The 44598-nt window shown below is 64.6% G+C and carries 44 protein-coding genes (1 of these 44 running past the window's edge); 29 read left to right on the forward strand and 15 right to left on the reverse strand.

Annotation, left to right across the window (positions count from 1 at the left end; translation table 11 throughout):
- A protein-coding gene (locus tag C0Z19_RS20835) for an LOG family protein (protein ID WP_102611735.1) crosses the window boundary here: on the forward strand, positions 1-450 show its 3' portion. The gene continues 135 nt to the left of window position 1, outside the view; the window shows 450 of its 585 coding nt (coding positions 136-585); its start codon lies beyond the left edge, outside the window; its stop codon occupies positions 448-450.
- 126 nt (positions 451-576) lie between these two features.
- Positions 577-1332 carry an SDR family oxidoreductase gene (locus C0Z19_RS20840; RefSeq protein WP_102611736.1) on the forward strand — a complete coding sequence of 252 codons (756 nt, stop codon included), beginning with the start codon at positions 577-579 and terminating at the stop codon, positions 1330-1332.
- 99 nt (positions 1333-1431) lie between these two features.
- Here C0Z19_RS20840 and C0Z19_RS20845 read toward each other — a convergent pair whose 3' ends face one another.
- The 8 genes from C0Z19_RS20845 to C0Z19_RS20880 all read right to left on the reverse strand — a co-directional run bounded on the left by C0Z19_RS20845 (position 1432) and on the right by C0Z19_RS20880 (position 9370).
- A complete protein-coding gene (locus tag C0Z19_RS20845) occupies positions 1432-2154 on the reverse strand; it encodes a DUF924 family protein (RefSeq protein WP_102611737.1) in 723 nt (240 codons plus the stop codon).
- Complete coding sequence (locus C0Z19_RS20850) at positions 2151-2882, reverse strand: alanyl-tRNA editing protein (RefSeq protein ID WP_102611738.1); 732 nt, start codon at positions 2880-2882, stop codon at positions 2151-2153. The genes C0Z19_RS20845 and C0Z19_RS20850 overlap by 4 nt, the downstream gene beginning before the upstream one ends.
- 184 nt (positions 2883-3066) lie before the next feature.
- On the reverse strand, positions 3067-3483 hold the full coding sequence (locus C0Z19_RS20855) for a group II truncated hemoglobin (protein WP_102611739.1): 417 nt from the start codon (positions 3481-3483) through the stop codon (positions 3067-3069).
- Positions 3484-3618: 135 nt separating this feature from the next.
- Positions 3619-6138 (reverse strand): ABC transporter permease, encoded by a 2520-nt coding sequence (locus tag C0Z19_RS20860; protein ID WP_102611776.1) that lies wholly within the window; start codon positions 6136-6138, stop codon positions 3619-3621.
- A gap of 71 nt (positions 6139-6209) precedes the next feature.
- A complete protein-coding gene (locus C0Z19_RS20865) occupies positions 6210-6827 on the reverse strand; it encodes a DUF4126 domain-containing protein (protein ID WP_102611740.1) in 618 nt (205 codons plus the stop codon).
- A gap of 201 nt (positions 6828-7028) precedes the next feature.
- A complete protein-coding gene (locus C0Z19_RS20870) occupies positions 7029-8003 on the reverse strand; it encodes a quinone oxidoreductase family protein (RefSeq protein WP_102611777.1) in 975 nt (324 codons plus the stop codon).
- Between the two features lie 112 nt (positions 8004-8115).
- A complete protein-coding gene (locus C0Z19_RS20875; RefSeq protein WP_102611741.1) occupies positions 8116-8502 on the reverse strand; it encodes a methylglyoxal synthase in 387 nt (128 codons plus the stop codon).
- A gap of 88 nt (positions 8503-8590) precedes the next feature.
- Positions 8591-9370 (reverse strand): SDR family oxidoreductase, encoded by a 780-nt coding sequence (locus tag C0Z19_RS20880; protein ID WP_102611742.1) that lies wholly within the window; start codon positions 9368-9370, stop codon positions 8591-8593.
- Positions 9371-9579: 209 nt separating this feature from the next.
- On the opposite strand from C0Z19_RS20880, the gene upp reads away from it, so the two are divergent.
- The 23 genes from upp (at position 9580) to C0Z19_RS20995 (ending at position 32215) form a co-directional block, all read left to right on the forward strand.
- The gene (upp, locus tag C0Z19_RS20885) at positions 9580-10230 is read left to right on the forward strand and encodes a uracil phosphoribosyltransferase (RefSeq protein ID WP_102611743.1); all 651 of its coding nucleotides are present in this window, start codon (positions 9580-9582) and stop codon (positions 10228-10230) included.
- Positions 10231-10419: 189 nt separating this feature from the next.
- Positions 10420-12531, forward strand: a complete 2112-nt coding sequence (locus tag C0Z19_RS20890; protein ID WP_102611744.1) for a putative bifunctional diguanylate cyclase/phosphodiesterase — start codon at positions 10420-10422, stop codon at positions 12529-12531.
- Positions 12532-12853: 322 nt separating this feature from the next.
- On the forward strand, positions 12854-13582 hold the full coding sequence (locus C0Z19_RS20895; protein WP_102611745.1) for a YebC/PmpR family DNA-binding transcriptional regulator: 729 nt from the start codon (positions 12854-12856) through the stop codon (positions 13580-13582).
- 18 nt (positions 13583-13600) lie between these two features.
- Positions 13601-14875 carry a phosphoribosylamine--glycine ligase gene (gene purD / locus C0Z19_RS20900; RefSeq protein ID WP_102611746.1) on the forward strand — a complete coding sequence of 425 codons (1275 nt, stop codon included), beginning with the start codon at positions 13601-13603 and terminating at the stop codon, positions 14873-14875.
- Positions 14876-14962: 87 nt separating this feature from the next.
- A complete protein-coding gene (gene hemF / locus C0Z19_RS28775; RefSeq protein ID WP_233196224.1) occupies positions 14963-15886 on the forward strand; it encodes an oxygen-dependent coproporphyrinogen oxidase in 924 nt (307 codons plus the stop codon).
- 31 nt (positions 15887-15917) lie between these two features.
- On the forward strand, positions 15918-16676 hold the full coding sequence (locus tag C0Z19_RS20905; protein WP_233196226.1) for a nicotinate-nucleotide adenylyltransferase: 759 nt from the start codon (positions 15918-15920) through the stop codon (positions 16674-16676).
- Positions 16677-16678: 2 nt separating this feature from the next.
- The gene (gene rsfS, locus C0Z19_RS28945; RefSeq protein WP_102611748.1) at positions 16679-17236 is read left to right on the forward strand and encodes a ribosome silencing factor; all 558 of its coding nucleotides are present in this window, start codon (positions 16679-16681) and stop codon (positions 17234-17236) included.
- A 22-nt stretch (positions 17237-17258) separates the two neighbouring features.
- Positions 17259-17729, forward strand: a complete 471-nt coding sequence (gene rlmH / locus C0Z19_RS20915; RefSeq protein WP_102611749.1) for a 23S rRNA (pseudouridine(1915)-N(3))-methyltransferase RlmH — start codon at positions 17259-17261, stop codon at positions 17727-17729.
- Positions 17730-17779: 50 nt separating this feature from the next.
- A complete protein-coding gene (locus C0Z19_RS20920; protein WP_102611750.1) occupies positions 17780-18415 on the forward strand; it encodes a Maf family protein in 636 nt (211 codons plus the stop codon).
- Between the two features lie 11 nt (positions 18416-18426).
- Complete coding sequence (rng, locus tag C0Z19_RS20925; RefSeq protein WP_102611751.1) at positions 18427-19890, forward strand: ribonuclease G; 1464 nt, start codon at positions 18427-18429, stop codon at positions 19888-19890.
- A 423-nt stretch (positions 19891-20313) separates the two neighbouring features.
- A complete protein-coding gene (locus tag C0Z19_RS20935) occupies positions 20314-20508 on the forward strand; it encodes a Flp family type IVb pilin (RefSeq protein WP_102611753.1) in 195 nt (64 codons plus the stop codon).
- Positions 20509-20582: 74 nt separating this feature from the next.
- Complete coding sequence (locus C0Z19_RS20940) at positions 20583-21068, forward strand: A24 family peptidase (RefSeq protein ID WP_102611754.1); 486 nt, start codon at positions 20583-20585, stop codon at positions 21066-21068.
- Between the two features lie 18 nt (positions 21069-21086).
- Positions 21087-22085, forward strand: a complete 999-nt coding sequence (gene cpaB / locus C0Z19_RS20945; RefSeq protein WP_102611755.1) for a Flp pilus assembly protein CpaB — start codon at positions 21087-21089, stop codon at positions 22083-22085.
- On the forward strand, positions 22085-23527 hold the full coding sequence (locus tag C0Z19_RS20950; RefSeq protein ID WP_102611778.1) for a type II and III secretion system protein family protein: 1443 nt from the start codon (positions 22085-22087) through the stop codon (positions 23525-23527). Before cpaB ends, C0Z19_RS20950 begins: the two co-directional genes overlap by 1 nt.
- Positions 23528-23539: 12 nt before the next feature.
- Positions 23540-23956, forward strand: coding sequence for a CpaD family pilus assembly lipoprotein (locus tag C0Z19_RS20955; RefSeq protein ID WP_102611756.1), 417 nt, complete (start codon positions 23540-23542; stop codon positions 23954-23956).
- A 7-nt stretch (positions 23957-23963) separates the two neighbouring features.
- Positions 23964-25178 (forward strand): CpaE/TadZ family protein, encoded by a 1215-nt coding sequence (locus C0Z19_RS20960; RefSeq protein ID WP_102611757.1) that lies wholly within the window; start codon positions 23964-23966, stop codon positions 25176-25178.
- The gene (locus C0Z19_RS20965) at positions 25178-26665 is read left to right on the forward strand and encodes a TadA family conjugal transfer-associated ATPase (protein ID WP_102611758.1); all 1488 of its coding nucleotides are present in this window, start codon (positions 25178-25180) and stop codon (positions 26663-26665) included. The genes C0Z19_RS20960 and C0Z19_RS20965 overlap by 1 nt, the downstream gene beginning before the upstream one ends.
- Positions 26662-27633 carry a type II secretion system F family protein gene (locus tag C0Z19_RS20970; protein ID WP_102611759.1) on the forward strand — a complete coding sequence of 324 codons (972 nt, stop codon included), beginning with the start codon at positions 26662-26664 and terminating at the stop codon, positions 27631-27633. Before C0Z19_RS20965 ends, C0Z19_RS20970 begins: the two co-directional genes overlap by 4 nt.
- 2 nt (positions 27634-27635) lie before the next feature.
- Positions 27636-28568 carry a type II secretion system F family protein gene (locus C0Z19_RS20975; RefSeq protein WP_102611760.1) on the forward strand — a complete coding sequence of 311 codons (933 nt, stop codon included), beginning with the start codon at positions 27636-27638 and terminating at the stop codon, positions 28566-28568.
- Entirely contained in the window at positions 28565-29686 is a 1122-nt protein-coding gene (locus tag C0Z19_RS20980; RefSeq protein ID WP_102611761.1) for a tetratricopeptide repeat protein, read from the forward strand. The genes C0Z19_RS20975 and C0Z19_RS20980 overlap by 4 nt, the downstream gene beginning before the upstream one ends.
- Positions 29687-29700: 14 nt before the next feature.
- Positions 29701-30168, forward strand: coding sequence for a TadE family protein (locus C0Z19_RS20985; RefSeq protein ID WP_158243032.1), 468 nt, complete (start codon positions 29701-29703; stop codon positions 30166-30168).
- Positions 30169-30257: 89 nt separating this feature from the next.
- Entirely contained in the window at positions 30258-30779 is a 522-nt protein-coding gene (locus C0Z19_RS20990) for a hypothetical protein (protein ID WP_146012109.1), read from the forward strand.
- Entirely contained in the window at positions 30776-32215 is a 1440-nt protein-coding gene (locus tag C0Z19_RS20995) for a TadE/TadG family type IV pilus assembly protein (protein ID WP_102611764.1), read from the forward strand. The genes C0Z19_RS20990 and C0Z19_RS20995 overlap by 4 nt, the downstream gene beginning before the upstream one ends.
- A 119-nt stretch (positions 32216-32334) precedes the next feature.
- Here C0Z19_RS20995 and C0Z19_RS21000 read toward each other — a convergent pair whose 3' ends face one another.
- A complete protein-coding gene (locus C0Z19_RS21000) occupies positions 32335-32619 on the reverse strand; it encodes a hypothetical protein (protein WP_102611765.1) in 285 nt (94 codons plus the stop codon).
- A gap of 236 nt (positions 32620-32855) precedes the next feature.
- On the opposite strand from C0Z19_RS21000, the gene C0Z19_RS28305 reads away from it, so the two are divergent.
- Complete coding sequence (locus C0Z19_RS28305) at positions 32856-33014, forward strand: hypothetical protein (protein WP_158243033.1); 159 nt, start codon at positions 32856-32858, stop codon at positions 33012-33014.
- 48 nt (positions 33015-33062) lie between these two features.
- Complete coding sequence (locus C0Z19_RS21005) at positions 33063-33347, forward strand: hypothetical protein (protein WP_102611779.1); 285 nt, start codon at positions 33063-33065, stop codon at positions 33345-33347.
- A gap of 30 nt (positions 33348-33377) precedes the next feature.
- Here C0Z19_RS21005 and msbA read toward each other — a convergent pair whose 3' ends face one another.
- A complete protein-coding gene (gene msbA / locus C0Z19_RS21010) occupies positions 33378-35159 on the reverse strand; it encodes a lipid A export permease/ATP-binding protein MsbA (protein WP_102611780.1) in 1782 nt (593 codons plus the stop codon).
- Between the two features lie 191 nt (positions 35160-35350).
- Between msbA and C0Z19_RS21015 the strand changes: the two genes are divergently transcribed.
- Entirely contained in the window at positions 35351-36166 is an 816-nt protein-coding gene (locus tag C0Z19_RS21015) for a glycosyltransferase family 2 protein (RefSeq protein WP_233196225.1), read from the forward strand.
- An 84-nt stretch (positions 36167-36250) separates the two neighbouring features.
- Positions 36251-37099: a glycosyltransferase family 2 protein gene (locus tag C0Z19_RS21020; protein ID WP_102611766.1), complete on the forward strand. Its 849-nt coding sequence runs from the start codon at positions 36251-36253 to the stop codon at positions 37097-37099.
- A gap of 98 nt (positions 37100-37197) precedes the next feature.
- Here the strand turns inward: C0Z19_RS21020 and C0Z19_RS21025 are convergent, their stop codons facing one another.
- The 5 genes from C0Z19_RS21025 to dnaE form a co-directional block, all read right to left on the reverse strand.
- Positions 37198-38124 (reverse strand): glycosyltransferase family 2 protein, encoded by a 927-nt coding sequence (locus tag C0Z19_RS21025; protein WP_102611767.1) that lies wholly within the window; start codon positions 38122-38124, stop codon positions 37198-37200.
- On the reverse strand, positions 38109-39440 hold the full coding sequence (locus C0Z19_RS21030) for an O-antigen ligase family protein (RefSeq protein ID WP_102611768.1): 1332 nt from the start codon (positions 39438-39440) through the stop codon (positions 38109-38111). Before C0Z19_RS21030 ends, C0Z19_RS21025 begins: the two co-directional genes overlap by 16 nt.
- Before the next feature lie 229 nt (positions 39441-39669).
- A complete protein-coding gene (locus C0Z19_RS21035) occupies positions 39670-40803 on the reverse strand; it encodes a glycosyltransferase family 9 protein (RefSeq protein WP_102611769.1) in 1134 nt (377 codons plus the stop codon).
- A 151-nt stretch (positions 40804-40954) separates the two neighbouring features.
- Positions 40955-42064: a glycosyltransferase family 9 protein gene (locus C0Z19_RS21040; protein ID WP_102611770.1), complete on the reverse strand. Its 1110-nt coding sequence runs from the start codon at positions 42062-42064 to the stop codon at positions 40955-40957.
- Positions 42065-42104: 40 nt separating this feature from the next.
- On the reverse strand, positions 42105-44598 hold a 2494-nt coding region (gene dnaE / locus C0Z19_RS21045), incomplete at its 5' end, for a DNA polymerase III subunit alpha (protein ID WP_102611771.1).

A 44598-nucleotide genomic window follows, 5' to 3' on the forward strand; every position in this document is an offset into this window, starting at 1 on the left:
ATGGGCGTCATCGCCGATGAAGTGCTGGCGGCCGGTGGGCGCGTCGTCGGCGTGATTCCCGAATTGCTCGTCGACAAGGAAGTCGGGCACCGCGGCTTGACCGAACTGCACGTCGTGCCCGACATGCATCAGCGCAAGCGCATGATGGCCGACTTGTCCGACGCGTTCGTCGCCTTGCCCGGCGGCGCCGGAACGCTCGAAGAACTGTTCGAAGTCTATACGTGGGCGCAGCTCGGCTATCACCAGAAGGCAATCGGGCTCTACGATATCGGCGGCTATTACAGCCCGCTCGTCACGATGCTCGAACATACGGTGCGCGAAGGCTTCATGCAGCAGGCCTATCTCGACATCCTGCAAATCGACTCCGACGCGTACTCGTTGATCGAGAAGCTGCGCCGCTACCATCCGCCCGGCCACGACAAATGGGCCACTCGACGCGAAGTCGTCTGAACGCTATCGTCTTTAAGCTGTTGCGGGCGGCGCGCACGCCGCCCGGTTCTCGATCGTAACGGGTGTCAGCGCGCTGCTATCGTTGCTTCGCTCGTCCTGCCCTCCTTCACGCCGGAGCCCCTCTCGATGGATGCAACCCACCGCGTCGTTCTCATCACCGGCGCGAGCCGCGGCATCGGCCGCGCGACGGCCGTCATGCTCGGCGAACGGGGCGCAGCGGTCGGCGTGAACTACGTGCGCGATCTCGCCGCGGCCGAGCAAACCGCCGCCGAGGTCGAACGCGCGGGCGGGCGCGCCGTGCTGCTTCAGGGCGACGTGGCCGACGAGCAAGCCGTCCTCGCCATGTTCGACGGGCTTGAAGCAGCCTTCGGCCGCATCGACGCGCTCGTCAACAACGCCGGCATCGTCGCGCCGTCGCTGCCCCTGGCGCAGATGGACGCCACGCGGCTCAAGCGCATGTTCGACGTCAACGTCTTCGGCGCTTATCTCTGCGCGCGCGAAGCCGCGCGGCGCATGTCGCTCGACCGCGGCGGCAACGGAGGTGCGATCGTCAACGTGTCGTCAGCGGCTTCGCGCCTCGGCTCGCCGAACGAGTATGTCGATTACGCCGGCTCGAAGGCCGCCGTCGATACGATGACGATCGGTCTCGCCAAAGAACTCGGGCCGCGCGGCATTCGCGTCAATGCCGTCCGCCCCGGCCTGATCGAAACGGATATTCATGCCAGCGGCGGGCAGCCGCAGCGGGCCGCGGTGCTTGGTGCGCAAACCCCTTTGGGACGGCCCGGAACAGCCGAAGAAGTCGCGCAGGCCATCGTCTGGCTGCTCGGCAGCGCTGCCTCTTACGTGCAGGGCGCATTGCTCGATGTGAGCGGCGGCCGTTGATCGGCGCCGCCAAGCATGCGTCAACCAGCCGACCAGCACGTGATAACCGCATCGCAGTGAGTCCGCAGGCGATCGTCAAGCCGCGACAGCCGCGCAACGTCAAAACGACGAGCCTGGACCCCGAAGGAAAGCGAGCTCTTCGTCGGTCGATTGTCGGCCGAGCACGGCATTGCGGTGAGGAAACCGGCCGAAGCGCTCGATGATGGCCTCATGGCGATAGGCGAAATCAACGTAGCTGCCATTGCCCGTCTGGCCCGTCTCGCGCGCTAGCGCCGCGAACAGCCGCACCGATTCGTGCTGGTCCGCGAGCGATTCCGAGTGCTCGAACGGCAGGTACGCGAATGCCCGGTGTTCCGGGGTCGGCAACATCAGATGAGCGCCGGTCGCGATCAGCCGACGAGCGGCCTCGAGCGCCTGCGCATCGGCGGCGAACGCTTGTGCGCTGCCTCTGCACGTATTGCGGGAGAACTGATCGAGCACGATGACGAGCGCGAGCGCCCCGAGCGGCGTGTCCTGCCAGCTGTCGCATTCGCCGCGCCGCGCCGCGGCGAGCGTGGCGCCGAAGCGCTGTTCGATCAGCGCGTCGAATGCATCGTCGCGCTTGAACCAACGTTCGGAGGCTCGGCCGAAGTCCGCCGTGCCGGGTACGCCGAACCAAAAGTCCAACACAGCGCGCGCGGTAGCATCGAGCGTCGCATATCCGGCATCGGGCGCCTCGGGCCTGTCCTGTCGCGGCACTCGCCCCCCGTTGCTCTCCGTGTTGCCCGCATTTGCCGCGATGCTCGCGCCGCCAATGGCGTCTGTCTCGTTCGATCCAGTCATACCAGCTCCATGACAAGGCGCCGCGTCCGCGCCGTCTTCTTTTCGATTTTCGCCACGCGCAACGCGCCGATCTCCGACGTATTGCCCACGTGCGTGCCGCCGCACGGCTGCAAATCGACTTGATCGATCCGCAGCAACCTCACACGGCCGAAACCCATCGGCGGTTTCACGCTCATCGTCCGAACGAGCTCCGGGCGTGCCGCCATTTCCTCGTCAGTGATCCACTCGGTCGACACGCGATGCGCACCGCCGACGAGCTCCGCCAACTTCTCTTCCACGAACGCCCGCTCGATCGGCTCGCTCGTAACGAGGTCGATACGTGCATACTCGGCCGTGATGCTGCAGCCGTCGACCGCATACGGCAACACCGCGCAGAGCAGATGCGATGCCGTATGCAACCGCATGTGCCGATAGCGCCGGTTCCAGTCGATTTCGGCAACGACATTCGCCCCCGCCTGCAGGCGCGCCATCTGCTCGTCTTGCCCGGGCGCCGGCACATGCAGTGCGTCGTCGGGACCCGCGCCTTCGAATTTCGCCTTGCGCGTATCGGCGATCGCGATGCGCGTGCCGTCTGCGAGGATCAACGCGCCGGCGTCGCCCGCCTGTCCGCCGCCGAGCGGGTAGAAGACGGTCTTGTCGAGCAAAATGCCGTCAGGCGTGAGCGCGGCAATCGTGGAGTCGCAGCGCGTCAGGTAGGCATCTTCGCGGAAAAGGGCGTGGGTGGTCATCGGCTGGGTCCTCGTCTATCGGTCGTGCGCCGTCACCGCTCTCCGGCCGGGCAATCGATGAAAGCCAGCTCGGGCGGCGGATCCGCCGTTCAGTGGCGGCCGGCGCGAGCGGTCATTATGAAAATCGCCTGGATTTGCGAACAGTCCGTCCTGCGCACAATCGCGGCGGCGCCGTACCGGTCGATCAACCGGGCCGGTTGCGCATCCAGTCAGCCGTATCGAAAAACGATCCGACCAGCCGCTCGCGCAGCGCCTGCGGCAGCCCCACGTCTTCCATGGCCCACGCCATGCAGCGCACCCATTGATCGCGCTCGGACGAAGCAATCGCGAACGGCAAATGACGCGCACGCAGCCGCGGGTGGCCAAAGCGCTCGACGTAGTGGTCGGGGCCGCCGAGCCAGCCGCACAGGAACCAGAACAGCTTGTCGCGCGAACCCTCGAGCGAAGCCGGATGCAGCGCACGCAGGCCCGCGAACTCGGGCTCGAGGTCCATCAGATCGTAAAAGCGGTCGACGAGTTCGCGCACGCGCGCTTCGCCGCCCACGAGGTCGAACGCGCTCGGCTGTCGGCCTTGCGCACCGTCATCGGTCAAGTCGGTCATACGTTCAATCGATACGTCGATAAATCGGTCAATTCAAAAGGTATCGCCCAGTGCTCACGGCACACGCCACACGGCGATCAAGCCCCCCAACGGCGAGCGACGAATGGCAAATCGCACATCGCCCCAGGCTCCACGTCACGCATCGCGCAGCGACTGCGCCGCCGGACGTCGCAGCACCCGCCGCAAGCTCAACCAGCCGCCCACTCCCGCGCAGGCGACGCCCGCCGCGATCCCGGCCGGCAGCATCCAGGGATCGAGATCAAGGTGGAAGTCGAACACGCGCGTGGCCAGCACGATGCCAAGCGCCTGTGCGCCTACGGCTGCCATGACGCCGGCCAAGGTACCGACGACCACGAACTCGGCCACATGCACCGAGCGCACCTGCCGGTGCGAAGCGCCAAGCGCGCGCAGCAGCGCCGATTCTCGCACGCGCTCGTCGCGCGTGCCCGCGAGCGCTGCGTAAAGCACGAGCAAACCAGCCGCGAGCGTGAAAGCGAACAGAAACTGCACCGCGCCGATCACCTGCTCCAGCACATGTTGTATTTGAGCGAGGATCGGCGTCGTGTCGATGGCCGTCACGTTCGGGTGCGCGGCGATCAGACCGTCGAGCGCGGCCCGCCGCTCGGGCGGCAGGTGGAAACTCGTGATGAATGTCGCCGGAAAGCCTTCGAGTGCGGCTGGCGGCATCAGCACGAAGAAGTTGACCTTGAAGGTACCCCAGTCGAGCGTACGTACACTCGTGACCGGCGCGTCGATCTGCATGCCCGTCACATCGAAACGTAAAACATCGCCGAGCTTCACGCCGATGAGCTTGGCCAGCCCGGCTTCGATGGAAATTTCGGGGCGCGTTGCGCGACCGTACCACGCGCCCGCGCTGATCCGGTTGTCGTCGGGCAGCGTGCTCCGGTACGACAAATTGAATTCGCGATCGACGAGACGCCGCGCATCGTCGTTCTTGTACGACTCCGGTACGATGCGCTTGCCGTCGATCGAGACGAGCCGGCCGCGCACCATCGGCTCGAGCGTGACGTCATCGACGCCATGCGCGCGCAAATAGTCGACGACGGCTTCGCGCTCGTCGGGCTGGATGTCGATCAGAAACTCGTTGGGCGCATCGGGCGGCGTGGACTTGCGCCAGCCCGCCACGAGGTCGTTGCGCGTCATCGCGATCAGCAGCAGGCACATCAAGCCGATCGCGAGCGCCGTTATCTGCAGCGCGCTGGCCCAGCCGCGCCGTTCGAGCGACGCCAATGCGTAGCGCCAGCCGACGGCCGCCGCCAAGCGCCGCCCGCCCTCGCTGCGCGCCACCCGAGCGCAGAGCCAGAGCGCCACGCGCGCCAGCACGGCGAACACCACGAGGCCTGACGCGAAGCCGCCTGCGACGATGCCGCCCAGCTTGAGCTCGCCGGCGGCGAGCACGAGCAGCGCGCCGAACAACGCGATGCCGACGGCGTAGGCCCACCAGGCCGCGCGCGCCTGTCCGTCCCAGTCGCGACGCAACACCCTGATCGGCGGCACGCGCGTGAGCGGCAACAGCGGCGGCAACGCAAAGCCGAACAGCAGCACGAGCCCCGCGCCGATCCCTTCGACGGCGGGCAGCGGGCTCGGCTGCGGCAGCGCGACGGCGATCAATTGGCCGAGCCAGGCAAGCAGCGCAAAATGGCCGGCATAGCCGAGCACCGCGCCGATCACGCCGCCCGTCACGCCAATGAACGCGAACTCGAGCGCGACGAGCGTACGCAGTTCGCGCTCGCCGAGCCCGAGGCAGCGCATCACGGCGCAGCCGTCAAGATGGCGTCGCATGTACCGATGCGCAGCCATGGCGATCGCGACCGCCGCCAGCAACGCAGTCAGTAGCGCGACGAGTCGCAGAAAGTGGCCGGCGCGATCGAGCGTCGCGCGCACCTGGGGCTGACCGTCGTTCAGCGATTCGAGCGCAACGCCGCGCAACTTGCCGCCGTCGACGTGTGCATGCGCAAACGCGGCGAAGCGCGCCACGGCGCCATCATTGCCAGCGACGAGCAGGCGGTATGTCACCCGGCTCCCATAGCCGATCAACCCTGTCGACGCGAGCTCGTCGGCGCGCATCATCAAGCGCGGCGAAAAATTGACGAATGCGAAGCCGCGATCGAGCTCACGCGTGATCACGGCGCCTATCGTGAACCGGCGGCCGCCGAGGGCCACGACATCGCCCACGTGTGCGTGCAGCGTTTCGAGCAGTTGGTCGTCGACCCAGACCGTGCCTTTCGCTGGAATACCGTCGGCGGGGCGATCGGGTGCATCTGCCGTGGCAGCGATCCGCAATGCGCCGCGCAGCGGGTAAGCAGACGAGACGGCCTTGACTGCGGCAAGTCGCGCATCGGCCAACGACCGGTCGTCTTGCGACGCCGCGCTGACGCGCGCCACCATGCTCGGAAAGATTGCCGTCGTAGCCGTGCGCAAGCCCAAACTGCGGGCTTCATCGAAGAAAGCCGTATCGACGGGGTGATCGGCCCGGACGACGAAATCGGCGGCGATCATCCGCCGCGCGTCGCGCTCGAGCCCCTGTTGCAGTCGATCCGCAAGAAAGCCGACGCTCGCGAGCGCGGCCACGGCCAGCACGAGCGCGAGCACAAGCATCGTCAGTTCGCCGGCGCGCCAGTCGCGCAATGTCATGCGCGCGGCCTGCCGCACCAGGCCTATGCGGCCGGCCGGTCGCCTGGACTCGATGACGGGCGCGGAACCGCTCAATCGCGCTTGCCTCCGAAGGAGCCTAGCCGCGAGACCATATGGGCCGCCATCCCGCGAAAGCCGCCCTGCACCCCGCGCCAGAGACGCGGCAACGCCCAACTCGCAAATGCCAGGAAACCCGCCATCAGCACGAGAAAGACGAGCGGCACGAACAGCGCGAGCGCGAGGCCCACGCAGACGAGCACGTCTTCCATCGACGATGCGACCCAGTTCGAGAACGGCTCGGGCGACAGGTTGATGAGCGCACGCGTGCCGGACTTCGTCAGATGAGCCGAACCCGCGAGCGCGCCGCCCGCGAGCGCGGCGACGGTCAGCAGCGCCGGATCGGCATGGCCGAGCGAGCCGGCAGCGAGCAGCGCGCCGGCGGGAATGCGAATGAACGTATGGATTGCATCCCACAGCGAATCGAAGGCGGGAATGCGGTCGGCCAGAAATTCGACGAAGGCGAGTAAGGCCGCCGCGCCGATGACCCAGCCCGACGCGAGCGACGACAGCGTGTCAGGCAGATGGACGATGCCAAGTCTGGCAAATACCCCGACGAGAAAAACGGTCAGATAAAGGCGCAAGCCGCTGGCCCATGACAGACCGGCGCCGAGCGAAAGTGCGTCGAGCATTGCCCCCTCCCTGCCTTCGTGGCGTTTGGCGCCGCGTGCGCACCCGGGCGGTGCGCGCTCACGTCCCATTATAGACAGGTGCGGGAACCCTCATGCTCGCGGCTGCCGGGCCGCCCGCGCGGCCCTACGCAGTCAGTGCGCCAGGCTATAGATCCGCTCACAGCGCCGCGCATCCGCTTCTACGCACCTGCGCGCCCGCGTTCAAGGGATGAGCACGGTCGAGCCCGTCGTCTTGCGCCCTTCGAGCGCCCGATGCGCCTCGGCTACATCCTTGAGCGCATAGCGCTGGCGCACGTTCGTCCTGACCTTGCCCGAACCGATCACGTCGAACAGCTCGGCGGCCATCGTATCGAGCCAATCGCGCTTGGCGATGTAGCTGAACAGCGTCGGCCGCGTGAAGAACAACGAGCCGCGGTTCGAGAGTTCGGCTGCCTCGATCGGTGGCAGCGGACCCGACGCACTGCCGAAGCTGACGAAGTAGCCGAGCGGCGCCAGGCAATCGAGCGAGCCCTTGTAGGTGTCCTTGCCGATCGAGTCGTAGACGACAGGCACGCCGGCCCCGTTCGTGATCTCTTTCACGCGCTCCGTGAAGTTCTCGCGTGTGTAGACGATCGGGTAATCGCAGCCATGCGCCTTTGCCAGTTCGGCCTTCTCGTCCGAGCCAACCGTCCCGATCACTGTTGCACCCAGCGCCTTGGCCCATTGGCACACGAACAGCCCGACTCCGCCCGCGGCCGCGTGGATCAGGATCGTCTGACCCGGCTCGACGCGGAAGGTCCGACGCAGCAGGTATTGCGCGGTGAGCCCCTGCAGCATCGCCGAAGCCGCATCGTCGAATCCGATCGAATCGGGCAGCTTGACGAGCACATCCGCGGGCAGCACGCGCTCCTCGGCATACGCGCCCGGCGGGCGCGCGACGTAGGCGACGCGATCGCCCGCCTTGAAGCGCGTGACGCCGGCGCCCACCTCGGTGACGACGCCGGCCGCCTCCATCCCGAGCCCGGCCGGCAGCGACATCGGGTAGTGGCCGGTGCGGAAATAGACGTCGATGTAGTTGAGGCCGACGGCATGCTGCTTGATGCGGACTTCGCCGGCGCCCGGCGCGCCCACGTCGACCTCGACCCACTGCATGACTTCCGGTCCGCCGGTCCGTTCGATTCGAATCGCTTTCACCATGGGGTTCTCCTTGAAGAGCGTTTGGCTCGATCCATCCGATCCGGGCGACGGCGCCGCGCGCGGCAACCCGGGTTCCCTATTGCGATGCAAGCCGATCGGCTTGCGGTCGCATTCAACCGGCCGCCACCTGCCCCGCAAGCGTGTCGAGCAGCATGCGCGCGGTCGCAACGTTCGTCGCGCAGGGGACGTCATGCACGTCGCAGGCGCGCACGAGCGCATTGATGTCGGGTTCGTGCGGCTGCGGCGTCATCGGATCGCGCAGGAAAATGACCAGATCCACTTTCCCTTCCGCGAGCAGCGCGCCGATTTGCAAGTCGCCGCCGTAAGGCCCCGACAGCATGCGCTCCACCGTCAGCCCGTGGGTGTCGGCGATGCGCCCGCCCGTCGTGCCCGTCGCGATGAGCTTGCAGCCGCGCAGCGTCGACGCGTACTCGCCGGCGAGGGCAACGATGTCTTCCTTCTTGTGATCGTGCGCAATCAGCGCAACGCATCGGGTCATGGCGCCACTCCTTCCGTTTGAGGCAGTTTCAACAAGCAGATCAAAAAATCGTCGATCGACTCACGCGTCGATCGCGTCCAGCAAAGGTTCAGAACGTACCGGGGTAAGCGCCGCCGTCGATGAGCCAGTTCTGGCCCGTGATGTAGCTTGCATGTGCGCTGCAGAGGAATGCGCAGGCTTTGCCGAATTCTTCAGGCTGCCCGAGCCGCTGTGCGGGGATCCCGGCTGCACGTTCGCGCCGCGCCTGTTCGACGCTGATTCCCTTGGCTTGCGCCTGCGCGTTGAGCGTCGTGGCGATGCGGTCAGTGTCGAACAACCCCGGCAGCAGGTTGTTGATCGTCACGTTGTGCTGCACGACCTTGCGGGCAACGCCGGCGACGAAGCCCGTCAATCCCGAGCGCGCGCCGTTCGAGAGGCCGAGCACGTCGATCGGCGCCTTCACGGCCGAACTCGTGATGTTGACGATGCGACCGAAGCCGCGCTCGATCATGCCGTCGATCGTCGCTTGCAGCAGTGCGATCGGCGTCAGCATGTTGGCTTCGAGCGCACGAATCCAATCGTCGTGCGTAAATTTGCGAAAGTCGCCGGGCGGCGGGCCGCCCGCATTGTTCACCAGAATGTCGGGCGCGGGGCACGCCGCAAGCGCCGCTTCCCGGCCGGCCGGCGTCGTGATGTCGCACGCGACCGTACGCACCGATGCGCCCGTCTTCGCGCGAATCTCTGCCGCCGTAGCCTCGAGCGTCGATTCGGTACGGGCGACGATGACGAGCGACACGCCTTCAGCGGCGAGCGCCTCGGCGCAGCCGCGTCCGAGCCCCTTACTGGCCGCGCAAACGAGCGCGGTGCGACCTGCGATTCCAAGATCCATCCGTGTGTCCCCAATATCGACGGGCAATGGGCGGATTGTAGAAGAATCGCCGCAACCGCGCCGAAGGCCACTGTGCGTCGCGGCGTCTGCTGCCCAATAGATGCCGCAACGGAAAATCGCCGCCCCGGTTCCTTTTGGCACTTTTCCCGTCGCTTCTTTCGGTAAACTTGCGCAAACCACTTCGAACCGCGCCGCCGCGCCCGCCCGCCATGAAACAAGACAGCCGCTTCCCGAATCTGTTCATCCTCAATCATCCGCTGATTCAGCACAAGCTCACGCACATGCGCGACAAGGACACGTCGACGCGCACGTTTCGCGAGCTGCTGCGCGAGATCACGCTGCTGATGGGTTATGAGATAACGCGCAACCTGCCGATCACGACGCGGCGTGTCGAGACGCCGCTCGTCGAGATCGACGCGCCCGTGATCGCGGGCAGAAAGCTTGCCATCGTGCCGGTGCTGCGGGCCGGCGTCGGCATGTCGGACGGGTTGCTCGAGCTGATTCCGTCCGCGCGCGTCGGGCACATCGGCGTGTATCGCGATGCGGAGCATCGTCCGGTCGAATATCTCGTGAGGCTGCCCGACCTGGAAGACCGCACGTTCATTCTCTGCGACCCGATGGTGGCGACCGGTTATTCGGCCGTCCATGCGGTCGACGTATTGAAGCGGCGCGGCGTCGCGGGCGAGCACATTTCGTTCGTCGCCCTCGTGGCAGCCCCGGAGGGTGTCCAGGTCTTCCAGGACGCGCATCCGGACGTAAAGCTTTACGTCGCCTCGCTCGATTCCCACTTGAACGAACACGCGTATATCGTGCCGGGGCTCGGCGACGCCGGCGACCGGCTCTTCGGCACCAAGAACTAGCCGGCGATTGTCGGCCCCCGCGCCTCAGCGCTGCGCGGCCCCAGCCCGCGGCTTGCCATCGGCCGGTCGTCCACGCCCGCCTGCAAGACGACGATAGTCGTCGAATAAATAGAAATGGGGCACCATACAAAAAACCGCCCCGCGTGCCGTTAACTGGCGTGAAACCATTCGCGCCACTGAGTCTCCGCCATGCACGGCACTTACAACTTCTGGCTCGTCGCGCTGTCGCTTGCCGTCGCGACGCTCGCCTCCTTCACGGCGCTGGACCTTTCGGGGCGGATCGCTTCGGTCGTGCGCCGTCGTCAGCGCCAAGCCTGGCTGATCGGCGGCGCCGGAGCCATGGGCGTCGGCATCTGGTCGATGCACTTCATCGGCGTGCTCGCGTTCTCCCTTCCCATTCCGGTCGGCTACGATTTCGCGATCACCGCTTGCTCGCTGCTGATCGCGATCGTCGTCTCATATTTTGCGCTGCGCGTCATCACGCATCGCGACCTCGGAATCCGGCGCCTCCCGGTCGCCGCCGTGCTCATGGGCCTTGGCATCGTCAGCATGCATTACACGGGCGATGCAGCCATGCGCATGCAGCCCGGCATCGCGTACGATCCGCTCCTCGTCGCGGCTTCGATCGCGATCGCGATCGTCGCCTCGGGGGCCGCGCTATGGATGGCCCATCGACTTCGCTCGGAAGAGCAGGAACACGTGCTCGTCAAACGCGCGGCCGCCTCGCTGGTCATGGGCCTCGCCATCACGGGCATGCACTACACGGCCAACGCAGCCGCCACCGTGCTGCCCGGATCGATCTGCGGCGCCGCAGGCGGCGTGGACCTGCGCTGGCTCGGCACGACGATCGCGATCTTCACCTTCGCCATTTTGATCGTGACGCTGATGCTCTCGCGCTTCGATGCGCGCACTGCATTTCTCGTCAAATCGGTGTCGCAGCTCAACGGCCGCATCATGCACATGGCGTCGTTCGACGCCCTGACCGAGCTGCCGAACCGCCGCACGCTCACCGAGCGCATGGAACGCGCGATCGATCTCGGCAAACGCGGCAAAGGCCAATTCGCTGTCCTGTTCATGGACCTCGACGGCTTCAAGACCATCAACGACTCGCTCGGGCATACCGTCGGCGACGAGGTGCTCAAAGCGTTCGCGCAACGCCTGATCGACTGTGCGAGCGCGGGTGACACCGTGGCCCGGCTCGGCGGCGACGAGTTCGTCATGCTGGTCTTGCAAGTCGACATGCCGGGCGACGCGCGCCGCGTTGCGCAAGCCGTGCTCGAGCGCATGCACGAAAGCATCTGGGTGGAAGAGCAACCGCTGCTCGTCGCACCGAGCGTCGGCATCGCGCTGTTCCCGCGCGACGGCGATACCGTCGAGACGCTGCTCAAAAACGCGGACGCGGCCATGTACGCCGCCAAGCGCGCGGGGCGCGGCACCTGCCGCTTTTTCGAAATGGACATGAGCGAAGAAGCCACGCGCACGCTGCAGATTCAGCAGGCCATGCGCGAGGCGCTCGACAAGGATTACTTTTCCCTGCATTTCCAGCCCAAGTTCTATGGGCACGACGGCGCGCTGGCGGGCGCAGAAGCGCTGTTGCGACTCAATCACCCGACCCTCGGCCTGCTCTCGCCGGCCGAATTCATTTCCATCGCCGAGCGCAACGGGCAAATCGTCCCGATCGGCTACTGGGTCGTGCGCGAGGCGTGCCGGCAGATTCGCCGCTGGCAGGCGCAGGGCTTCCAACCGACGAAGGTCGCGATCAACCTCTCGCCGCGCCAGCTCGCGCAGCAGGATCTGCTCGCAAAGATCGTCGAAATCCTGCGCGAAGAACAGGTGGCGGGTGACCAGATCATGTTCGAAATCACCGAAACAGCGGCCATGCACGATGTGCGCCGCACGGCCGACATGGTGCGTGCGTTCCAGCACAGCGGATTCGAAGTGGCGATCGACGATTTCGGCACCGGTTATTCGAGCCTCGCGTACCTTCAGCGTTTCCGCGTAAGGCAATTGAAAATCGATCGCTTCTTCGTCGATGGACTCGACAAGCAAAGCGACGAGGGCACCGCCATCGTGTCCGCGATCATCGCGCTCGCCCATTCGCTCGGCATGGACGTCGTGGCCGAAGGCGTCGAAACCCAATCACAGTGGGACAAGCTCAAAGCGCTGCGCTGCGACGAAATGCAGGGCTTCCTGCTGGGCAGGCCGCTCACACCGGAGGCGTTCGGCGCCCTGCTCGGCGCCCGCACCGGGCGCGCAGCGCGCCGGACGTCCGCCCTCGCACCCATTGAACCGCAGGCCTAGGCGCACCTTCGGGATCGCCGCTCGCCGCTTGGTATATCGCCCCTTGCAGCAGGCCGAAGCCGCGCCCCAGCGCGGCGGTCGCGACCCGCCGGGCATGGTAAAATCGCCGTCTGCTCTTCGGACGGCCTGCCCCCTCCCGCATCGCGGCGCGCGAGCGCAACTGCGCGGATAGCACGCAGCACGCCGCCCGACACCCGAACCACCGGCATGACTTGCACGGTTCGCACCGGGTTAGCGCTGGGTTAGCACCGGGTCAGCACGATTCGCAATCGACAAAACGCATCATGCGTGTGCCCGAGGGGCACGCGCCACGGAGAAACGTATGGCTGGTCATTCCAAATGGGCCAACATCAAGCATAAGAAAGCCGCTGCCGACGCCAAGCGCGGCAAAGTCTGGACGCGCCTCATCAAGGAAATCCAGGTGGCGGCCCGCATGGGCGGAGGCGAGATCGACTCGAACCCGCGTCTGCGGCTCGCCGTCGAAAAGGCGTACGACGCCAATATGCCGAAGGACAACATCAGCCGCGCGATCCAGCGCGGCGTGGGCGGCGTCGACGGCGCGAACTACGAGGAAATCCGCTACGAAGGCTACGGCATCGGCGGCGCGGCCGTCATCGTCGACACGATGACCGACAACCGCACGCGGACCGTGGCCGAAGTACGCCATGCGTTCTCCAAGTTCGGCGGCAACATGGGCACGGACGGTTCGGTCGCGTTCCTGTTCGACCACGTCGGCCAGTTCCTGTTCGCGCCCGGCACGCCCGAAGACAAGCTCATGGAAGCGGCGCTCGAAGCGGGCGCGAACGACGTCGTCACGAACGACGACGACAGCATCGAAGTGCTCTGCGCGCCGAACGATTTCGCCAAGGTCAAGCAGGCGCTCGAAGCGGCCGGCTTCAAGGCCGAACTGGCCGAAGTCACGATGAAGCCGCAAACTGAAGTCGAATTCACGGGCGAAGACGCCGTGAAGATGCAGAAGCTGCTCGATGCGCTCGAAAACCTCGACGATGTGCAAGAGGTCTACACGAACGCGTCGATCGCCGACGAGTAACAGACAGGGGCGAAGCACATGAAACTACTCGTCGTCGGCTCCGGTGGCCGCGAACATGCCCTGGCCTGGAAACTCGCGCAATCGCCGCGCGTGCAGCTTGTCTACGTGGCACCAGGCAACGGCGGCACGGCGCAGGACGAGCGCCTGCGCAACATCGACATCACGGACCTCGATGCGCTAGCCGATTTCGCCGAAAAAGAGCAGATCGCGATGACCGTGGTCGGCCCCGAAGCCCCGCTCGCCGCGGGCATCGTCAACGTATTCCGCCGGCGCGGTCTCAAGGTATTCGGGCCGACCAAAGAAGCTGCGCAGCTCGAAAGCTCGAAGGATTTCGCCAAGGCGTTCATGAAGCGTCACGGCATTCCGACGGCCGCCTATGAAACGTTTTCCGATGCGGCCGCCGCCCACGCGTATATCGACCGCCAAGGCGCGCCGATCGTGATCAAGGCCGACGGCCTCGCCGCGGGCAAGGGCGTGGTCGTCGCGGCGACGCTCGACGAGGCGCATGCCGCCGTCGACATGATGCTCGCCGATAACAAGCTCGGCGATGCCGGCGCGCGCGTCGTCATCGAGGAATTTTTGGCGGGCGAAGAAGCCAGCTTCATCGTCATGGTCGACGGCAAACACGTGCTGCCGCTCGCTTCGAGCCAGGATCACAAGCGCCTGCTCGACGGCGATCAAGGCCCGAACACCGGTGGCATGGGCGCGTACTCGCCCGCCCCGATCGTCACGCCGCAACTGCATGCGCGCGTGATGCGCGAAATCATTCTGCCCACTGTGCGCGGCATGGAAAAGGACGGGATCCGCTACACGGGCTTTCTCTATGCGGGCCTCATGATCGACGCCGAGGGCAATCCCAAGACGCTCGAATTCAACTGCCGCATGGGCGACCCCGAAACGCAGCCGATCATGGCGCGTCTGAAGGGCGATTTTTCGAAAGTGATCGAGAGCGCGATCGCAGGCACGCTCGATACGGTCGAACTCACGTGGGATCGCCGCACGGCGCTCGGTGTCGTGCTTGCCGCGCATCATTATCCCGATGCGCCGCGCAAAGGCGATCGCATCAACGGCATCCCGGCCGAGACCGACACCGCTGTGACGTTCCATGCGGGCACCTCGCTCGTCGACGGCAAGCTCGTGACGGCCGGCGGGCGTGTGCTTTGTGTCGTCGGTTTGTCCGACTCCGTGCGCGGTGCCCAGTCGGCCGCTTACGAAGCGATCAATCAGATCTCGTTCGACGGCATGCAGTATCGCCGCGATATCGGCTATCGCGCGTTGAGCCGCAAGCATTGATCGGTCGCGGCGCCCTCGCGCCGCGGCCTTCATCCGTCCCGGGCCATGTCCGGCTCGGCCCATCAGCCCTTTCGCGTGCGCAACACTATGTCCGATCCGACCTACGACGTTTCTTCCGTGCGCAGCTATTTGCAAGGGCTGCAAGCGCGCATCGTCGACGCGCTGGGCGCGCTCGACGGCAAATCGTTCGGCGTTGACGCATGGGAGCGGCCGGCCGGCGGCAGCCTGCGCGGTGGCGGCGTCACGCGCATCCTGGAGGGCGGAGCGTTGATCGAACGCGGCGGCGTGGGATTCTCCGACGTGGCGGGCGACAAGCTGCCGCCGTCGGCCAGCGCGCTGCGGCCGCATCTGGCAGGACGCGGCTTCGAGGCGATGGGCGTCTCGCTCGTCATGCATCCGCTCAACCCGTACTGCCCCACCGCCCACATGAACGTGCGAATGCTGGCGGCGACCAAGGAAGGCGAGGCGCCGATCTTCTGGTTCGGCGGCGGCATGGATCTCACGCCCTACTATGGCTTCGAGGAAGATGCAGCGCATTTCCATCGCGTCTGCCGCGATGCGCTCGCGCCGTTCGGGGCCGATCTCTACCCGCGCTTCAAGCGCTGGTGCGACGACTACTTCTTCCTGAAGCACCGGAACGAGACCCGCGGCGTAGGCGGGATCTTCTTCGACGATTTCGACGAGTTGGGTTTCGACCGTTCGTTCGCGATGGTCAGGAGCGTCGGCGATGCCTTTGTCGACGCCTATCTGCCGCTGCTCGAAAAGCGCCGCGCCACGCCGTATGGCGAGCGCGAGCGCGCGTTTCAAAACTACCGTCGCGGCCGCTACGTCGAATTCAATCTCGTCTACGACCGCGGCACGCTGTTCGGTCTGCAAAGCGGCGGGCGCGCCGAGTCGATTTTGCTGTCGATGCCGCCGGTGGCCAATTGGCGTTACGACTGGCGACCCGAACCGGGCACGCCCGAAGCGCGGCTTTACAGCGATTTCCTCACGCCGCGCGATTGGGCATGAAGCGAGCCGTTCGACCGCAAAGGACCGACATCTGAATTCGACCAGACCTGCCCCGTCACGCTGCGCAACCGGCGCGCAGCCGTTGCCGCGCCGCGTCGGCTTGCTGGGCGGCACATTCGATCCGATTCATAACGGGCACCTTGCGCTCGCGCGCCGCTTCGCCGATCTGTTGTCGTTGACCGAGCTCGTATTGCTGCCCGCGGGCCAGCCGTATCAGAAGGCCGGGGTCTCCGCCGCGCAGCATCGTTTGGCGATGACGCGTGCCGCGGCCGCGACGCTCGCACTGCCCGGTGTTGCCGTGACGGTCGCCACCGACGAGATCGAACATGAAGGGCCGACTTACACGGTCGAGACGCTTGCGCGTTGGCGTGCGCGAGAAGGCGAGGACACATCGCTCTCGCTGCTCATCGGCGCCGACCAATTGCTGCGGCTCGACACGTGGCACGACTGGCGCAAGCTGTTCGATTACGCGCATGTTTGCGCGGCCACGCGGCCGGGCTTCGACCTGTCGAGCCTCTCGCCTGCACTGGCGCAGGAACTCGGCCCGCGTCGCGCCGATGCCAATACGCTGCGCTGCACGCGCGCGGGGTGCCTCCTCGTCGACGACACACTCGCGCTAGACGTCTCGGCCACCGACATCCGCGCGCACCTGAAAGCGAAGCTCGCGCACGACGCTGCGGCGGGCCGGACCACCGCCGCCGTGCCGGGCGCTACACATACGCCAGCTCCCGAGCCGATCCCGGCGGCCGTCTGGGACTATATTCTCCAACATCATCTGTACCATCCGTAACCATGGATATTCGCAAACTGCAACGCGCAATCGTCGACGGTCTGGAAGACGTCAAAGCGCAAGACATCCGCATCTTCAACACGAGCCATTTGACCGAGCTGTTCGATCGCGTGATCGTCGCGAGCGGCAACTCGAACCGTCAAACGAAGGCGCTCGCCTCGAGCGTGCGCGAGAAAGTGAAGGAAGCCGGCGGGGACATCATCAGCACCGAGGGCGAGGACATCGGCGAATGGGTACTGGTCGACTGCGGCGACGCGATCGTCCATATCCTGCAGCCTGCTCTGCGCCAGTACTACAACCTCGAGGAAATCTGGGGCGACAAGCCCGTGCGCGTCAAACTCGCAAGCACGAACCCGTTCGCAGGCGCCCGCGCGAGCGAGCCCGAGGATGAAGACGACGACGAGGATGCCGACGTAGAAGGCGTGGCGAAGCCCGCGCCCAAGCCCGCACGCAAAACCGCGGCAAGCAAAGCACCGGCGCGCAAAGCACCGGCACGCAAGGCTCCGGCAAGCAAGGCCCCGGCACGTAAGAGCCCTGCGCGCAAGGGCGGCGCGAAGTAACGACGCGGCGTCTCGCGCGACAATGAAACTGCATATCCTGGCCGTCGGCCATAAGATGCCCGACTGGATCGCGGCCGGCTTCGACGAGTACGCGAAGCGGATGCCGCCCGAGCTGCGGATCGAGCTGCGCGAAATCAAGCCCGAGCCGAGAACGGGCGGCCGTTCGGCGCAAAGCGTCATGGCGGCCGAGCGCCAGCGCATCGACGCCGCGTTGCCCAAGGCCGCACGCCTCGTCGCACTCGACGAGCGCGGCCGCGACTGGACAACAATGCAGCTTGCGGCTGCGCTGCCCGAGTGGCAGCGCGACGGGCGCGACGTTGCATTCGTGATCGGCGGCGCCGATGGCCTCGATCCCGAGCTGAAAGCGCGGGCCGAGCTGCTGCTGCGCGTGTCCAGCCTGACCCTGCCGCACGGCATGGTTCGTGTCCTGCTCGCGGAACAGCTTTACCGCGCGTGGAGCATCACGCAGAATCACCCTTACCATCGCGTCTGATGCGGCGTCCGTTCTCGTGAGCGGCCGCCCAGGCCCAACGAGAACGATACATGCCGCAGCCCAATACCCGCCTCTCGCCCTACCCGTTTATCTACCTTGCATCGCAAAGCCCGCGCCGGCAGGAGCTGCTCGCGCAACTGGGCGTCCGTTTCGACTTATTGTTGCCGCGGCCTGACGAGGACGCCGAAGCGCTGGAGGCCGAACTGCCCGGCGAGCCGGCCCATCTCTACGTGCAACGCGTCTGTGTGGCGAAGGCCGAGGCGGCGCGCGCGCGACTGTCGGCAGGCGGGCATGTGGCGGCACCTGTTCTCGTCGCCGATACGACCGTGTCGATCGACGACGCGATTCTGGGCAAGCCTGACGACGTCGAACATGCGGTCGAGATGCTGGCGCGCCTCGCCGGACGCGAACACGAGGTGTTGACGGCCGTGGCCGTGATCGACGCGGACGGCGTGCTGCTGCATCCGGCGCTCTCGCGTTCGACGGTCCGCTTCGCACCGGCCCCGCTCACCGCACTGACGCGCTACGCCACGACCGGTGAGCCGCTGGGCAAGGCAGGCGCCTACGGTATTCAAGGCCGCGCCGCCGAGTTCATCGAACGAATCGACGGATCCTATTCAGGTATCATGGGTCTGCCCCTATTTGAGACGGCTGCGCTGCTGCGCCAAGCGCGCGTCGACTTCTAAAGCGCTCGACCATGAACGAAGAAATCCTGATCAATGTCACCCCGCAGGAGACGCGGGTCGCGCTGATCCAACAGGGCGCCGTGCAGGAATTGCACGTCGAGCGCACGCTCTCGCGCGGGCGCGTCGGCAATGTCTATTTGGGCAAGGTCGTGCGCGTGCTGCCCGGCATGCAATCGGCGTTCATCGACATCGGCCTCGAGCGCGCGGCGTTTCTGCATGTCGCCGATATCTGGCATCCGCGCCTCGCGGGCGAGCACGCGGGCTCGCCCCAGCCGATCGAGAAGATCGTGTTCGAGGGTCAGACGCTGACGGTCCAGGTCATCAAAGATCCGATCGGCACGAAAGGCGCGCGCCTTTCGACGCAGATCAGCATCGCAGGCCGCACGCTCGTTTATCTGCCGCAGGAACCGCACATCGGCATTTCGCAAAAAATCGAAAGCGAGGCCGAACGCGAAGCGATCCGGGCACGCCTGACGGCGGTGCTGCCGGCCGACGAGAAAGGCGGCTATATCGTCCGCACGATCGCAGAGGACGCAACGAGCGAGGAGCTCGCGAGCGACGTCGCCTATCTGCGCAAAACGTGGGCGACCATGGTCGCGCAAGCACAGCGTCTGCCGCCCACCAGCCTGCTCTATCAGGATTTGAACCTGGCGCAGCGCGTGTTGCGGGATTTCGTCACGGACGAAACGAGCCGCATTCAGGTCGATTCGCGCGAGACGTTCCAAATGTTGACCGAGTTCGCTGCCGAGTTCACGCCGGCCGTCAGTTCGAAGTTGCATCACTACACGGGCGAGCGGCCGCTGTTCGACCTCTACAACATCGAGGCCGAGATCCAACGCGCGTTGTCGCGCCGCGTCGATCTGAAATCGGGCGGCTACCTGATGATCGATCAAACCGAGGCGATGACGACGATCGACGTCAATACGGGCGGCTACGTCGGCGCACGCAATTTCGACGACACGATCTTCAAGACGAACCTCGAAGCGGCTCATACGATCGCGCGGCAGTTACGGCTACGCAATCTGGGCGGCATCATCATCATCGACTTCATCGATATGGAGAACGCCGAGCATCGCGATGCCGTGCTCGGGGAACTGAAGAAAGCGCTGGCACGTGACCGTACGCGCTCGACCGTCAACGGGTTCTCGCAGCTCGGGCTCGTAGAAATGACGCGCAAACGCACGCGTGAATCGCTGGCCCATGTGCTGTGCGAGCCGTGTCCTGTCTGCCAGGGCAAAGGGCAGGTCAAAACGGCGCGAACGGTTTGTTATGACGTATTGCGAGAAATCCTGCGCGAATCGCGGCAATTCAATCCGCGCGAGTTCCGCGTCGTCGCCTCGCAGGAAGTCATCGACCTGTTTCTCGATGAAGAATCGCAGCATTTGGCGATGTTGATCGACTTCATCGGCAAGCCGGTATCGCTGCAAGTCGAGTCGAACCTGAGCCAGGAGCAGTACGACATCGTGCTGATGTAACTACCTGCCGCCCTACGCGCCCCAGCTCACCCCCGATGACAGGTGGTTGCGGACGCAACCGTCTCTTTTAGAGGCGCGTCATTTCGGAAACATGCTCCGCCTTGTCGGGCGGGGCGCCGCGAAGCGCCATCGTTCCAAAGCTTGTCTCCAGCCAACGTTGAATCCACCAGCAAGCCTCTGGCAAGCTCGCCGCCTTTCTCCGAAAGACGATGAAAATGCGCACGCTTCGACGCGTGCGCCTGATGGAGCCGAGAACTCGTAGTTCCATCCGCACATACCCCGTCCAAACGAATGACGCCTACGTATTATCGGATTTGTGGCACGGATATCGGATCGTTATAGTGAATTCACTAAAGCGGAGCACGAAAAGCTCCGGCACGACCAGACCAGGTAAGTCCATCAACTCATCATACGGGGTGTCTCATGCTCTCCTTCCTCCGCTCTCTTCGTCGCGACGACCGCGGTGTCAGCTCGATGGAATATGCCGTGCTTGCGGGCATTATCGTCATTGCCGTCGTCGCCGCGGGTACGGTGCTGAAGGATACGACCACCGGCATCCCCGGACTCTTCACGAAGCTGCTCGACACGGTCAACACGGCCGCCACCACGGGTAAATAAGCCGGGTTTCGATTCATAGCGTCGCGCGAGCCTCGCCGCATGTCGGCGAGCTCGGCGGCGGATCGATAACGACCATGTCAGACGTAGTCAGCTATGCCGCCTGCACGGCGTTGCTCGTCCTTTCGTGTTGGGATCTGAGCACGCGGCGCCTGCCCAATGCACTCGTTGCGGTATTCGGCGCGCTGTATGTCCCGCACGCGTGGCTTGCTCACACGTCGTGGACCTCGTTCGCGCAGCACGCCGCAACCGCGCTCGTCTGCTTCGCGATCGGCGCCCTCCTGCACGCGGCCGGACAGTTCGGCGGCGGCGATGTGAAGCTCGCGAGCACCGTGCTGCTGTGGGCCGGCCCTCGGGCTGCGTTGCCGACGCTCGCGCTCGTTTCGCTTGCGGGTCTCGCCATCGTCGTGCTCGGCTGCATCGCCGATAGGCTTGCGTCATCCGTGCCGTTCGTGGTGCCCCTCGCCCGGCTATGGTCCGTTCGGCGCGGCGTGGCCTATGGCGTAGCGCTCGCGATCGGCGGCTGGTGCGTGGTGTGGCCGCGAACTCTCATCGCCGGATAACCGTATCAGGAAAATGCCATGTCGAGCACAGTCAAGCTCGCGCTGCTTGCCGGGGTCGCCATCGTCATCGCGCTGATCGTGCGCGCGATGTTCATCGCGGCCTCCGCGCGACCGGCGCATGACTCACCGACATCGGAGCGCGTGCGGGTCGCCGCCGCGGACCTGCCGGCGGGATTGCTGTTGCGCGACAGCGATCTCGCGTGGAAGCAAATGCCCGCGGCCCAGAGACCCGCGGGTGCAGTCCTGCAGGGCAATCCGTCGACCCCGGATGTCGCCGGTGCTGCGATGCTGCACCCGCTTGCGGCGGGCACCCCGGTTACCGCGAAGGACGTCGTGTTTCCGAATGCCCCCGGCTTTCTCGCGGCGGCGCTCAAGCCCAACATGCGCGCGGTATCGGTCGCTATCGACGATGTCTCGGGCAATGCCGGCCTGATTCAGCCCGGCGACTACGTCGATCTCATCCTCACGCAGGATCTCGCCAACAAGACCGATTCGGCACGCCTGTCGGTCGCAAGCGAAACGGTCGTCGACCATGTGCGCGTCCTCGCAGTCGGCTCCGAGTTCACGCGCCCCAAGGACGACACCACGTCGGATAAAGCGCACGCGCGTACCGTCACGCTCGAAGTGAACCCGCGCATGGCGGAAGTCGTCGCGATCTCGGCGCGGCTCGGCACGCTGTCGCTCGCGCTGCGCAGTTTTGCGACCTTCGCGCGCGGCGGCTCCGATGTGCACGCAACGACCGACAATGGGATCGCGGCTGCGCCGCCGGTCTGGGCCGGCGATGTGTCGCGCGCGGTGCGCGAGCTGCCGCCCACGCACGATAACGGCCAGTCGGATACGGGCGCGCCCGCGGTGCTGGTTTATCGCGGCTCCATGAAAGGCGATGCCGAGGCCCGCTCACCGTTGTTGGCCCTTCCGCTTCCGCCGAAGGGCGAGGCGCCGGCCCTGCACGACGGCACACAATCCACTGAAATGCCCGGTGCGCTGGCGCCGGCGCTCGCCGCGCGGAGCCAATGATGTCCGGCTTTTTCGAACGCGGTCGCCGCGTGTGCCTCCTACGCGTCGTCCGAATTGCGCCTGTCGCCGCTACGGCCCTCCGTCTCGCGCTTCGCGCCCGCACGGCGGCCGCTTCGGCAGCCGTGGCGCTCGCCGCACTCCTGTGTGCGGCGAGCGTACACGCCGACGAAACGCTGACCGTCAACGCCGGCGCCGGCGAAGTCGTCCGGCTCAGCGAACCGGCCGTCGCGGTGTTCGTCGCGGATCCGGATGTCGCCGACATTCACGTGCCGACGCCCGGCGCGGTGTTCCTGGTCGGCAAGAAGGAAGGCCGTACGACGCTCTTCGCGCTCGGGCCGAACAACCGCGTGATCCTGCGCCGCTCGGTCGTCGTACGGCGCGACCTCGACGCGCTGAACACGCTGCTGCACCAGCGCTTCCCGCATCTGCAGCTCACGCTCGCGTCGGCCCCCGGATCGGTCATGGTGTCGGGCGCCGTGGGATCGGCCGCCGACGTCGATGCCATCACCCAAACGTTGACGCCGATGCTGCACGACAAGGAAACGCTGATCAATCACCTCACGGTCGGCCAGCCGACCCAGGTCTATCTGCGCGTGCGCTTCGTCGAAATCGACCGCAACGTCACGCAACAACTGGGCGTGAATTGGAGCGCGGTCGGCTCCGTTGGCAACTTCGTCGTCGGGCTGCTCAGCGGCCGCGTGATCCAGGACGCGACGACGGGCGCATTGAACTTACCGCAATCGAACGCGACCGGGGTGCTCACCGGGTTCCACACCGGACACCAATCGATCACAAACGTGATCGATGCGCTGGATCAGGACGGCCTCCTCACAGTTCTGGCGGAACCGAACCTGACGGTGCTCTCGGGTGAGTCGGCGAGCTTTCTCGCTGGCGGCGAATTTCCGATTCCGGTCGCTCAAAACCAGAACACGCTGAGCGTCGAATTCAAATCATTCGGCGTGTCGCTAGGTTTTACGCCGACCGTACTCGCCGACAACCGCATCAGCCTCAAGGTGCGCCCCGAAGTCAGCCAGATCGATCCGACCGCGAGCGTGACGACCAACTCGATCACGATTCCGGGGTTGTCGGTGCGGCGCGTCGAGACCACGGTCGAGCTTTCGAGCGGGCAGAGTTTCGCGATCGGCGGGCTTCTGCAAAACGAGACGCGCGACATCGTTTCGCAGTTGCCGGGCCTCGGCAAGCTGCCGATCCTAGGCCGGCTGTTCTCGTCGAAGGATTACCAGAACAACAAGACCGAGCTGGTCGTGATCGTCACGCCCTACCTCGTGCAGCCTGCAAGCGCGGCGCATATGACGAGCCCGGTGGACACCATCATGACGCCGAGCTCGGACATCGAAACCATCATCGAGCGCAAGACCGGACTCGATCCGCTCGACGGTTCGACGCCGCGGCTCGTCGGCGCGGCCGGCTTCGTTTATTGACCGGAGACACGCATGCGATTCGTCCACTGCGCGCCATCGAATCCGCCGGCTTCGTCCAAGCGCATATTGCTGCGCGCGTCGACGCTGCTTAGCGTGCTGCTCGCCGGCTGCCTGTCGAGCACGCCGCCGATCGGCATGCCCGACGCCTCGGTGATCGGCGTGCAGGACGGCCGCGCCGTGCCGCCAGACTGCGAAGCGCTCGCGACGCCAACCAACTTCCGCGACGCCGGCGCGGCGCGTCCCACCAACGCTTTCGGCTGCGCGACCTACCGCAACCTCGCTGCGGTGCTCGTGCGCCCGGACGACCTCATCGCGCCGCGGCCGTTCGCCGGCGCCGACGCGCCGGTTGCCGCCAGCGCCGTACGTCGTTACGAGACCGGCAAGATCCCGCCGTTGCCGACGACCGATACATCCAGCTTCAACAAGTAGGCTCGCGATGAATACTCTGCTGAAACTTGCCGCGCAGCCGCGCCGCAACCCGGGAGCAAGCTTCGTCGCCTTCGTGCGCGACCGGCATAGCGAAGACGTGGTGCAACGTTTCGCGCAGGAACAAAATTTCACGCAGGCGCTCGTCAAAGTGGGGCGCATCGACGACGCGATCGACCACCTGACGAAGATGGCGCGCTCGCCGGCCGTGCTGCTCATCGACGTGTCCGCTACGCCGATGCCGCTCTCGGAGCTCGCCCGGCTCGCCGCGGTGTGCGAGCCGTCGGTGTCGGTGATCGTGATCGGCGAAACCAACGACGTCGGGCTCTATCGAAATCTGCTCGAACTGGGCGTGCAGGACTACCTCGTCAAGCCGCTGACACTGGAGCTGCTGCAACGCTCGTTCGGCGGAACCGGCCAGGGAAAGAGCGCGCGGCAGTCGCGCACGGGCAAGGTCATCGGCTTTGCCGGCACACGCGGCGGTGTCGGTGTGACGACCGTCGCGGCCGGCCTCGCGCGGCATCTCGCGATGGTCGCGCATCGCCGCATCGCGTATGTCGATATGAACCTGCATGGCGGCGCGGCCAACACGCTGCTCGGACTGAAGAGCAACAACGGCTTGCTCGACGTGCTGCGCGACGCCGACCGGCTCGACCCGCAGTTCGTCGAGCGTTCGCTCGTCGCGCACGACGACCGCCTGTTCGTGCTGTCGGCGGAGTTGCCTTACGGCGAGACGTTCGAACCGCAAGAGCGCGCGCTCGCCGATCTGCTCGAGCGCCTGAAACCGCATTTCCATTACATCCTGCTCGATCTGCCCGGCCACGGCCACGCGCTCACCCATACCGCGCTCGCCGAGGTGCAGTTGCTGTATCTGCTCGCCGACCCATCGATCCACTCGGCGCGCGAGGTGCTGCGCTTCACGCGCTACCTCGACGGCGTCGATCGCGCGCCGTCGATGTCCGTCTTGCTCAACGTACCGAACGCCTCGCAGCGCGGGCATTTGAATACGTCCGATTTCGCGGTCGCTATCGGCCGCAACGTGCTGCTCGAACTGCCGTTCGACGGCGCCGTGCTCGCCACCGCGGAAAACCTGGGCGAGCCGATCGCGCCGGGCAAGTCGCGCTTCGGCGATGCGATCCAGGTACTCGCAGACGGCTTGAGCGGACGCCCCAGCGCGCCCGCGCCGCGTTGGTACAAGAGCTTGCTGCAAAAGAGGAGACGCTGATGTTCGGTCAAAAGAACGTCCCGGTGCGGCTCGATCTGCTGCACGAATTCACGCCCCCGGACACGGTGGACGACACGGACGAGGTACCGCCCCCGCGCGGCGGCGCGCGCGACGAAAGAGTCGTTGCGCTCGCCCCGGCGCTTCCGGCGAGAGGCGGGCGCGAGCGCCCTGAAAAAGCCGAGCGCGCCGCCGACCGTGCTCCCGCGGCGGTCGAGCGCAACGACAACCTCGTGCGCACGGACAGTTTTCGCATCATCCGCTCGCTCGTACTCGGATCGATGAACGTATCGGCAGCGGTGCTCCAGACGCGCGACCAGGCGCAGGCAGAGATCGCCCGCCTCGCCGCCGAGATCGTCGAGCGCGAGCGGCTGAAGATGACGCTCACCGAGCAGTCGCAGGTGATCGAGGAGATCCTCAACGACATGTTCGGCGTGGGGCCGATCGAGCCGCTCTTGACCGACGACTCGGTCACCGACATTCTCGTGAACGGCGCGGATCAAGTGTACGTGGAGCGGCACGGCAAGCTCGAGCTGACCCGCCTCAAGTTTCGCGACAACGCGCACGTCGTCAACGTGGCGCAGCGCATCGCCGCATCGGTGGGACGGCGCGTCGACGAAAGCAGTCCGATGGTCGATGCGCGTCTTGCAGACGGCAGTCGCGTCAACGTGGTTCTGCCGCCGCTCGCGATTCGCGGCGCCTGCATCGCGATCCGCAAGTTCGCGAAGCGCGACATCACGCTCGAGCGGATGTCGACTCAGGGCAGCTTGTCCGCCGCGATGGCGCGCACGCTCGAAATCGGCAGTGCGTGCCGGCTCAACATCATCGTGTCGGGCGGGACTGGCTCGGGCAAAACCACGCTGCTCAACGCAATGTCGCGCTACATCGACGCGCGCGAGCGCATCGTCACAATCGAGGATGCGGCCGAACTGCAATTGCAGCAGCCGCATGTCGTGAGCCTCGAAACGCGACCCGAAAACGCCGAAGGTCTCGGCGCCGTGTCGCAGCGCGACCTGATGCGCAACGCGCTGCGGATGCGGCCCGACCGCATCATCCTCGGCGAAACGCGCGGCGCGGAGGCGTTCGACGTCCTGCAGGCCATGAACACGGGCCATGACGGGTCGATGACGACCATCCACGCGAACACGCCGCGCGATGCGATCACGCGCCTCGAGAGCATGGTGATGATGGCGAACGGCAACCTGCCGCTGTTGTCGATCCGCCGCCAGATCGCGAGCGCGGTGCATCTCATCGTGCAGACCGAACGCATGCGCGATGGCATGCGGCGCGTCACGCACATAACAGAACTGGTGGGACTCGAAGGCGACGTGATCCTGACGCAGGATCTTTTCCTGTTCCGTTACGACGACGGCATCTCCGGCGACGAGGTGCGCGGGCGCTTCGAGTCTTCGTCGCTGCGCCCCGCGTTCTCGTCACGCGCCGCGCACTATGGGCTCGAAGAGAGCCTGATGAAGGCGTTGCACGCATGAGCCGCGCGAACCTGTTCGCCCTCGCCGTGTTCGTCACGGTCTTCAGCGCCGGGTTGCTGCTGCATGCGGCGCGGCAGATCATGCGCGCGCGGCCTGCCGCGCTGATGCGGGCGCGGCTCTTCACGCTCAACGTGACGGCGGCGACGAACGCGGCGGGCGGCGACGAAACGAGCGCAGCCGCCCTCTTCAACGAACAGGCGCGCGGCTGGCGTTCGTGGACGTCGCTGGACGACCGTCTGCGCCACATCGAGATCGTCGGCGGCAAGTTGGGGTTGCGGCTCACCGGGGTGGTCGTGGTCGCGGCCATCTTCGCCGCCATCGGCATCGCGCAGATCGACGTGGTGCCGGCGTGGGCCGGCCCGTTGCTGCTCGTCGTGCTGCCGTTCGCCGCGCTGCGGTGGTTCTGCAAGATGTTGATCGAACGCTTTCGCCTGCGGATGCTCGGCGTGTTTCCGGACGCGCTCGATCTGATGGTGCGCGCGGTGCGCGCCGGCGTGCCGGTGGTACGCGCGATCGAGATCGTCGCCGACGAATGCGCGCAGCCGCTCGCCGCCGAATTCCGCCAAATCGCGGACGGTCTGCAACTGGGCATCGAACTCGAAACGGTATTGAACGAGGCAATGCGGCGCTTGCGTATCCCCGAGTTTTCATTTTTTTGCGTCGCGCTGCTGCTGCAGCGGGAAACAGGCGGCTCGCTCGGAGAAACGCTGGAAGGTCTCGCGGACATTGTCCGCGGTCGCAAGGAAGTGCGTCAGAAAGCCCGTGCGCTGACGGCGGAAAGCCATCTTGCAAGCCGCGTGATCGCGTGCGTTCCGCCGGTTATCCTCGGCTCGCTATATGTGATCAACCGCGACTACGCACAAGTACTGATCAATACGCACGCGGGCCATATGATTCTCGTCGTGAGCGGCGTGCTGCTGGTTTCCGGGCTCGTCATCATTCAGCGCATCGCCAAATTGGATACCTGATCATGACGCTGTCCTTTCTCGACAAGATCCTGTCCATCGCGGTGCTGGCGGCAACGGTCGTTGCGTTCGTGAACGGCAACCGGCCCGGCGCGCGCATCGCGCAAAGAGCCCGACAGCTTGCCGGCGAACGGCGCACCGCAGTGGGCGCAGCACCTGTCGCACAGTCGCTTCCGGCACGCATCGCCGCGCGTCTTGCCGCGCTCGGTGATCGTCTGCCCTTGTTCGAAGCCGCGCATCGCAGCGATCTGGCACGACGCCTGACACGTGCGGGATTTCGCGGCACACGCCCCGTGTCCGTGTTGATCGGCATCAAGGCGGTGACCGGCGCCGTCACCGCGCTTGCGATGCTGATGGGGAGCGCGCACGTGCCGCTGCTCGAACATTGGATGATGCTGCGCATCGCCGCCATCGCGGCGCTGTTCATGATCGGCATGATGCTGCCCGAGTTTGCGCTCGACTGGCATATACGGCGTCGCCAGAAGCAAATCGCCACGGCGCTGCCCGACGCACTCGATCTGCTCGTCATCTGCACGAATGCCGGTTACAGCCTCGGGTCCAGCATCGTGCGGATCGCGGACGAAATGCGCACCATCGCGCCCGCGCTGGCCTATGAGCTCGGACTGACCGCCCAGGAACTGCGCATCGACAACGACAGCGCGTCCGTGCTGCACAACCTCGCGGACCGCGTCGACGTGGCGTCGCTGCGCACGCTCGTGACCACGCTCGCCCAGTCCCAGCGCTACGGCACGCCGATCACGCAGGCGCTGCGCGTGCTGGCGCGCGCCGAGCGGGCGCAGCACATGCATTTGCTGGAAGAAAAGGCGGCCAAGCTGTCCACCAAGATGACGCTGCCGATGATGATCTTCATCCTGCCGACGGTGATCCTGATTGCGGCCGGCCCGGCCGTCCTTAGTTTGATGGCGGTATTCAAATGAAAGCTTTCTCGCCCATCGCGTCCACGCTGCGTGCTTCCCTCCTCCTATGCGCCCTGCTCGCGTCCGCCTGCACGCCGGTGGTCACGCAGGTGCGCTCGCAGCCGATCACCGTGACCGCCGGCCGGCACGGCAAGACGAACCTCACCGATATGACGATCGCCGCAAGCGCGCTGCAAAGCGACGATATTTCGCTTGCCACATCGATGTTCGAAAAGGTGTTGGAGACCCAGCCGCACAACCTCGAAGCGTTGACCGGACTCGCCGCGGCCCTCGCGTTGTCGGGCGATCTGGAACGCGCGCGCAGCATGTACGAGCGCGCCGCGGCGCTCGCGCCCACGCAGAGCGCGCCAACGCTCGGTCTCGCGCGCATCGCGGTGAAGCAGCGGCGTCTCGACGAAGCGATCGAGCTGTATCAGCGCGTACGCTCGCGCGATCCGTCGAATGCCCTCGCCTGCGCGGGACTCGGTACCGCGTGGGCGCTCAAGGGCGACGCGCACCGCGCGCAGTCTATCTATCGGGACGGCCTGCGACGGCATCCGGGTGAGATGATGCTGACGATCGATCTCGGTCTCTCGCTGGTGCTCGACGGGCAGGTGCGCGAGGGGGCGAACCTGCTCCTGAGCGTCGCGGGCGAACCCGGCGCGCCCGCGCAAGCCCGCCAGGATCTCGCGCTCGCCTACGGCCTGCTCGGCAACAGCGGCGCGGCCGACAAAATCTTGATGCGCGATTTGCCGCGCGCGTCGACCGACGACAACCTCACGTACTACAAAGTCGTGCGCGCGCGTCTCGACGCAGGCCCGCCGGACAAGCCGGTCACGATGCTGCCGACTTCGCGGCACATCGGCGTGCAGACGTTCACGCTCAAGCCGCTTGCCTCCGCGGCGCGAGTGGCGACGCTGCCCACGGAGCCCGTGACGGCCGCGAAGCAGGCAACGCCCCTCGCGCCCGTGGCGATGAATACCTTGGCCGTACCAGCGATCGCGGCCCCCGCATATGAGTCGGCGACCACGGCCAACAGGCACGACATGGCGGGCCCTGCCGTGCAGCCGCGGCCTCCGGCCCCGGCGCTGCCGCCTTTGGGCCTGCGCAGGCAAACGCCCCTGCTGGACGCGCAATGAGACCCCGGAAGTCCATGCACGCCGCAAGACGCACGCTCGCCCGCCCGTCGCGCAGCCGCGGCCTCACGGCGCTCGAGTTCGTGATCGGTTTGCCTTTTCTGCTGCTCCTCGTGATCGGCACGATCGAGATGGGCATGGTCCTGATGGCCGATGCGTCGCTGGAGGCCGCGGTGCGGCAAGCGTCACGCTTCGGCCAAACCACGATGGTGCCGACCGGCGAAACGCGCGATCAGGCGATTACCGCGCTCGTCGACCGCGACCTGACGTTGTGGGTCAAATCGCCTCAGCAAATCACGATCAGCACGACGACCTACCCGTCGTACGCAAGCGGCGTAAAAACGCAAACGGGCGCCGGCAATCTCGGCGACATCGTGCTTTACAAAGTGTCGTTCACGCGTCCGACGTTCACCGGCATTCTCGGCATCGTCGGCATTCATCAGTTGACGTTCAGCCGCACTATCCTGATCCAGAACGAACCGTGAAAACACACGTCCTTCCGCGCCAGCGGCGATCGCGCCGGCCATGGCGGATCTTGCCTGACACGCGCGGCGTCGCGGCAATCGAAATCGCCGTGCTGATGCCGCTCGTATTGCTGATGCTGGTCGGCTTCGTCGAGCTGTACGGATACTTTCGGGCATCGGCGCTCGTCACCCGTACGGCGTTCACCCTCGCCGACAGTCTCGGGCAGCAGACCAAGGTGATCGACGACACCGACGCATCCAATGCGGCCAGCCTCGCCGCGTATTGGAACGGCGCGGTGACGATGGCGAATCCGCTCGAGCTGTCGGGCCGCGGCGCGGTCATCGTGACCGTCATCGACGACCCCACCGGCAAAGGCAAGCCGCACCTCGCGTGGCAGCGCAAGAGCCCGTGGTCGCCCGGCGCCGTGTCGCAGCTCGGCGCGGGCCTCCTGCCCGCGGGCTACCCCTTCAAGCCGCAGGACTGCGTGGTGGCCGTCGAGGTGTTCTACACCTACAAGCCGTTCGCCATCACGTCGGCTTTCTGGACAGGGGCGCCCGGCAATCTCACCCTCTACGAACGCGCGTACTACCGCCTGCGCTTCGGCAACGAACTGGTGCTCTCGCCGACATGAATACGCTACGCGATACTCGCGGCGCGGTCACGCCGATGTTCAGCGTGTCGATCGTGCTGATGCTGATGGCGCTGCTCGGCGGCATCGACACGGTCCGCTTCCACCTGGCGCAGTCGCGGCTCCAGTATTCGCTCGATGCGGCGGCGATCGCCGCCGGCAGCGAACTGCGGCTGCTGCCGGCAGGGGCGACGAACGCGCAAATCACGCAGTGGAAGACCGACGCGCTCGCCTATTTCACGGGCAACATGCCGTCGAAATACCTCGGCAGCTCGTTCGATCCCAAAACGTTCAGCGTTGCACTGAGCGGCACACCGTCCACGGGTCAGCGCGTCACGATGTCCGCGCAATTGAAGCTGCCGCTCGTGAGCGCGGGGCTCCTCAATCTCACCTCGATCACGATTCCCGCTTCGAACCAGACCGTGCGCGCGACGCGCAGCAACCTCGAAGTCGCGCTCGTGCTCGACAACACCGGCTCGATGTCGGAGAGTGGAAAGATCACGAATCTGATCGCGGCATCGAAGATGCTCGTCAAGGAGATGTTCAATTCCACCAGCACGGCGACGAACTCGTATATGGGCTTGGTGCCGTTCGCGACGACGGTCAACGTCGGCAATTCCGCGAGGACGCGCGCCTGGATGTCCAGCGCCGCGCCAAGCGCATGGTCCGGCACCGGCTACGGATGGTCGACGTGGGGGGGCTGCACCGTCGAGCCGCGCGCGTCCAACGGCGACATCGTACTGCAGCCCGGCACGCCGTCCGGCCGTAAGTTCAAGCCGTACTACTACCCGTACAACGGCAAGGTCTACAACTGGGGTTGCGTCGCTCATCCGGTGACGTTCCTCACCTCGAACACCACGACGCTCAATAATGCGCTCACCGCGCTCGACCCGCCCGCCTATTCGACCGTCATTCCCGAAGGGCTGATGTGGGGCTGGCGCATGCTGTCGCCGAAGTGGAAAGGCGCGGCCGGCTGGGGCAACTCAACGTTGCCGGAAGATCCCGCGACCAATCCCTACCTGACACGCGTAGTCGTGCTGCTCAGCGACGGCGGCAACGAAGTGATTTCCGCTTGGGCGCCGTGGGATGTGGCGGACTATCCGGATGCGATTTCGCACAACGGCATGAGCGGTGTCGGCCGCGACGACATTCCGCCCTACGGCACGACCGACTCGGGCTCCGTGAAAGACTATATGGGCAACCCGACCGACTTTGACAACATGCAAAAAGATCTATGCACGGCGATGAAGAAGGACGGCATCATCATCTACACGATCCGCTACGGCGCCACCGATACGCATGATCCGAACGCGGCGAAGATCATGACGGACTGCGCGAGTTCGCCGCAGAACGCTTTCTTTTCGCCCGATCCGACGCAGTTGCAAAACATCTTCAGCACGATCTCCGGGTCGCTCAGCGAATTGCGTCTCGTCAAGTAATCGTCAGAGGAAGATCGTGCCGACGTAGCGTGAGGACGCGGCCGAGCGCCACCCGAAGGGATAATCGTTCGCGTCAAAGCTAATACGAAAACAGGCGGCCGAGCCGCCCTTGTCTTCCGTCAATGACGGCCGTGCCCACCGCGACCGCCGCGACCGCCGTGCCAGTCGTGATCATGGTCGCCGTGCCAGCCGCCGCCTCCGCCGAACCCGAATCCAATGCCGATCGAGGGCTCCGCATAGGCCGGATAACCGTAGTACCCCGGCGCGTAATAGCCCGGCGCGTAGTAGTCACCGTCATATCCGTAGTAGCCGGGCGCGGCCGGCGCAACCACACATCCGGACAAGCCACTGCCCAATACGGCGACTGCGAGCGCATAGGTTAGGACAACGAACGACTTCTTCATGATGCTTCTCCTGTTCCCGCTTAGATCGGCGCATTGCTTGTGGCGTTCGATAACAAGTTGTGTCAGTGCGTAAAACCTGTAATGACCGCTGTAATCAAATGCAGCCGCGGATAGCGTTTTTCAATTAGGGCGGCATCGAGACGTGTGTCGCCATGCGATTCGATCGCGCGCTTTCGGCGAAATCTCCTAGAATTTTTTCAGTAGGCCGATTTGCAAGAACCCGCAAGGAGAGTGTCATGGCTCAATCGATCGGAGACGCCGTCGTCGGCATCATATTGCTGATCGCAGTGCTGATCATCGTTGCCGCGCATTACCACCGCGAGCATCAAAAAGCGCGATGGTTACATCGTATGGACAATACCCGGCTCTGGGACAGGCTTCGGCATCGGCATTGATGCGCGGAGGAGAAGATCGTGTCCGAAGAAGAAGATGCCCTCTGGCAAATGACGCAGTACGAAGGTTTCGAGATCCATGTCGCCCCGTTGAGCAAGAATCAGGAAAGCGATCCGCCGCCCGCGAGCGAGGCCTATACCTACGTCGGTTACGTGTGCCATCCCGGCGCGAACCCCAAGCTGCCGGGCCACGCCGTGTCGTTTTATGCGGAAGGCGACATCGGCTTTCCGAGCGCTCAGACGGCGCTCGACGAGGGAATGCATGTCGGGCGCGCCGTCGTCGACGGCACGCACCCCGACTTGTCGGTGCTGTCGCTCGTGACAAGCGGGGTCTGAAAACCACCGCGGCATCCGGGCTCGTCGCCTTCAGGCCGCCTGCTGCTGGTATTGAATGCGATGCAGATGGGCATAGAGCCCGTTGTGTTGCAGCAGCGCCTCGTGGCTGCCCTGTTCGACGATCCGACCCGCTTCCATGACCAGGATGCGATCGGCGCGCTCGATGGTCGAAAGTCGATGCGCGATGACGAGCGTGGTCCGGCCTTTCATCAGCGTCTCGAGCGCTGCCTGAACATGCCGCTCCGATTCCGAATCGAGCGCGGAAGTCGCTTCGTCGAGAATCAATATCGGCGCGTCCTTGTAGATCGCACGCGCAATGGCCAACCGCTGGCGCTGCCCACCCGAAAGACGCATACCGTTGCCGCCGACGAGCGTGTCCATGCCTTCGGGCATCGCCAGAATCGTGTCCCACAGGTTCGCGGCCGCGAGCGCCGCTTGCACGCGCGCACGATCGGGCGTACCGCCGTAGGCGACATTGGCGGCGACCGTATCGTTGAAGAGCACGACATCCTGGCTGACCATGGCGATCTGACCGCGCAGATCGTGAATGTCATACTCGTCGATCGGCACGCCGTCGACGAGGATGCGGCCGCCCGTCGGTGCGAAAAAGCGCGGCAGCAAATTGACGAGCGTGGTCTTGCCGCTGCCTGACGGGCCCGCGAGCGCGATCATCTCGCCCGGCGCGGCCGTGAACGACACGTGATCGAGCGTCAGCCGATCGGGCGAGCCGTAGGTAAACGTCACGTTGCTGAACTCGATTTCGCCACGCGCGTGTTGCAGGCGACGTGTGCCGCCTGCCGGTTCGAGCGGTTCGTCGATGAGGCCGAAGATCAACTCGGCGGCCGTCATGCCGCGCTGCAGCGGTTGATTGACGTCGATCAGATGCTTGAGCGGCGAAATCACGAGCAGCATCGACGTGACGAAGGCCACGAAGCCGCCGACCGTCGTCTGGTTGTGGGCCGATTGCACGACGGCGACCGTAATGACGATCGCGAGCGCGAAGGAAGCGAGAATCTGCGTGAGCGGCTGCGCGAGGCCGCCCGCGACCGTCATGCGCATGGCGTAACCACGCAAGCGTTGGCTCATCGCCGCGAAGCGGCCCATCTCGTAGGATTCGCCGTTGTGGACCTTCACGACCTTGTAGCCGGCGACCGTTTCTTCGACGATATACGACAGCTCGTTCGTGAGCGTCTGCTGTTCGCGGCCCAGGCGCCGCAAGCGCCGGCTGATCTTGCTGACGAGCCAGCCGATGCCGGGCAGAATCAGTGCGACGATCAGCGTCAAACGCCAGTTCAGATAAAAAAGATAGCCGAGCAGGAAAACGACCGACAGCGAATCGCGTACGAGCGTCACCATGACGCTCGTCAGGACGCTCAGGATCTGATTGACCTCGAAGACGATCGCGTTGATGATGGTGCTCGCTGTTTCGCGCTGAAAAAACGACGCGCTCGTATGAATCATCCGTTGGAACATATCGAGCCGCAGTTGCAGCAAGATGCGGTTCGAAACGTACGAGAGCAGATACTGAGAGGCGTATTGCGAGACGCCGCGCACGATCGCGAGGCCGATCACCGCGAGCGGAACGTACCAGCGGGCATGGTCGCTCGCGTTCGCGCCAAAGCCGTGATCGAGCAATGGCTTGAGCAGCGCCGGAATGCCGGCGTCGGTGGCGGCGGACAGGCCCATCGCGGCGACGGCCAGCACCATGACCCAGACGATGGGCTTCAGGTAGGGCCACAAGCGCCGCATGACGGCCGCCGTCGACGTTTGCTCGCCGCCGACCGATTTTCTCAAAGTGGCTCGGGTTTCCAATCTGTTCCTTGCATTGTTGCGCGTTGCCATCGCGTGTTTCGTGCCGATTCCGCACGCGAGCGAGCCCGGCGTACCAACCGCATCGCGACGAAAGCGACACATTATAAGGCTGGTCCCGACAGACCCCGACCGCGATCGCGCCGTCCCGATCGGTATACTGGCGCCTTTCCCGACCTTCGAGCGCATCTGCCGTGACTTCGCCGCCCATCGCATCCGTCAGCGCCCGGCGCCCCACATTAGGGGTCGCGATCATCGCGCTCAATGCGCAGGCAAGGATCGCCCAGTGTCTCGACGCCGTGCGCTTCGCCGATGACGTCGTCGTGATCGACGGCGGCAGCACGGACGAGACAGTATCGATCGCACAAACGCACGGCGCTCGTGTGATCCATGCCCCCGATTGGCCGGGTTTCGGTCGTCAAAAGAACCGTGCCGTCGCTGCGCTCGGTACCGACTGGATTCTTTCGGTCGACACCGACGAAGTTGTCACGCCTGAGCTCGCCGCTTCTATCAGGCAAACACTCGAAGCCCCGCGTGCGGACGTCTATGCGCTCGATCGCCTGTCCAATTTTTGCGGACATTGGGTACGTCACAGCGGCTGGTATCCGGATTGGGTGCCGCGCCTGTTCAAGCGTGACGCGGCGCGCTTCTCGGACGACCTGGTGCATGAGCGGCTCGTCTTCGACGGCCGCGTCGATAAACTCGCCGGCCGTCTGCTGCATTACTCCTACGATGATTTCGAAACGGTGCTGCGCAAGGTCGACGCGTATTCGAGCGCCGGCGCACGGCAACGGCTCGCAGCCGGCAGCCGCGGCGGATTCGCGCGCGCCGTCGGCCGAGGTCTTTGGGCATTTTTGCGGACCTATCTGCTGCGCGGCGGCATTCTGGATGGTCAAACCGGATTCATGATCGCCGTCTTCAACGCCGAGACGGTCTATTACCGGTTTCTTAAACTTTCCCTGGCGAGAAGCCAGGAGCGCAACGCAGGAGCCGGCTCGGGCAAGTGTTAAGATGGCGCGTTTTCCGCGGGCGGTCAGGACTCATCGAGCACGCGGTGCAACTCTCTGAAGCGTGAAGCGAGCACAGCCCACCCGATGTTCTCCATCATCATCCCAACCTGGAACAACCTGCCCTACCTCAAGGTGGTCGTCGACAGCATCCGACGCCATTCGCAGTACGAGCACCAAGTGATCATCCATGTCAACGACGGCTCGGACGGTACGCTCTCGTGGGTGCGAGAACAAGGCATCGCACACACCGCATCGCCGGACAATATTGGCATCTGCCACGCGGTGAATCTTGCCGCCTCTCACGCGCAGCGCGACTACGTCGTCTATATGAACGACGACATGTATGTGTGCCCGGGCTGGGACGAAGCACTCGTCAAGCACATCGGGCAAATGCCGTCGGACCTGTTCATGCTATCGGGCACGATGGTCGAGCCGGTCGATACCGGCAATCGATGTGTGGTCGTCCATGACGCGGGGCGCGACGCCGCACATTTTCGCCCCGATGAACTCATCGCTGCGGTGCCAAGACTCAAGCGGGCCGACTGGCTCGGTGCAACGTGGCCTCCCACGCTCGTCCATCGCGATTGGTGGAATCGCGTGGGCGGGTACAGCAGCGAATTGTCGCCAGGGATGAGCAGCGACAACGATTTCTCGATGAAGCTATGGCACGCGGGGTGCCGTATCTTCCTCGGCGTCGGCGATAGTCTCGTCTATCACTTTCAGCAAAAAACTACGGGCAAGATCGTCAAGAACAACGGCCGCAAGCAGTTCCTGAGCAAATGGGGCATGACGCAGGCTACGTTTGATCGCTACTATCTGCGCCGTGGCGAGCCCGCCGAAGGGGGCATTGAACTCGACACGCCAGCCGCTCGCGGACGGTTGAAGCGTGCCTTGTGGCGCGGGCGGATCAAACGGGCGCTCTCGTTCGATTGAAACAGGGCGCAGTCAGTGAGGTCGGGCCGATTCCGGCAGCCGTGCCATCACTCGTCGTCCTGGCCCGCAATGAAAGCCGCGTCATGTGCGCCCGCGCATCAGTCGAGGTCGACGCGCGCCGACCTCGAGGAATTCATGACGATTTGTCGAGGCAGGTCAGGCTCCCAATTCTCGAGGTCACCGAGCGGGTACCTGGCCAGCGCGTAGACCGCCCGCTTGAGCCTTCCCGCCATTCCCGCCCGAGGGACCGTTGGTAGCGACGAGCGCTCGGCCGTTGCTGTCCGTCGCACATAGCTTCGGACAAACTCCTGCTGAGAAATGCCCCACTTGAGAATGAAGGTGCGTCCGCCCTTATTGCGTCGAACGCGTCGGGTCGTGGCGCAGCCGAAATGATAAATGTGGCAGGCGCCGACGACCCGATAAGTCCGGCATCCTGCCAGCCAGATCTTCATCAGGAAATCGTCGTCGCTGCTCATGCCGGGGCCGAATTCGATGCTATAGCCGCCGACCATATGCCAAAGGCGGCGCTGCGTGAGCATCGGCTGCACCGCGATGCCGCTTCGATCGCTCGCCTTCACGCCCGCGGCGAACGACAACAGCCCCTGCTCGTCGAAGCCCTCTGGTCCCGTACCGTAATTCGCCACCGTAACCTGCTCGTTGCCCGTATCGAGCGGCTCGATCAAGTGAGCCGCCAGATACATGGGCACGTCTTCGCCAATTGCCTCGACCGCCGCGCCGAATGCGCTGTCCCACCCGGGCAGGCAGTACATGTCGTCATTCATGAACAGGACCCAGTCGCGCGTGGCAAGCTGGGCGGCGTCGTTCATCGCCACGCACACCCCGACATTGCCTCGGCTCCAGGTATGGCGAATCCCTTCTGCGCGCACCCATTCGAGCGTGCCGTCCGATCCTTCGTTCACGTGAACAATGATCTCGTGATCAAAAGCCGAATGCCGTCGAATGCTTTCGATGCACAGCTTCAAGTACGGAAGGTTGTTCCAGGAGGGAATCAGGATGGAGAACATTGCGGTTGGCCGCCACTGAGCAAGGAAGAATCTTGACCATCGATCACGCGCGACGCGGCAGGCGAAACCACAATGCCGACCAGTATGCCAACGACGGCCGAGTAAAACGACACGACCATCTTGAGGTCGAACGTCTCGACGGTGAGCCCGAAAATAAAGAATGAAATGACGAAAGTCAAACCGAGCAGCGCCGCCGCACGAACGGCGCGCGACGGCGCTTTCAGATATCGCGCAAACAGCAGGCACGGCATGACGTGCGTCGCGAGTCCCGCCACGCCGGCAATAATCCCGTAATTGGCCGTGTAGGCGAGCAACTGATTGTGTGTCTCACCGTGACCGTACTGCGCAGCCATAGGCGTGATCAGGCCGGCACTCCGGAACGGTTGCATCGCGCCGGCGAACCCGTTCGGGCCTGCGCCGAAGAGCGGGTATTGCTTCGTCAACTCGATAGCCGCCTTATAGAGCTGGAGACGCACGCCCGTGGACGTGTCCTTCTGCCCTTGCGAGTAGTGGACGATATCCGTCCAGACCATGTACAGGCGATCGCGTATTTCCGCGGAAGCCGCGCAGAGCCCGACCAATCCGACCACGACTGCGAGCAGCACCGACAGCCGCCAAAGACGTGATTTGTCTCGGCCACGCGCGAAGATGACCAGCGGCACGATGACAGGCACGGCCAGCCATCCGCCCCGCGACCCGGAGAGTACCGACGCCCATATCCCCGCCGCCAATCCGCCGAGCTTGAGCACGCGAATCAGCGGCCGGTCCTTTTGCCACCAGTCGATCGACAGCCCCGACATGAGGCCGAGCACGAGAGCGATATCACCGTAATGGATGGAGTCGAGGAACGAACTCGCCAGCCTGGTGGTGCCCTGCGGCGGCGCGATAAATGGAACGACCAGCGATCCGATCGCACCGATAGCAAACGAGCAATCGCTCCAGCGCATCGTACGCAGCGGCAAGCGGCGAAGCGCGAAGATGATTGGCACGGCGGCAAGAAATCGCCACGGCGCATCCAACAGATTAAGCACGATGTTCCGATGCCACAGTTCACTCGCGAAGGTTGCGACGAGTGGACTCGCAAATGCAATGCACGTGAGCATGACGAGGCGTCTTCCATCGTCCGGCAGCGCAATAGCGCAAGCGTTCCGCGCAAAAGCGAGGACGCCTGTCGAAATGATCATTGCCGAGATCAGCAGCGCGCTCGCCCCCCCATGCACGGCAAGCGTAACGATGGGATACAGCAACAGAAAAACGGCGGCCAGCCAGTTGCCGGTGATTGCATAGCCGGCCTGCATTGTCCGATAGGGAATCATGAGCAAATTAGCCGTGCGCTCACGCGGACGGGCAGGAAGAAGTATTCGAGTGGATCCGCCGTCAATGACCGAGCTCGACGGTCGCGGCAGCGCTTGGCGTTCGATCCGCCCGGGGGCGTTGCAGCCAACGCGCGATTCGCGATCCGGACGCAAGTATACATGTCGCCTCTCCCATCTGAAAAAGGCCGCTGGACACTTGCCATGGATCGACATAGGCGGCTCGCTGTGCTTACAGCAGCGGGACGCCCGCATTGCGCTCGCGCTCTACCGGAGCCAATCGCCCGATGATCGCGCGCGCGACCGTTTCCGGGGCGACTTCGTTCACGCCTCCCTTGCTATGGATAGCCAGCGATTGGCAGCGCTTGGTCAGTCGCAAATGCGGCGGCTCGAGGTGAGCAAACAGCGAGAGGCTCGGCGTGTCAGTCGTGTGAGCGACGTGCATGAGGCCGCCGTCACAGCCCACGAACAGGCGGCAACGGGCAACGACCTCCCGCGCCTCGAGCAACGACAGATCGGCCACGAACGAATTGACCTCGAGCCGATGGAACGCGTGGTTCGCAATATCCCTGGCGATGGCAAGTCCATTGTCCGATCCGAGCAGCGCGACTCGAAGCGGCGCGTCGCCGACGCCAGTCCGGTCGAGCCATTGGAGCACAGCGAGCCAGGCATCGTAGGTCCGCCGCACGTCGATGCCGCCTACCGCGAGCGCAAGATCCGGGGCGGCTTCTGAGAACAACTGATCCACGGCTCGGCGGGTCGTCTCATGGACCGACAAGTAGGGCTTCGCGACTTCGAGCAGTTCGCTGTCGCCAAGGCCTCGCTGGAATACGGCGTTGACTGCGGCGAAACTGAACAGCGTCTGATTGCGGTCGGGGCCATAAAAATATTGAAAGAGGCAAGCGAACGGCAGTTTCGCGAAATACCTGACCTTCAGGTCGATCGACTGATAGTTGAATTCGTTCAGAACAATTGCGTCGTACCCGCGATCCTCGATCTGCTCCACACTGGAATAGACTCTCGCGAAAACGTCATCCTCGGAGAACAGAGGCTGCAACTTCGATAGCGTCAGCAGTTCGAGCGCAATATTCGCATTGCGCAGCAGCGCTCGCCCTGACAAATCCATGATCGCATCGCCAAAGTTGCTTTTCCCTGCGTAAATCCATAGCACGCGCATCCCCGCTTCGATTCGTCGGATTTCGCGCCTTAGCTGGCCTGACACCGCGAGCGAAACATAGCGGTGCAAGAACTTCTTTGCGAGCTTCAGGCGCGAATGAGATCGAAGGAAATCATCAGCGGTATTCGGCACAATGGAGTAGTGAATTTTCGTCAGTTTTTGGGCGCAATTGTCAAGGTACTTGTTCACCTGAAGATCCTATGAACCGATTGTTGATGCGGTCAGCTCCCCCGCGATCTGCGCGCCAGCGTCGCGCCGACGGCGCCATGCCCCAGGCTCGTTGTCCAAACGGCACACCCGGGATATCGGCATTTGAGATAAAAAATCTACTGACTACCGATTACTGCAAAGCCAGCATTTCGGCTGCGGCGGCGATGACGCGCCGGACATCGAGCCCGGTCAGACACTCGCTCGGGCTTTCGATATGCCGGAAGCAGCCCTCCGCCCGGCAGGGGACGCAGGCGCCCTCGCCTTGCAACAGGTAGACGTTTCCATGGCGAGCCGATCCACGCAACGCCCAGGGATCGACGCCAGCAGGCCATCCGCAGGGCCACGGCCCCCAACGCACCGGGTCCGAAGGGCCGAACAGCGCGATAGTAGGCGTCCCCGTCGCGGCAGCAATATGTGTCGCCCCCGTATCAGGGCCGACGAATAGCTTCGCCATCCGCATGACTTCCGCGCTTTCAGCCAGTGAGAGCTGGCCCACCAGGTTGATCACTGCGCCACCCGCGACATCCGCAACCTGCTGTGCATAGTCGCGTTCGTCCTGCGCGGGCCCACCCGTCAGCACAATCGCGAAGCCACGCTCGCGCAACCAATCGATCAGCCTCGCCCATCCGTCAACATGCCATCGCTTGTAAGCAAACATCGGATAAGGATGCAGGGCGATCAGCGGCTGCCGCGACGGCACATATCCCAGGCGCCCTTCGAGCCGTGCACGTTGCGCTTCGTCGACGACAGCTGGCGGCACGACCTGCGGAACCGGCGGGATTCCGAGCACAGTGGCGAGTGCGAGCGTGCTATTGACCGTATGAACCGAACCGTGTTGGTTCAGCGCGGTGCCGGTCAGCATGAAACGCGTGAGCCAATTGACGCGCTCCGGATCGACGAGTCCAACGCGCTTCTTTCCAGCGAACCAGGTGTAAAAGCGAGGACGGTCGGAGCTCACCGCGGCACAGGCAAGGTCGTAACGCCGCCAGATTCGGCGGGCATCGGCAAACCGCTCCGCAAATCGCGCGCGCTGAGCGACGGCAATGACGCGTCGCACGTCGGGATTGCCTTCCAGCACACCTTCGGTGCCACGGAAAACGAGCATGTCGATCGGCGTGTCGGGCCACTTTGCTTTCAACGAACGCACGATTGGCGTGGTTAGCAGCACATCGCCGATCCTACGGGTGACGACAACCAAAATCGAGCGTGGAGGGCGGGACGCAAAGAAAGGAGATGACATCACGAAAACCAGACAGGTGGCATGTTGAGTCAAGCCGCGCTCAATAGACGATCTCAACAGACGTGCCGGCGAACTCGCTGCGCAGTGCCGAGAGAAAATCGTCGGTCGGACGCACACGCCACGCGTCACCCAGACGAATTTCTCCTTGTGCCTTCGTGTTGCTATACGCAATTTGAACTGCAAGGCCTGGCGACGAAGCGGCAGCGCTTTGTTGACGGCCGCTGTCACGCCCCGCACCGGGCCTTTGCCCGCCCGCACGTGAAACACTCGACGTGGAAGGCACCGCTTCCTGCGAAGTTTCCCTGGGCGCGCAATGCGCTTCCAGCACGCGCCTGAGCACGGCCGCATCGGCATTGCCGTTCATCTTCACCTTCACCGCCTGCGCGTAACGGCTGCGCGCCCGTTCGAGATCCATCACCGAATCGACCGTAAAGCGGATGCCGCCCGTGAATGCGTCGTTGCGCGCCTGCCCCTGTACGACGAGCAGTTCGTCTTCCTTGAAGAGGGCCTTGTTCGCCTCGTATTGCTCGTTGAAGACGGTAACTTCGCATTGGCCCGTGCCGTCGTCGACCAGCGCGATCAGCATCTTCCCGCGCTGGGTCATCTGCGTGCGCAGCGATGCGATGATGCCGGCCACGAGCTTGTCACGGCCTTCTTTCAGGTCGGCAAGCTTCATGCGCACGAAGCGCCGCACTTCGTCCCTGTAGGCATCGAACAGATGCCCCGACAGGTAAAAGCCGAGCGCCGTCTTTTCTTCCTGCAGCTTGCGCTTCTCGTGCCAAGCCGGTTCGTCGACGAGTTCGTGCCCGCGCGACGGCGCGTCGCCCATATCGAACAAGCCCGCCTGCATCGCATTCGCGCTCGCCTGATCTGCCGCTTCCATCGCGAGCGGCACCGAAGCGATCAGTTGCGCGCGGTTCGGGTGAATCGAATCGAAGGCGCCGGCACGGATCAGCGCCTCGACCGTGCGCCGATTGACGACGCGCCGGTCGATCCGCGCGCAGAAATCGAACAGGTCGGAAAACGGACCGTCCTCGCGCGCACGCAGGATTTCTTCGATCGCGTTTTGCCCACTGCCCTTGACGGCGCCAAGGCCATAACGAATCGTGCGCGAACGCTTGCCGTCGGGCTCCGCCACCGGCTCGAAGCGATAAGCCGAGCAATTGATGTCCGGCGGCAACACGGCCATGCCGTTCGTCTTGCAGTCCTCGTAGAGGATCTTGACTTTGTCCGTATCGTCCATGGCCAAGCTCATGTTGGCTGCCATGAATTCGGCCGGATGATGCGCCTTGAGCCAGGCCGTGTAGTACGCGAGCAGCGCATAGGCGGCCGCGTGCGACTTGTTGAAGCCGTAGCCCGCGAACTTCTCCATCAAGTCGAAGATCTCGTCGGATTTCTCGCGCGTCAGGCCGTTCTTCGCCGCACCTTCAGCGAAGATTTCCCGGTGCTTGGCCATTTCCTCGGGCTTTTTCTTGCCCATCGCACGCCGCAGCAAGTCCGCACCGCCGAGCGAGTAGCCGCCGATGATCTGCGCCATCTGCATCACCTGCTCCTGATAGACCATGATGCCGTAGGTCTCTTTCAGGACGGGCTCGACGCGCGGGTCGGGATACTCGACCGTCTCGCGGCCGTGCTTACGCGCGCAGAAGCTCGGAATCAGATCCATCGGGCCCGGACGGTACAGCGCCACGAGCGCGATGATGTCCTCGAAGCGATCGGGCTGCGCATCCTTCAGCATGCCTTGCATGCCGCGACTTTCCAGCTGGAACACGGCGACCGTATTCGCTTTCTTGAGGATCGAGAACGAAGCCGGATCGTCGAGCGGCACCTGCGCGAGCGACCAGTCGGCCTTCGACGGATCGAGCCGGCGGATATAGCGCTCGGCCCAATCGAGAATCGTGAGCGTCGTCAGACCCAGAAAGTCGAATTTGACGAGGCCGACGGCTTCGACGTCGTCCTTGTCGTATTGGCTCACGACGCCGCCATCGTCGCCCTGCGTATAAAGCGGGCAAAAATCGGTCAGCTTGCCCGGCGCGATCAACACGCCGCCGGCATGCATGCCGACGTTGCGCGTCAAGCCTTCAACGCGCTGCGCAAGTTCGAGCAACTGGCGCACTTCGTCTTCGTTGTCGTTGCGCTCTTGCAAGAGCGGCTCTTCTTTCATCGCGTCGGCGATGGTCACATGCTTGCCGGGCTTGAACGGGATCAGCTTTGCGACGCCGTCGGTGAAGTTGTAGCCCAGATCAAGCACGCGGCCGATGTCGCGCACGGCCGCCTTCGCCGCCATCGTGCCGAAGGTGGCGATCTGCGATACGGCATCGGCCCCGTATTTGCCCTTCACGTACTGAATGACCCGATCGCGTCCTTCCTGGCAGAAGTCGATGTCGAAGTCAGGCATCGACACGCGCTCAGGGTTCAGGAAGCGCTCGAACAGCAGGTTGTAGCGCAGCGGATCGAGATCGGTAATACCGAGCGCGTGTCGATGCCTGACTTCGACATCGACTTCTGCCAGGAAGGACGCGATCGGGTCATTC

The sequence above is a fragment of the Trinickia soli genome, assembly GCF_002879855.1.
Taxonomy (GTDB): Bacteria; Pseudomonadota; Gammaproteobacteria; order Burkholderiales; family Burkholderiaceae; genus Trinickia; species Trinickia soli.

What these genes read in the sequence shown, in the direction of transcription:
- C0Z19_RS20980 (WP_102611761.1), top strand. Translation starts at nt 28,565, where the DNA reads ATGAAAGCTTTCTCGCCCATCGCGTCCACGCTGCGTGCTTCCCTCCTC.
- C0Z19_RS21025 (WP_102611767.1), bottom strand. Translation starts at nt 38,124, where the DNA reads ATGTTCTCCATCCTGATTCCCTCCTGGAACAACCTTCCGTACTTGAAG.
- cpaB (WP_102611755.1), top strand. Translation starts at nt 21,087, where the DNA reads ATGTCGAGCACAGTCAAGCTCGCGCTGCTTGCCGGGGTCGCCATCGTC.
- C0Z19_RS20850 (WP_102611738.1), bottom strand. Translation starts at nt 2,882, where the DNA reads ATGACCACCCACGCCCTTTTCCGCGAAGATGCCTACCTGACGCGCTGC.
- C0Z19_RS20870 (WP_102611777.1), bottom strand. Translation starts at nt 8,003, where the DNA reads ATGGTGAAAGCGATTCGAATCGAACGGACCGGCGGACCGGAAGTCATG.
- C0Z19_RS20890 (WP_102611744.1), top strand. Translation starts at nt 10,420, where the DNA reads ATGCACGGCACTTACAACTTCTGGCTCGTCGCGCTGTCGCTTGCCGTC.
- C0Z19_RS21030 (WP_102611768.1), bottom strand. Translation starts at nt 39,440, where the DNA reads ATGATTCCCTATCGGACAATGCAGGCCGGCTATGCAATCACCGGCAAC.
- C0Z19_RS20995 (WP_102611764.1), top strand. Translation starts at nt 30,776, where the DNA reads ATGAATACGCTACGCGATACTCGCGGCGCGGTCACGCCGATGTTCAGC.
- rsfS (WP_102611748.1), top strand. Translation starts at nt 16,679, where the DNA reads ATGGATATTCGCAAACTGCAACGCGCAATCGTCGACGGTCTGGAAGAC.
- C0Z19_RS21040 (WP_102611770.1), bottom strand. Translation starts at nt 42,064, where the DNA reads ATGTCATCTCCTTTCTTTGCGTCCCGCCCTCCACGCTCGATTTTGGTT.
- C0Z19_RS21000 (WP_102611765.1), bottom strand. Translation starts at nt 32,619, where the DNA reads ATGAAGAAGTCGTTCGTTGTCCTAACCTATGCGCTCGCAGTCGCCGTA.
- C0Z19_RS20965 (WP_102611758.1), top strand. Translation starts at nt 25,178, where the DNA reads ATGTTCGGTCAAAAGAACGTCCCGGTGCGGCTCGATCTGCTGCACGAA.
- rlmH (WP_102611749.1), top strand. Translation starts at nt 17,259, where the DNA reads ATGAAACTGCATATCCTGGCCGTCGGCCATAAGATGCCCGACTGGATC.
- C0Z19_RS20920 (WP_102611750.1), top strand. Translation starts at nt 17,780, where the DNA reads ATGCCGCAGCCCAATACCCGCCTCTCGCCCTACCCGTTTATCTACCTT.
- rng (WP_102611751.1), top strand. Translation starts at nt 18,427, where the DNA reads ATGAACGAAGAAATCCTGATCAATGTCACCCCGCAGGAGACGCGGGTC.
- C0Z19_RS20895 (WP_102611745.1), top strand. Translation starts at nt 12,854, where the DNA reads ATGGCTGGTCATTCCAAATGGGCCAACATCAAGCATAAGAAAGCCGCT.
- C0Z19_RS20935 (WP_102611753.1), top strand. Translation starts at nt 20,314, where the DNA reads ATGCTCTCCTTCCTCCGCTCTCTTCGTCGCGACGACCGCGGTGTCAGC.
- C0Z19_RS20985 (WP_158243032.1), top strand. Translation starts at nt 29,701, where the DNA reads ATGCACGCCGCAAGACGCACGCTCGCCCGCCCGTCGCGCAGCCGCGGC.
- purD (WP_102611746.1), top strand. Translation starts at nt 13,601, where the DNA reads ATGAAACTACTCGTCGTCGGCTCCGGTGGCCGCGAACATGCCCTGGCC.
- C0Z19_RS20840 (WP_102611736.1), top strand. Translation starts at nt 577, where the DNA reads ATGGATGCAACCCACCGCGTCGTTCTCATCACCGGCGCGAGCCGCGGC.
- C0Z19_RS20940 (WP_102611754.1), top strand. Translation starts at nt 20,583, where the DNA reads ATGTCAGACGTAGTCAGCTATGCCGCCTGCACGGCGTTGCTCGTCCTT.
- C0Z19_RS20880 (WP_102611742.1), bottom strand. Translation starts at nt 9,370, where the DNA reads ATGGATCTTGGAATCGCAGGTCGCACCGCGCTCGTTTGCGCGGCCAGT.
- C0Z19_RS20975 (WP_102611760.1), top strand. Translation starts at nt 27,636, where the DNA reads ATGACGCTGTCCTTTCTCGACAAGATCCTGTCCATCGCGGTGCTGGCG.
- C0Z19_RS20970 (WP_102611759.1), top strand. Translation starts at nt 26,662, where the DNA reads ATGAGCCGCGCGAACCTGTTCGCCCTCGCCGTGTTCGTCACGGTCTTC.
- C0Z19_RS20950 (WP_102611778.1), top strand. Translation starts at nt 22,085, where the DNA reads ATGTCCGGCTTTTTCGAACGCGGTCGCCGCGTGTGCCTCCTACGCGTC.
- C0Z19_RS20865 (WP_102611740.1), bottom strand. Translation starts at nt 6,827, where the DNA reads ATGCTCGACGCACTTTCGCTCGGCGCCGGTCTGTCATGGGCCAGCGGC.
- upp (WP_102611743.1), top strand. Translation starts at nt 9,580, where the DNA reads ATGAAACAAGACAGCCGCTTCCCGAATCTGTTCATCCTCAATCATCCG.
- C0Z19_RS21020 (WP_102611766.1), top strand. Translation starts at nt 36,251, where the DNA reads ATGTTCTCCATCATCATCCCAACCTGGAACAACCTGCCCTACCTCAAG.
- C0Z19_RS28305 (WP_158243033.1), top strand. Translation starts at nt 32,856, where the DNA reads ATGGCTCAATCGATCGGAGACGCCGTCGTCGGCATCATATTGCTGATC.
- C0Z19_RS20955 (WP_102611756.1), top strand. Translation starts at nt 23,540, where the DNA reads ATGCGATTCGTCCACTGCGCGCCATCGAATCCGCCGGCTTCGTCCAAG.
- C0Z19_RS20845 (WP_102611737.1), bottom strand. Translation starts at nt 2,154, where the DNA reads ATGACTGGATCGAACGAGACAGACGCCATTGGCGGCGCGAGCATCGCG.
- C0Z19_RS20860 (WP_102611776.1), bottom strand. Translation starts at nt 6,138, where the DNA reads ATGACATTGCGCGACTGGCGCGCCGGCGAACTGACGATGCTTGTGCTC.
- hemF (WP_233196224.1), top strand. Translation starts at nt 14,963, where the DNA reads ATGTCCGATCCGACCTACGACGTTTCTTCCGTGCGCAGCTATTTGCAA.
- C0Z19_RS21005 (WP_102611779.1), top strand. Translation starts at nt 33,063, where the DNA reads ATGACGCAGTACGAAGGTTTCGAGATCCATGTCGCCCCGTTGAGCAAG.
- C0Z19_RS20960 (WP_102611757.1), top strand. Translation starts at nt 23,964, where the DNA reads ATGAATACTCTGCTGAAACTTGCCGCGCAGCCGCGCCGCAACCCGGGA.
- C0Z19_RS20875 (WP_102611741.1), bottom strand. Translation starts at nt 8,502, where the DNA reads ATGACCCGATGCGTTGCGCTGATTGCGCACGATCACAAGAAGGAAGAC.
- C0Z19_RS20855 (WP_102611739.1), bottom strand. Translation starts at nt 3,483, where the DNA reads ATGACCGACTTGACCGATGACGGTGCGCAAGGCCGACAGCCGAGCGCG.